Origin of the sequence: Williamsia herbipolensis, from assembly GCF_000964005.1 — a bacterium.
Lineage (GTDB): Bacteria > Actinomycetota > Actinomycetes > Mycobacteriales > Mycobacteriaceae > Williamsia_A > Williamsia_A herbipolensis.
In genome coordinates this window covers 1-46,940 of sequence record NZ_JXYP01000037.1, presented here as the reverse complement: position 1 = coordinate 46,940, position 46,940 = coordinate 1, and the positions used below count along the sequence as shown (strand labels likewise).

The 46,940-nt window shown below is 60.2% G+C and carries 38 protein-coding genes and 2 pseudogenes; 5 read left to right on the top strand and 35 right to left on the bottom strand.

The features are described from left to right. Positions 1–837: 837 nt before the first annotated feature. The 10 genes from TU34_RS19515 to TU34_RS19465 form a co-directional block, all read right to left on the bottom strand. Positions 838–1,728 carry an alpha/beta fold hydrolase gene (locus tag TU34_RS19515; protein ID WP_045824588.1) on the bottom strand — a complete coding sequence of 297 codons (891 nt, stop codon included), beginning with the start codon at positions 1,726–1,728 and terminating at the stop codon, positions 838–840. Positions 1,729–2,077: 349 nt separating this feature from the next. Continuing rightward, positions 2,078–3,139 (bottom strand): BtrH N-terminal domain-containing protein, encoded by a 1,062-nt coding sequence (locus tag TU34_RS19505; RefSeq protein ID WP_045824586.1) that lies wholly within the window; start codon positions 3,137–3,139, stop codon positions 2,078–2,080. A gap of 90 nt (positions 3,140–3,229) precedes the next feature. Beyond that, positions 3,230–4,432 carry an NAD(P)/FAD-dependent oxidoreductase gene (locus TU34_RS19500; RefSeq protein WP_045824585.1) on the bottom strand — a complete coding sequence of 401 codons (1,203 nt, stop codon included), beginning with the start codon at positions 4,430–4,432 and terminating at the stop codon, positions 3,230–3,232. Beyond that, on the bottom strand, positions 4,429–5,817 hold the full coding sequence (locus TU34_RS19495; RefSeq protein ID WP_045824584.1) for a cytochrome P450: 1,389 nt from the start codon (positions 5,815–5,817) through the stop codon (positions 4,429–4,431). The genes TU34_RS19500 and TU34_RS19495 overlap by 4 nt, the downstream gene beginning before the upstream one ends. Positions 5,818–5,842: 25 nt before the next feature. Beyond that, positions 5,843–6,163: a 2Fe-2S iron-sulfur cluster-binding protein gene (locus TU34_RS19490; protein WP_045824583.1), complete on the bottom strand. Its 321-nt coding sequence runs from the start codon at positions 6,161–6,163 to the stop codon at positions 5,843–5,845. Positions 6,164–6,368: 205 nt separating this feature from the next. Continuing rightward, positions 6,369–7,766, bottom strand: a complete 1,398-nt coding sequence (locus tag TU34_RS19485) for an aldehyde dehydrogenase family protein (RefSeq protein ID WP_045824582.1) — start codon at positions 7,764–7,766, stop codon at positions 6,369–6,371. A 147-nt stretch (positions 7,767–7,913) separates the two neighbouring features. Then, positions 7,914–9,020 carry an NDMA-dependent alcohol dehydrogenase gene (locus tag TU34_RS19480; RefSeq protein ID WP_045824581.1) on the bottom strand — a complete coding sequence of 369 codons (1,107 nt, stop codon included), beginning with the start codon at positions 9,018–9,020 and terminating at the stop codon, positions 7,914–7,916. A gap of 43 nt (positions 9,021–9,063) precedes the next feature. Then, a complete protein-coding gene (locus tag TU34_RS19475; protein ID WP_045824593.1) occupies positions 9,064–10,680 on the bottom strand; it encodes a fatty acid--CoA ligase in 1,617 nt (538 codons plus the stop codon). A gap of 48 nt (positions 10,681–10,728) precedes the next feature. Then, the gene (locus TU34_RS19470) at positions 10,729–11,139 is read right to left on the bottom strand and encodes an SCP2 sterol-binding domain-containing protein (protein ID WP_045824580.1); all 411 of its coding nucleotides are present in this window, start codon (positions 11,137–11,139) and stop codon (positions 10,729–10,731) included. A gap of 526 nt (positions 11,140–11,665) precedes the next feature. Continuing rightward, positions 11,666–12,787 carry an acyl-CoA dehydrogenase family protein gene (locus TU34_RS19465; protein WP_045824579.1) on the bottom strand — a complete coding sequence of 374 codons (1,122 nt, stop codon included), beginning with the start codon at positions 12,785–12,787 and terminating at the stop codon, positions 11,666–11,668. Between the two features lie 230 nt (positions 12,788–13,017). On the opposite strand from TU34_RS19465, the pseudogene TU34_RS23220 reads away from it, so the two are divergent. Further along, positions 13,018–14,025, top strand: a pseudogene (locus TU34_RS23220) (helix-turn-helix transcriptional regulator); the annotation flags it as partial. Positions 14,026–14,137: 112 nt separating this feature from the next. Here TU34_RS23220 and TU34_RS24400 read toward each other — a convergent pair. The 16 genes and pseudogenes from TU34_RS24400 to TU34_RS19385 all read right to left on the bottom strand — a co-directional run. After that, a pseudogene (locus tag TU34_RS24400) lies at positions 14,138–14,302 on the bottom strand (TetR/AcrR family transcriptional regulator); the annotation flags it as partial. A gap of 230 nt (positions 14,303–14,532) precedes the next feature. Then, a complete protein-coding gene (locus TU34_RS19460; protein WP_238981397.1) occupies positions 14,533–15,120 on the bottom strand; it encodes a hypothetical protein in 588 nt (195 codons plus the stop codon). A gap of 131 nt (positions 15,121–15,251) precedes the next feature. Further along, positions 15,252–16,208 carry an MlaD family protein gene (locus TU34_RS19455; protein ID WP_045824578.1) on the bottom strand — a complete coding sequence of 319 codons (957 nt, stop codon included), beginning with the start codon at positions 16,206–16,208 and terminating at the stop codon, positions 15,252–15,254. Next, positions 16,205–17,185 (bottom strand): MlaD family protein, encoded by a 981-nt coding sequence (locus tag TU34_RS19450; protein WP_238981396.1) that lies wholly within the window; start codon positions 17,183–17,185, stop codon positions 16,205–16,207. Before TU34_RS19450 ends, TU34_RS19455 begins: the two co-directional genes overlap by 4 nt. Positions 17,186–17,241: 56 nt before the next feature. Next, positions 17,242–18,264 (bottom strand): MlaD family protein, encoded by a 1,023-nt coding sequence (locus tag TU34_RS19445; protein WP_238981395.1) that lies wholly within the window; start codon positions 18,262–18,264, stop codon positions 17,242–17,244. 41 nt (positions 18,265–18,305) lie between these two features. Next, positions 18,306–19,241 carry an MlaD family protein gene (locus tag TU34_RS19440; RefSeq protein ID WP_238981394.1) on the bottom strand — a complete coding sequence of 312 codons (936 nt, stop codon included), beginning with the start codon at positions 19,239–19,241 and terminating at the stop codon, positions 18,306–18,308. Between the two features lie 59 nt (positions 19,242–19,300). Continuing rightward, positions 19,301–20,305, bottom strand: a complete 1,005-nt coding sequence (locus TU34_RS19435) for an MlaD family protein (RefSeq protein WP_045824575.1) — start codon at positions 20,303–20,305, stop codon at positions 19,301–19,303. After that, the gene (locus tag TU34_RS19430) at positions 20,302–21,336 is read right to left on the bottom strand and encodes an MlaD family protein (protein WP_045824574.1); all 1,035 of its coding nucleotides are present in this window, start codon (positions 21,334–21,336) and stop codon (positions 20,302–20,304) included. Before TU34_RS19430 ends, TU34_RS19435 begins: the two co-directional genes overlap by 4 nt. 8 nt (positions 21,337–21,344) lie before the next feature. Further along, positions 21,345–22,211 carry an ABC transporter permease gene (locus tag TU34_RS19425; protein ID WP_082080463.1) on the bottom strand — a complete coding sequence of 289 codons (867 nt, stop codon included), beginning with the start codon at positions 22,209–22,211 and terminating at the stop codon, positions 21,345–21,347. Positions 22,212–22,220: 9 nt separating this feature from the next. Further along, entirely contained in the window at positions 22,221–22,955 is a 735-nt protein-coding gene (locus TU34_RS19420) for an MlaE family ABC transporter permease (protein WP_045824573.1), read from the bottom strand. A 1,111-nt stretch (positions 22,956–24,066) separates the two neighbouring features. Next, complete coding sequence (locus TU34_RS19410) at positions 24,067–24,861, bottom strand: TetR/AcrR family transcriptional regulator (RefSeq protein ID WP_338063017.1); 795 nt, start codon at positions 24,859–24,861, stop codon at positions 24,067–24,069. Positions 24,862–24,933: 72 nt separating this feature from the next. Then, positions 24,934–25,848: an alpha/beta fold hydrolase gene (locus tag TU34_RS19405; RefSeq protein WP_045824571.1), complete on the bottom strand. Its 915-nt coding sequence runs from the start codon at positions 25,846–25,848 to the stop codon at positions 24,934–24,936. Then, positions 25,838–26,908 carry a ferredoxin--NADP reductase gene (locus TU34_RS19400; RefSeq protein ID WP_045824570.1) on the bottom strand — a complete coding sequence of 357 codons (1,071 nt, stop codon included), beginning with the start codon at positions 26,906–26,908 and terminating at the stop codon, positions 25,838–25,840. The genes TU34_RS19405 and TU34_RS19400 overlap by 11 nt, the downstream gene beginning before the upstream one ends. After that, entirely contained in the window at positions 26,905–27,771 is an 867-nt protein-coding gene (locus TU34_RS19395) for an SDR family NAD(P)-dependent oxidoreductase (RefSeq protein ID WP_045824569.1), read from the bottom strand. Before TU34_RS19395 ends, TU34_RS19400 begins: the two co-directional genes overlap by 4 nt. A 41-nt stretch (positions 27,772–27,812) precedes the next feature. Beyond that, on the bottom strand, positions 27,813–29,330 hold the full coding sequence (locus TU34_RS19390) for a flavin-containing monooxygenase (protein WP_045824568.1): 1,518 nt from the start codon (positions 29,328–29,330) through the stop codon (positions 27,813–27,815). 103 nt (positions 29,331–29,433) lie between these two features. Beyond that, the gene (locus tag TU34_RS19385; RefSeq protein ID WP_045824567.1) at positions 29,434–30,402 is read right to left on the bottom strand and encodes an AurF N-oxygenase family protein; all 969 of its coding nucleotides are present in this window, start codon (positions 30,400–30,402) and stop codon (positions 29,434–29,436) included. Positions 30,403–30,528: 126 nt separating this feature from the next. On the opposite strand from TU34_RS19385, the gene TU34_RS19380 reads away from it, so the two are divergent. Then, entirely contained in the window at positions 30,529–30,870 is a 342-nt protein-coding gene (locus TU34_RS19380; protein ID WP_045824566.1) for a DUF4873 domain-containing protein, read from the top strand. A 125-nt stretch (positions 30,871–30,995) separates the two neighbouring features. Continuing rightward, positions 30,996–34,040, top strand: coding sequence for an MMPL/RND family transporter (locus TU34_RS19375; RefSeq protein WP_045824565.1), 3,045 nt, complete (start codon positions 30,996–30,998; stop codon positions 34,038–34,040). Positions 34,041–34,595: 555 nt separating this feature from the next. On the opposite strand, the gene TU34_RS19370 is transcribed toward TU34_RS19375, so the two are convergent. Next, entirely contained in the window at positions 34,596–35,894 is a 1,299-nt protein-coding gene (locus TU34_RS19370; RefSeq protein WP_045824564.1) for a cytochrome P450, read from the bottom strand. Beyond that, positions 35,891–36,202, bottom strand: a complete 312-nt coding sequence (locus TU34_RS23695; RefSeq protein ID WP_150116616.1) for a hypothetical protein — start codon at positions 36,200–36,202, stop codon at positions 35,891–35,893. Before TU34_RS23695 ends, TU34_RS19370 begins: the two co-directional genes overlap by 4 nt. Positions 36,203–36,497: 295 nt before the next feature. Between TU34_RS23695 and TU34_RS19365 the strand changes: the two genes are divergently transcribed. Then, complete coding sequence (locus TU34_RS19365; RefSeq protein ID WP_045824563.1) at positions 36,498–37,538, top strand: IS110 family RNA-guided transposase; 1,041 nt, start codon at positions 36,498–36,500, stop codon at positions 37,536–37,538. A 59-nt stretch (positions 37,539–37,597) separates the two neighbouring features. Here the strand turns inward: TU34_RS19365 and TU34_RS23210 are convergent, their stop codons facing one another. The 7 genes from TU34_RS23210 to TU34_RS19340 all read right to left on the bottom strand — a co-directional run bounded on the left by TU34_RS23210 (position 37,598) and on the right by TU34_RS19340 (position 44,553). Then, positions 37,598–38,500 carry an isopenicillin N synthase family oxygenase gene (locus TU34_RS23210; RefSeq protein WP_203225501.1) on the bottom strand — a complete coding sequence of 301 codons (903 nt, stop codon included), beginning with the start codon at positions 38,498–38,500 and terminating at the stop codon, positions 37,598–37,600. Between the two features lie 23 nt (positions 38,501–38,523). Next, the gene (locus tag TU34_RS23205; RefSeq protein ID WP_082080460.1) at positions 38,524–39,414 is read right to left on the bottom strand and encodes a 2OG-Fe(II) oxygenase family protein; all 891 of its coding nucleotides are present in this window, start codon (positions 39,412–39,414) and stop codon (positions 38,524–38,526) included. Positions 39,415–39,441: 27 nt separating this feature from the next. Beyond that, positions 39,442–40,335 (bottom strand): 2OG-Fe(II) oxygenase family protein, encoded by an 894-nt coding sequence (locus TU34_RS24140; protein ID WP_045824560.1) that lies wholly within the window; start codon positions 40,333–40,335, stop codon positions 39,442–39,444. Next, positions 40,328–41,740 (bottom strand): cytochrome P450, encoded by a 1,413-nt coding sequence (locus tag TU34_RS23690; RefSeq protein ID WP_203225500.1) that lies wholly within the window; start codon positions 41,738–41,740, stop codon positions 40,328–40,330. The genes TU34_RS24140 and TU34_RS23690 overlap by 8 nt, the downstream gene beginning before the upstream one ends. 155 nt (positions 41,741–41,895) lie before the next feature. Next, positions 41,896–42,804 (bottom strand): 2OG-Fe(II) oxygenase family protein, encoded by a 909-nt coding sequence (locus TU34_RS23200; RefSeq protein WP_045824559.1) that lies wholly within the window; start codon positions 42,802–42,804, stop codon positions 41,896–41,898. Then, complete coding sequence (locus tag TU34_RS24660; RefSeq protein WP_203225499.1) at positions 42,801–43,370, bottom strand: 2OG-Fe(II) oxygenase family protein; 570 nt, start codon at positions 43,368–43,370, stop codon at positions 42,801–42,803. Before TU34_RS24660 ends, TU34_RS23200 begins: the two co-directional genes overlap by 4 nt. A 439-nt stretch (positions 43,371–43,809) precedes the next feature. Next, positions 43,810–44,553, bottom strand: a complete 744-nt coding sequence (locus TU34_RS19340; protein WP_082080459.1) for a tRNA-dependent cyclodipeptide synthase — start codon at positions 44,551–44,553, stop codon at positions 43,810–43,812. 430 nt (positions 44,554–44,983) lie between these two features. Between TU34_RS19340 and TU34_RS23190 the strand changes: the two genes are divergently transcribed. Further along, positions 44,984–46,399: an MFS transporter gene (locus tag TU34_RS23190; protein WP_082080458.1), complete on the top strand. Its 1,416-nt coding sequence runs from the start codon at positions 44,984–44,986 to the stop codon at positions 46,397–46,399. Positions 46,400–46,940: the final 541 nt, after the last annotated feature.

Genomic DNA, 46,940 nt, shown 5'->3' with positions numbered 1-46,940 from the left:
CCACGAGTCCCTCGGCTATCAACCCCCAGCCGAGTACGAGGCCGCCCTACGGGCAGCCTCACACCCCAGCGAGTCAGCCGTCCCGGCCCTCGTAACGACGTAGGAACTAAACCTGGGGTACTTCAGTGTCGTTTGCGTTCGATGACGCCGTGCCCCTACGACTCAGCGGTCCAACCGCCCCAGCGATCAGTCTCTGTTCAGCTCGCGGGATTCTCGGCGGCGACTGGCGAACCGACCCACGTCTCACAGCGCTGCTCGCATAAACCTACGAAGGCTGCTATTTGGTGAGCGTTTCCGGCCAGGCCATCGAACAGTTGAGCGGGGACTTGGGAAAGCAGGGGCTTTCGACCGAGACAGACACGTCACCTTGCGCGCAGACGGTGTGGCGGAGGATGAAGCCGTCGGTAATCCGTCGAGCGAGTCGTTCAACAGTCGAATGATGGTGCTGTGCGCGGCATCGTTGGTCGTCGTCACATCGCTCCATTGCGTGCAGGCGGTCAGGGTTGCTACAGGGACGGCCGCTACGAGCAGCACCGGCATCCATCCGCGTGTCATACGTCCGCATCACGTCGAGTCTGTCGTATTCGTTCCAGCAGCACCATCGCCGAAGCCCGGAGTGGAGCAGCGGCCTTTAACGCGGTAAACACCGCTGCGGACTCATCGTCGCCGATACTAGGTATGCCCCGACGTCGTGTTCGGGCTGTTGCTCGTCGCGGGCTGAGGGGGTCGGTGACCGCGATCTGACACGAACAAGCGCGCGCCATGATCGACGGGTTCACCGACGAGACCCACTGGCCGTTGTTCGCCGACGACGTGGTCGCACAAACGCCGGTCGTTTTACAACTTGTCGCGGTCCAGAAAATCGACTAACGCGGCGGTGAACGCGTCGTTGTTGTCCCCGGCTATCATGTGGCCGGCGCCGGACACGTCGACTACCTCGGCGTGAGGCACCAGTTGCTTGAATTCGTCGACGGTCGCGGTCGAAACTACGTCGGATAATAGGCCGCGCACGAGAAGCGTCGGCGCAGTGACCCGTTGGGCGCCGTCGATGAGCAGTTGACTGATCGCTTCGAACTGTTCGTGTCCGGCAGTCGGTTCTCCGCGGAGAAACTCGAAATTGGAGTGTACGAATGCCGGGTCCCATCTCCATATCCACCGGCCGTCTTCGCGCTGTCGGAGCACTTTGTGCAAGCCACTGCGACTTTTCGCCCGCTCGGGTCGCGAGTTGTAGGCAGCAATAATTTCCGCGGCGTCTTCTAAAGAGCAGAAGCCGTCGGGGTAGGCAGCCATAAAGGCTACTACTCGCCGCGCGCCGTCGATCTCCAATCGAGGAGTGACGTCGACCAGGACAACTGCGCCCCACGAGCTCGCGGCCGAACTCCTATGCGCGCCAAGGATGGTCATGCCCCCAAGGGATGCGCCCACAACCACCGGAGGCGTGTCTGCGGCGAAGTGATCTCGGACCGCGGTGAGGTCGGCAGCAAGTCGTTCGATGTCGTAGTTGCCGTCCGGGTCCCAGTCGCTGTCACCGTGTCCGCGGGCGTCGTAGGCAACCACCGTGTATCCGCGATCGTGGAGACGCTGAGCAGACTCGCGCCACGCGTGGCGATTCTGGCCACCGCCGTGGAGGAGGATCACCACGGGACCGGCACCTGTGTGGTGATAGTAGTCTGCGACGAGAGTGATCCCGTCCGTAGTTCGGACCCGTTGGCGTGCAACGCTACTCATGACGCGCTCCTCCTGATACCGGCGACCGTCGCCGTAAACCTTGGGTGCTGCGAGCAGCTCTCATACCGTTCGTGTTCCGACTCAGATAGATCGGTGTGTGTCTCGGTTCCCTTTACTTGCGGCCGGTCAGGGTGGCGCGCCGCTAGCGATGCAATTTCGACGCGCATGCATACGTCGTACTTCAGTTGCTCGGTACCGTCCAGGCGCCCGGGAACCGAGTCGGTGCGCGCCGCCTCGCTCACTTCCGCCCGGCGGGCTAAGAGCATCGCGCCGCGCATCATCACTCTTATCCGCAGGTACCAGACGATCCACGCGGCGCCCAGTGTCCGTACAGACCGGCTGTGGGCCGTCAACGACCCGCAAGTCTCAGCGAGAGCGCAGCGGATTCGAGGGACTCGACCAACTTGAGCTCCAGTTCAGGGAGGCTGCTGGCCGCCGCAGCCACGTTCTCCACGCGGGCTCGTATTTCGACGTCGCGCTGGGTTCCCACCCGTGCGGCGTCGGTCCACGCTTGCGCACAATCGCCGGCCGCGATTGCGAGCTCCGCTGTCGCGCCATCACCGGTCAGACGTGCAACATCGCCGCACCCTTGGGCGAGCAGGCGACGAAACAGTCCGCCGCCTGTGCCGGCTTTCTCGACGAATGCACGCAGACTGAACAGGAAAACCTCGAGCTCTTCGGCGGGGAGGTCGCCCCAGGTCTGGATGTCGTCCGCCAGAAGTGAAGCTGCGGCCAGGCCTTCGGCTCCCGTCGCCGCAACATCGACGATTCCGGGCTCGGACGGCCGGCGCATACTGTCTGCGGACTGGCGAAACGCGTCCGCGGCGATGCATCGCAGATCTGGCAACTCCTGCGGCCAGGTGATGCGGTAGGTGCGGTGACGGGTCGGCTCCGGGAATGCCGTCGATGATCGAGCACGTGCCAGTGCGTCGAGTGGGACCTCTTGTACCTCCGCGCGGTCGTTGTCCACGACGAAGGCAATGCCCTGGGCCTCGTCGTAGCCGATCACAACAATGTCGTGGCGGCTCATTTGCAGCTGGACTCGTAGGTACGGCAGTTCAGCGATGTCGCCCCACACGAGACTTGGTCGACCGGCATCGATCTCGTCGGCCACCCAGGACCATCCCTCCGCGGCATCGTCTGTAGTCAGGACGTCGACCTGGCCACCGAGGCGGCGCGGTAGATCGATCTCGAAGTCAGAGTTCCGTCCCACCAGGTACAGCGGCGGAGTCAGGTCCTTCGATCGGACATAGGACAGCCCCAGTGCACCGCCGAGCGCGAACACCAAACCCTCATCTGGCGGCCCGTCCCACCCCAGGCCATTCCAGTGCAGCAGATCCCGCATCGCGCCCGATCCGCAATGACCTCCCATCCGGTGGGGGTAATCCTCGATCAAGGTACTGGCGGACATGAGAACTCCTTACAGCGCACATCGACGCTTTGGCCGGTTTTCGGTCATCGATTTCTGCTTCTCGGTGTAGGTGTTCGAGAGCCGATCAGGTCACGCCGATCCGACGTGTGCCAGCTCTGCTCGGTTTATGGGGAGTTGCTGGGTGATGGTCTGTTTACTGGTCATGAAGTCACGGGGGCGGTTGATGCAGTCTGCTGCGATGAGCTCACCAGCTCGGAGATAGAAACAGCTGAAGTCGCGGTCGCGTGCCGGGTCGCCGCTGAGAACAACCTCGTCGTACCCGGTGTTGAGACCGGCGATCTGGAGCTTGAGCTCGTATTGGTCTGACCAGAACCACGGAAGCGCTGCTATCTGTTTAGGTTTCCCGCAGATGGTTGCCGCGGCCGCCTTGGCCTGTTCGCCCGCGCTCGGCACCGACTCCAAACGAATGCGTCGGCCGTAACGAGCCATGTCGTGACTTGCACAGTCCCCGGCGGCGAGGATGTCGGGGGCGCTGGTCCGAGCGTGGTCGTCGATCACGATGCCGTCGTCGATGAGTAGGCCGGCGGCCGACGCGAGGTCGATGTTCGGCTCGACGCCGATGCCCACGATGACGATGTCCGCTGGAATCGTTTCGCCGGTTGCCAGAACCACTTCACGAACCTGCTCCTCCCCGCCCAGTGCCTCGACCGAGGCGTCGGTGCGGATGGTGACCCCTTCTTCGCGATGAATGCGGTCGAAGAACGTCGACACCTCTGGAGCCGTGACGCGTTCGAGAACGCGGCCGGCGGCTTCGAGCACAGTGACCTCGAGACCCAATGCGCGCAGCGACGCCGCTGTTTCCAGGCCGATGTAGCCGCCGCCGACGATGACGACTCGCTGGCCGGGTGTCGTGGCGGCACGCAGCGTTGTCACGTCGGCGGCCGTACGCAAATAGTGGACTCCGGCCAGGTTGGCGCCCGGAATCGACAGGCGCCTGGGTCGTGCGCCGGTGCACAGGGCGAGGTTGTCGTAGGTCAATGTTTCGCCAGTGCCCAACACGACATGTTTCGCGGATGGTTCGATCGATTCGACCGTCGCGTCGAGGAGTTGAATCCGTTGCTTCGCATAGAACTCTTCGCTTCGAAGTGCGAGTTCGCTGACGCCGCACTTGTTAGCCAGGTAGGCCTTGGACAATGGAGGGCGTTGGTAGGGCAGCGCCGATTCGTCGCCGATGAGGACGATGTCTCCGGTCCATCCCTCTTGTCGCAGGCCGACAGCGATTTGGACCCCGGCATGGCTGGCGCCGATGATGACGGCCCGCCTCGTTGTCACGAGTCGGACTTGGGGGTGAGGCGGACCATCATCTTGCTGATCCCCCGCACAAAGTTCGACTGCACGTACTCGGGTTCGCCGACGACCTCGATGTTCTCGAAACGAGAAAGCAGTTCTTCCCAAAGGATCTTCAGCTGCAGTTCGGCCAGTCGATTACCCATGCAGCGGTGAACACCGAATCCAAAGGAGATGTGGTTGCGGGCGTTGGCGCGGTCGATGATGAAGTCATCGGGCCGGTCGAACACGCGTTCGTCGCGGTTGCCCGAGGCGTACCACATCACGACTTTGTCGCCTTTGCGGATGAATTGCCCGTTGAGCATCGTGTCGGTCATCGCGATGCGGCGCATGTAGGCCACCGGTGTCTGCCACCGGATGATCTCGGAGTTCATGTTCGGGATCAGGTCGCGGTTGGCCTTCAGTTTCTCGAACTCGTCGGGGAACCGGTTCAACGCGAGTACGCCGCCGCTCATCGAGTTGCGGGTGGTGTCGTTGCCACCGACGATCAGCAATGCCAAGTTGCCCAGGAACTCCATCGGTCGGTCGATAAGGTTTTCGGTGTCGGCGTTGCTTTGCATCATGGTGATCAGATCGAATCCGGGTTCCTCGCCTGCTGCGGTCCGGGCCGCCTTGTCGTGCCAATGCTTACTGAGACCTTGCGCCATCTCCCTCATACCGCGGAACGTGTCGTCGAGGTCTGCGGGGCCGCCGTTGGTCTGCTCCATCGACGTTGCGAGATCGGACCATTCGACGAGCTTGCGCCGCTGCTCGTATGGATAATCCAACAACGTCGCCAGCATGCGAGCGGTCAACTCGATCGACACTGTCTGAACCCAGTCGAAGGGCTCGTTGAGGGGCAGGTCGTCGAGCACCTCCTGCACGCGCGAGCGAATCAGCCCCTCCATCTCGCGGAGGTTCTTCGGCGCGACCACACCCTGAACGGCAGCCCGCTGCCGGTCATGCCGCGGCGGATCCATCGCGATGAACATGGTGATGTCCATAAAGCGCGGCGGGACCCCGATGACGATCAACGGCTCGGCGGAGAACACCTCATGGTTCTTGTCGACGGCCATGATGTCGGCGTGGCGGGTAACCGACCAGAACGGACCAAACGGACTGTTGGGTTGGAAATGCACCGGGGCCTCGTTGCGCACGCGCTCGAAGTACGACTGCCACCGCCCCTGACGGTAGAGAAACGGGTTGCTGAGGTCGATGTCGGCGAGTTCGACATCCTCAACCGGCGGGATGGGACTTTCGACGAACAGCTTCTTCCCGTTCGACCCGGTCACCACACGTCGAGTCTTGTCGTACAGATGTGCGCCACGGATCTGCAGGTCTATCGGGATAGCTGACTGGACACGCTCAGTGATTACGTCAGAAACCTTCATTGCGTTGATATCCGTTTCCTCGTGGTCACATCTGAAATTCAGGCGTCTGAACGATCAAACCATCCCACGCCGCGGACACGTCCATCTGGCAGGACAACCGGGAGGTCGGTTCACGCTCGGGGTTCATGGCCAGCATTTCCTCCTCGACGGCGCCCGAACGCCCAACCGTCTCCGACCACCGCGGATCGACGATCACAGGGCACGTCCCACACGCCGCTTCACCTCCACAATCGCCATCGATACCGGGCACCGCGTTCTCGGTAGCGACTTTCATCAAGGATTGGCCCTCCACCAGCGGCGCCTCGTGCTGCTTGCCGTCATGAGTTACGAACGTGACAACTGCCATAACCAACTCCCGTTGCGGTGTCGTGAGATATCTAATAACTGTGCCGAAGATTGCCTACGGCGGCTATGTCCGTCCGAGTCCAAAAGGTTGTGACTTTGGCTCAACGGCCAGGCCCGGTGTGTCACGATGCCGAGTGTTACAGCCGCTTGTCGTTCCCGACGAGTGGTCCGAGCGATGACGTTGAACCGGTGTTCACAAAGCTCGTTCATAGGAGTCTCCGTAGTAACTTGACCGTACGTTCGGTGTACGGCGGATAGATCAGTCTCAGATCGGGTTTGGCAGGTTTGGACAGCACTGCTCTGCGGTGGCTCAGGGCCTCGAACCCCCACTTGCCGTGATAGGCGCCGATCCCACTGGCACCCACGCCGCCGAAAGGCAGCTGCGGAATCAAGCAGTGCAGCGCGACGTGGTTGATGACCGCACCACCAGATGGGATGCGGTCGACCAGGTGGCGGGCCTGCTGCGACGAAGATGTGAAAATGTAGAGCGCCAATGGTTTTGGTCCGGCGTTGATCTCAGATACCGCTGCGTCGATCGAGTCAATCGCGAGGACCGGCAAGACGGGCCCGAAGATCTCACCGGCCATGACCGCATCGGTGTCGGGCGGATTCACGACGACAGTCGGCTCAATACGTAGGCTTTCCCGGTTCGAGTTACCCCCGGCGACGATGGTGCCCTGGGTGGCGGTGAGTAAGTCGACCAACCGGTCGAATTGCTGCGCATTGACGATCGGCAGCGAGTACTCCGATTCGGCGGACCGGAACTCGGCGATGTTCTGGATGATCTTCTTCACCAAGACGCCGGCGATCGACTTGTCCGCCAGAACGTAATCCGGGGCGATACAGGTTTGGCCTGAGTTGAGCAACTTGACCCATGCGATCCGGCGCGCAGCGACGTCGATGTCGGCGTCGGCGGCCACCACGACCGGGCTCTTCCCACCCAACTCGAGCGTCACCGGAGTCAACGTCAGCGCGGCGGTGGACATGATCTTCTTACCGATTTCTGTGCCTCCGGTGAACAGGGCATGATCGAACCCCTGACGCAGCAGATCCTGAGTAGTCTCCCCGTCTCCCTCCGCGACTCGAATCGCCTCTGCATCAAGGTATTCCGGCACCACGCGGGCTAGTAACGCGGAGGTTGCCGGCGCAAGCTCGGATGGCTTGATCACTGCGCAGTTGCCGGCTGCCACCGCTGCAACCAATGGGCCCAGAGTCAAATAGAGGGGGTAGTTCCACGGCCCGATGACCAGCACGACGCCCAATGGGTCGTACTGCACCCACCCGCGACCAGGCAACTGAGTCAGAGGCAGTGACACGCGTTTGTGTCGCATCCATTTTTTGAGGTGTTTTCGCGCAAAGCCGGCTTCGGTCTTCGTGGCGTTGATGTCGCCAAGCCACGCCTCGACAGGGGAGCGACCAAGGTCATCGGCCAACGCCGCGGCGATCTCGCCCTCGCGCTCCGTACAGAGCCGCTCGATCCCTGCCAGTTGATCCAAGCGCCATTGCAGATCGCGCGTACGTCCTGACTCTGCGACACGACGGACCTCGTCGAGTAGTTGCTTACAGTCGGTCCTGACGCCTTGCGATTCCATTGGTAGTGCCATGTGATCTAGCCTTCCTGGTTGCAGGGCGTTTCGCGTGTGAGCGGGAGCGTCCCCGAAGCGCACCGTGGAGGCGCATGGCCTGCCGTGCACGAGCTTTACCGCCTACCGTCGCCACCGCCGATAGGAGTTCTCCGCCGCCGTGGAGCGTCAAAATCGGATGAGGCCTCGGATGTTGCGTCCTGATCGCATGTCTTCGTAACCCTCGTTGATCTGGTCGAGGGTGTACTCGCGGGTGATCAGCTCGTCGAGCTTTAGTTGTCCGCCGTTGTAGAGTTCGACCAGCCGTGGGACGTCGTGAGCGGCGTTGGACGAGCCGTAGAGGGAACCGCGAATTTGCTTCTCATACAATGTCAATTCGAGCAGCGAACCTGACATTGAGGTGTCTTCGGGATGTCCGATTGCGGTGACCACTACGCGTCCGCGCTTGCCGACGAGTGAGAGCGCCTCGGCAGTATAGGACCCCTCGGCGACATCAGTGGTCAGGATGCAGACGTCGGCGAGTTTGCCGCGAGTGATGTCGCTGATGAGTGCCCACGCGTCGTCGATCGAGGTAGCGGCATGAGTAGCTCCGAACACGCCGGCCTGCTTGCGCTTGAACTCCACGGGATCGACGGCGATGATGTTTAACGCGCCAGCGATTCGCGCGCCTTGAATGGCGTTCATGCCGATGCCACCGGCCCCAATCACGACCACCGTGTCCCCGGCGCGTACTTCGCCCGTGCGCACCGCCGACCCGTAGCCGGTGGTGACACCGCAGCCGATCAGCGCAGCCTTGTCCAGCGGTGTCCCGGTATCGATCTTCACCAGCGACGATCTCGGAACCACCGTGTACTCGGAAAATGTCCCCAGCAGGCACATCTGGCCAATGTCTTCGCCGCGAGCATGGAAGCGGTAGGTACCGTCGATCTGCGGGCCCATCATGATGGCCGCACCCATGTCGCACAGGTTCCCCATGCCGCGCGCGCAATACGAACAGTGTCCGCACGACGGCAGGAAGGTGAGGATGACCGAATCACCCTCGGCGATGTCCTCGATACCCGCACCGACTTCGACCACGGTGCCGGCACCCTCGTGACCACCCACGACGGGCAGCGGGAAAGGTAGATCACCGGTCACAAGGTGTTCGTCGGAATGGCACAACCCACTAGCGGTCAGCCGCACCATCACCTCGTCGGGGCCGGGCGGATCCAACTCGACCTCTACGACCTCCCACTTCTCCCCCAGTCCCCACAGAACAGCAGCGCGTGTCTTCATGACTCTCCTTCGGTCGATACATCCGGTTGCCGCGGTAGCCCCGTCAGGCGAGTGTCTCGACGGTGAGGTCACCGTCGGCGTGCTGGCGGCGTAGCTTCTTCTTGTCGAACTTGCCGGTAGAGGTCAGTGGGATCTCCGACACGAATGTCCACCGCTCCGGTAACCACCACTTGGCCACCCGCGGACGAAGGAACTCCGACAACTCCGCCGCGGTGGCGGTGCGGTCGCCGTCGAGGACCACCGCGGCCAGCGGGCGCTCCTGCCATTTCTCGTCGGGCACACCGATCACCGTGGCGGTGCGTACCGCGGGATGAGCGGCCAACTCGTTCTCGAGTTCGACCGAGGAAATCCATTCACCGCCGGACTTGATGACGTCCTTCGAGCGGTCGGTCAGGGTGATGAACGCGTCAGCGCTGATCGTGCCGACGTCTCCGGTGGACAACCACCCGTCCGACGACACCGCTGGCCTGTCGTGCTCGTAGTACGACCCGGTGATCCACGGGCCGCGGATCTGAATCTCACCTACCGACTTTCCGTCCCAAGGTTGCTCGGCGCCAGTGTCATCGACGATGCGTGCCTCCACCCCGGCCACCACCCGACCCTGGGTTCCACGAATCTGGAGCGACCGCTCCGGAGAGTCGGTGAACCGCGGCAATGCGACCGCGGCGAGCGGCGATGTCTCGGTCATCCCCCACGCCTGCACGATGCGGATGCCCAGCTCGTCGTATGCGGTCATCAACGACCGCGGAACCGCAGAGCCCCCGCACGCGACCATCTTCAACGAACTCACGTCGTGGCCGGGACTGTCCCGGAGATAGTGCAGAACGTCGGTCCAGATCGTTGGAACAGCGCCCGCCATCGTCGGTCGCTCTGCCTCGATCATCTCCACCAACGGCTCCGCCTGCAGGAAGCGGTCAGGCAGCAGCAGCTGCGCACCCGCCATCATCGCTGCGTAGGGAAGTCCCCATGCATTGGCGTGGAACATCGGAACGATCGCCAGCACCATGTCGTCATGCCCGATGCCCAGGGCATTCGAGGTGCACGCCGCCTGAGAATGCAACCACGTCGAACGATGGCTGTAGACAACACCTTTCGGATGTCCAGTGGTGCCGCTGGTGTAACACATCGCCGCGGCGGACCGCTCGTCCACGTCAGGCCAGTCGAAGGTGCTCGACTGGGTGGCCAGTACATCGTCGTAGCGGAGAACGTCCTTTCCGCACCCCTCGACCGCGGCAAGGTCACCCGCACCGGTGACCAGCACCGTGCGGACCGACGTCATCGCCGGCAGGGCCGGCGCGAGGAGGGGAAGGACGGTGCCGTCGACGATGATCACCCGGTCCTCGGCGTGATTGGCGATCCACGTCAGCTGTTCGGCCGGCAGCCGCAGGTTCAACGTGTGCAAGACTGCGCCCATCGACGGCACCGCCGCGTAACAGTCCAGATGCTCCTGGTTGCTCCACTGCAGCGTCGCGACGCGCTCATCTGCCCCGATACCGAGCTCGCGTAGGCCATTTGCCAGCCGAGCCGCGCGTTCGCCCAACTCCCGGTAGGACACCCGGGAGATCTGCCCGGGTCCGCGGGCGGTCAGCACCTCGCGATCGCCATGGACCATCGAGGCATTGCGCACTATCGACGACACGGTCAACCTAACGTCCTGCATGGTGCTCTTCACCAGGCCACCATCCTGTCGTCAGCGGTCAGATGGTCGTCACGCATCGATGAGGTCCTGCCGATTCTCGCTCTGCAGCATCGACTTGTACTCGGGGAACAGGTTCTTGGCCTGCGGGATCAACTTGAGCAGCTTCGGCACCGGGCCCTTGGCACGAACGGTTCCCTTTGCCATGGCCATCGTGAGGTTCACCTTCCCCAGCCAGAACTTGTTACCGGTGTCCGAGGACATGAACAACTCGACATTGGGGACCGCGGTACTCGACGCTCCGGTCTCCACCACCTTGTTCGGCATATCCACTGTCACCACCGCATCCGGATCGGTGTAGTGCACGCGCAGCACCACGCCCGACCCCGAGAGCTTGTCCGCCAGACCTTCGACCTCAAGACCACGCTGAAATATGCCCGCGAGAAATTTGTAAACCTCGTCCTCGTTCTTAAACACTGCCATTGCGAACCTCCTAAAATCCTTGTTGGGGAACAGCTTCTTAACGGTTGAGCGGCAGCGCGCCTGAGAGGCTCTCGCAGGTGGATGTCAGACGCGTGTGAAACGCCATTGCAGGGCGCGCAATTCGGCGACATGCCAGCATCGGCCGATCACGCCAAAATTGCGCACAGCCCCGCACCACGACTTGGCGTGCTGCACTCGTCTCGGCCCCTACGACGCGGCCGAGTGTGCAGGATGCGCTAGTTCCCACATCGACTCCCATGCTTGCTGATCACGTTTGTCAGGAACATCGTCGCATCGAATGTCAAGGTTCGTGACGTTTTGACGTTTTTGTAGCATCGTAAGCAGAGCTTACTTTTAAGAGGCGCCCACGCCGCGTCGTGTCCCGGACATCGCGCTTAGGCCACCCATGCCCCGCAGCGCTTGTCTCGTACCCGCACGTTCGAGATCACCTCCACCGTTCCCACGCTATGTCGCGGCGGACAGCGATGATTCCGCTTTTCCATCAGGAACCACCGCCCACGGCCGTTCAGAGTGAACGAGCAATGATTTCCTTCATGATTTCGCTTGTCCCACCATAAATTTTCTGAACCCGCGCATCAGCCCACATTCTACCGATTGGGTATTCGTTCATGTATCCATAACCGCCGTGCAATTGCAGGCATTCATCGAGCGCCACCATTGCCCTGTCGGTTGTCCACCACTTCGCCATTGCGACCGTGGGGATATCAAGTTCGCCGCGCAGATGGCGGGCAATACAGTCATCGATGAAAACGCGGCTGATATGGGCGTCGGTAGCAACCTCCGCGAGCTTGAATTTCGTGTTCTGAACGGCAAAGATGGGCTTACCGAAGGCATGGCGTTCCTTGGCGTACTCCACTGTGAATTCAAGTGCCGTTTCCAGAACTGTCACCGCCCCTAGCCCAAGTATCAATCGTTCCTGAGGGAGTTGCTGCATGAGTTGGATGAAGCCTTGTCCCTCGGTCGGACCTAGGAGATTCTCGATGGGGATGTGCACGTCTTCAAAGTAGAGCTCGGATGTGTCCTGCCCGCGCTGACCCACTTTGTCCAGCACCCGGCCGCGGCGGAAACCTGGCCGGTCGCCTTCGACCAACACCAGCGAGATGCCGTTTGCGCCCGCGCCCGGATCTGTCTTCGCGACAACGATGACCACGTCCGCCTGAGCGCCGTTGGTGATGAAGGTCTTGGCCCCATTCACGACGTACTCATCTCCGACGCGTACCGCTTTGGTAGTAACTGATTGTAGGTCGGATCCCGTGCCCGGCTCCGTCATGGCAATTGCACCGACCATCTCGCCAGTCGCCAAACGAGGCAGGAAATGCCTCTTTTGCGCATCGCTTCCGTACTCGAGCAGGTAGTGGGCAACGATTCCGTTATGCAGCGGGGCACCCCATGCGGAATCGCCCACGCGCGCCTGCTCCTCGATCAACACTGCTTCATGAGCGAAAGTTCCGCCGCCGCCGCCGAACTCTTCGGGGATTGACATGCAAAGTAGTCCCAGCTCTCCCGCCCGTGTCCACAGATCCCTGTCGACGTGATGTTGCTCAATGAACCGGTCGATATTGGGAGCGATCTCCTTCTCGCAGAATGCGCGCGCCAGATCCCGCAGCGCGACGAGGTCGTCGTCCATCCAGCTCGAACTTTTGCTGACCACCAAGTGTCCTCACTTTGTTTACTACGGCAACCGACGTCGCCACTGACTGGAACGGGTTCCGGGTGGTTAAACCCGAGAACGCCACCACTCGTCGAGTTGGTACCCGAATCCCCGGTTCGGGGTCTGAGTAAATTCTCGTGGCGGACGAGACCAAGGGCTATGTTCACTAGAGTCAGATGCTTGTGGATTCAGCTCAAAGGACGATCGTGAACCTCAACGACGAGGGAGTACCCCCATTCGTATTCGTCCAGATGCTGCAGAGTCCTGCGCTCGATCCGGTCGCGGTCGCGCGACTGCGCAGCATCATGCGGTCCGAAGGGGTCGACGAGGCGACCCTTCTCCAGCGTGATACCCCGGCGCCGTTGCGGTGGTTCAGACAGGCCTACCCAGAACTCGACAGCGATCAGGCAACCCGATTGGGTTTGGCTTTTGCAGAACAGGCCCGGCTGACGTCGTTCGGGGCCTTGAGTGTGCCGTTGGTCAGTGCAGGCTCGATCACCGAGGTCGTCGAACTGCTCGCCTACCTGCCGGTGATCTCGACAGCCCTACGTCCACACTTCCATTGGGACTCTCAGGGCCTGACGGTCTGGCTTACCGGAATTACCGGCGATTGGGCACTCGACTGTTTAGCGGTCACCTACAGCGGGGCCGCGTTGTTGCGAGTGCTGGACATGCTCGCCGGTGGCGCGCCAACCGTGAGCCTTCACGTGAGTTGGCCGGCGCCCGTCGCGCTGCCAGGTACCAAGGACGACTCAGCGCTTGCCGGGCGCTTGTTCTTTGACGCTCCAATGTCGTATCTGCACGTTCCCGCGGACACGCTTGACGATGTGTGTCGATTTTCCGACCCCCTCGCCTACCGGCTCGCGATCGCTGAATTGAAGCACACACTCGAGCAACGGGAAGGCACAACGTCAGTCTCGGAGCAGGTGAGACTTTTAATCGAAACGGCACCTGGGCAGCGGAGTAGTCAGTGGGTGGCCGGCGAATTGTCCGTATCAACGAGCACTCTGAAGCGGAAACTTTCCGCAGAGGGGACCACTTTTCGCGAGTTGCAACAGTCCTGTCTTCGCGATTTCGCCATGCGGCTCCTATTGACCCGATCCATGTCCGCTACCCAGATCGCGCTCGAACTCGGTTACAGCGATCTGACTAACTTCTCGCACGCATTCAAGCGCTTGACCGGTTACTCTCCCAGCGAGCTCCGTCACGCACGGCACCGACGGCCCAGCCCCGGATCGATCCCCTACGCCTGCGATCAAGGGGGCCGTGGGCATACCTGGGGACGGCACGGCGGGACACCGGCCGGCGCCGTGAGACGACACGGCCTCAGACGTCAAGGGTGGCGAGCGGTTCCTCGAGTCCCAGATAGCGCAGGGCAACCCGCGAGATCTGCCGACCGGTGGCATCACTATCACCGGCAGGCAGAACGAGATGACTCACCGTCAACCGAACAAGCGCATCGATACCGTCAGCGACGTCGTCACTGTCGAGCTGCGGTTGAGCAAGGGGCTGGCCGCAGCTTCGTCCAATGTGAAACGAACGGCCCAGATGATCGCCGGTAGTGCCCCCACTCTGGCTTATTCGTGGCGTTGAACGGTTCAGGCCGCGATGCACACTGCCCTCGGACACCCGGAAATCTTCGCTATCTAGCGCAACGGCGCCTCACCCTCCTTTGTATGGCGCTCTTCATTTTGAATTTCAGCCGGGTCACCCCGCGTCCTTTACGAGGGCGGACCGTAATCCAGGATCTGCCAGCCCTCACCACTCTTCGTAACCACCACTTTCAGCAACGTCGGCAATTCGCTTGGTTGAGTATTCTGTACATTCTGGGTCTTCTGGTTCGCGAAGACCATCACCGTGTAGTTCCCGTCGGTCTTCCCCGTGACGCTCGTCGCGAGAACGCGGCCGGTGGCCTGCACCTGGGCTTGCTGCATTATCTGGGTCAACGTCGAACGGACCTCGTCGTACCGCTTGACCAGGGCGTCGCCGGCATTCGTCTTCACTGCCGCGAAGAAGGCGTCGGTGTTCTGGTAGCTGTACGTCAGTGATTTCGTGGTGTAGTCCGCTGCCGCGGCGGCTGCCTGTGCGCGCTGGGTGGCCTCGGCATCTTTGGCGGAATTCACATCGTCGGCGTCGACGTACAGGTAGGCGAACACACCTGCCAGCACCGCTAAGACCACGATCAGGACAATCGCGATCGCGCCGCGAGCACGCGCCGTGAGGTATCGCCGCGGCTTTTTTGCGGCAACGGCGTCACGGTCCGCCGTTTCGCGAATGGGATCGTCGACCGTGTCGACGGGCTCGCTCACCACCACGTTTGAACCTGGTGTGCTCTCCGACTCGGTGCTCTGTGCGGGAGGCGTTCCCACACTCGATTGTTCGTGGTCTGTCATGTGAGGCCTTTCTTGCGCTGCGGCCGGGGTCGCAGTGTTCAGTTTCATCACCGCGGTGACGGTAACGCGTTGATCGGAATCTGCGCGCTTCCCGGTTTCGACGTCGGGAATGTACGCGAAAGAAGGTCGCCGATCGATCCGAAGTCGACATAGGTGTTCGCGACCTTGGCCGTTGCCGGTTTGACAGCTCTGGTGATGGCCACCAGATCGGGCTGGAGGATCTGCAGGTAACTGTTCAACTTTGTGACGAGCTTCAGGATGGGAGGCCATTTGTCATATGACGTCGCCGAGAACTTGATGAACGCCCGCTGGATTCGCGCCAACCCGCCGACTGCTGCCGGCGTCTCGACGGTTGCGGCACTGAGAACGTCGCCGGCGTTCGACAGCAATCCGAGCAAGAACTCCGCGTTGTCCGCGGTCACCCGAACGGCACCGTCTTTGCCCACGAAGTCGACAAGGCGACCCATCATGTCACCGATCGTGGCCAGGTCCGCTTGCCGACCGTCCACCGCTTGCGACACGGTCTTGTTGATGGATTCGATTGCGGTGGGATCTAGTGCGTCCGCAACCGATGACAGTTTGGGCAGCACCTGTGGAACCGACGGATAGACGTGAACAGCGGTGGGCGGCACCACGTCGCCGCTGCCATAAAATCCGGCAGCGGTCGAATCGGCAGGTATGAAGTTGACGTATTGTTCGCCCGCTACCGACAGATTCTCTATTGTCATTACGCTGTTTCGCGCGATCTTCGTTCCGGTCTCGACGCTCATGTCCACCTTGAGACCGCTGTCCGATGCGTGGATCGCGGTGACCTTCCCCACCGGCAGTCCCTGCAGCATCACCGGCGAGGTGTCCAAGAGGCCTCCGGAGGCGTCTATGTATGCCGTCAGCGAATAGTCCGACCGCGCCGGGTTGATGCGAGCGACGACGACAACGAGGTAGGTGAGGCCCACAACGAGGACGACGAACAGGGCCAGCGCAGAGAGTCGCGCACCTCGGGTCATGGCAGCATTCCGATCGATTTCAAGACTGTGATGAACGAGCTGGCATCGCGGCGAGCGAGGTCACGGTTGTCGACGGAAATTCCGGACACGTTGACGTTCGGTGAGCCGACGAACGGGATCAGCTTGTCGCGGATGACGCGGGTCGCTTGCTCGGTGACAGCTGCAGAGTAGATATCCGAATTCGCCAGCGAACGGACAACGGGGGCTATGGCAGCCACCGATGGCACGATCCGCGAGTTCTCAGGGTCGACGATTGCACCGGCCGCCGTAGAAAAGTCGCGCAGATTCGCGATGAGGAGCGCGACGTCGATGAGGGTGTAACCCAGTCCGTAGAAATTTTTCCCACCCTTGATGAGCACGCGATCCAACGCGGCGGGGTCCGATAACACAACTTTCAGCGTTCGGTTGGCGGAGGTCAATACCACGTCGAGCTTGTCCGTGTTCGACGAGACCTCCGACAACGTGGCGAGCGTGGTCCGATATAGCGTGTCGAACTGCTCTGGACTCTTGGGGAACGCGGTGTTGAGCGTTGAGATCGCCGTGTGGACCTTCGACAGCTCGCCTCCGCCCAAGACGTTGGCCATGCCGCGCATCACGTCCTCGACATTGGCCGCCGGCTCGGTTCGGGACAGCGGGATGACGGAGCCGGATCTCAACATGTCGGCGGTCGTCGGATCGCTAGGCGGAAGAATCGAGACATAGATCTCACCCAGTAGAGTGTCCTGCCTCAACTCAGCACGGGAATCGGCGGGAAGTCGCGAATCTGACGTGAGCTGAGCCCGGACCAGTGCGTGTCCGTTCTCGTAGGTGACGTCCTTGACCGTCCCGATATCTGCACCATTTGAAAGAACCTTCGCCTGCGCGGGGAGATTCAGCGCACTCGTAAACTCCATGCCGATGCTGTACCCGCGGCTACCGGAAGTATTGAACGACGGCGGGTTGTCCGCGTTGATGCCACACGACGTCACTACCAGCACGACGGAGACCCCTGACATGAGGATCGGCAATCCCCGTCGTAACCGAATGCCCCTGATCATCGCGGTACTCCACCCATCAACGAAGATACTGCGGCGGAGGCTCCGCCGGGAGCGCAAACGTCTGCTGCCGCCCGACTGTTGCACGCACCCACAACCTGACGGAGCGGCAACGACACGGCGAACGCCTTCAGGATGGATTGCGAATCAGGATATTTGACGATGAGGTCCGCAGTGCGCGCCGCGGAAGCGGCCACAAGGTTCAGCTGATCGCCAGCCTTGGCGATCAGCGGTACCGCGGCGTCACCGATCGCAAAGATGGGCGGGCCGAAGTCGGTCGACAGCCGGGACAGAATCGGCACGAATACGCCCGCATATTCGACGGCAGCGCCAAACGTCTGGCCGAAGGCAACGATGACCTGGATGGCTTCTACGAAATGGTCGAACAGGGCCGTGACTTGTGCAGAATTATCGGTTGCCACTCCGGTGAGTGTGGCGAGATTTCCGACAATACGCCTGATCTGACCGTCCCGCTTTGCCGGATCGTTTATCAACGCCGCGGAATTCTTGATGATTGACGAGATATCTCCGTCGGACCCATTCAAATTGCGGGCGACAAGATTGAGCGACTGCAGAACGGCATCAGTGTTCCGGCCATTGTCCTTGACGAGATCATCAGACAGACTACTCAAGGACTCGAGCGTCTGACTGATTCCTAGCGGGGTTCTCGTGTTGGCCAGAGGGACACACTGCATTCCGTTGTAGCGGGCTCCACCGGCGTAGGGCTTTGTGAACTCGATCTGCCGCTCGGTGACGATTGACGTCGACACCAACGTGAGACCCACGTCCGTGGGGAGCGGAACGTTCTTGTCGACCTTCATGTCGACGCGAACCCCGCGTCCACCGTCATCGTTGTTTTGCGCGACCTTTGTGACGCTTCCGATCTTTTTACCGAGCATCGCAACTGCGTTCCCGTTGAATAGACCGGAGGCGTCGCTGAAGATCGCGCACATCGTGCGTGTGTTGCCGTCGGAAGCGGAGCGGCCGACGACCCCACCCACAACCGCGACCAGGACAGCCACCACGACAGCGGTGGGAACCAGCCACGATCTCGATCCTCGTCTCAACATTTGTCCTCACCAGTCGGGATACACATACGTAATTGGGGCTTCTGAGGGGTCGGTGCGCTGACGGGCGCGTCGAGCAGGATCCCGAGTTGACGCGAGATCTGGTCGACTTGTGTCAGCGCGTTCGAATACCCCGGCAACCCAGTTGCAACATTGTCGAGCAGCTTCTTGAACTGCTGAACCGACGGTTCGATCCCGTCTTGATATGCAACCAGCGGCCTGGTGAGGAGTTTGAACAAGCGCCGCAAATAGTCAAATCCATCCCGCACGTTCTGGATGTCAGGGCCGAGTGTGCTCGCGAGGAAACTCAGCTGGCGCAGAAAGTCGACCAGCACCTGCTTGCGGTCGGCGAGCGCCTTGACGTACTCGTCAGAGAGCGAGACAGCACTGTCGAGCTGACCGTACTGTCGCTCGAGCAGATCGACCAGGCTACTGGTGTTGCGTAAAGCGTCTGGGAGGTTCGTGTTTCCGTCGGAGAACGCCTTTTGCAACAGGTCGGCTGTCTTGCGCAGATCAACTGCTTTGACGTCGCGAAAAATCGGTGTGGTGGTTTCGAGCGTGTCGGAAATATCGTAGGTACTCGATGTCTGCACAAGAGGTATCGGTCCCGACAACTTCTGCGATCCCGATCCTGGATTCAGGTCCAGGACCCGCCCGCCGATCGGCGTCACCAGACGGACGTTCGCCGTGGCGTTCGACCGAACTGGAATCGCGTCGTCGAGCCGAAACTTGACGGTGATGAACGTCCCGGTCAGATCCACCGCCGAGACCTTGCCCTTACGGATACCGGCAATGCGGACTTGATCACCGGACTTCAAGCCGCCTGTATTGATCAGCTGTGCCGACAGGGTTCGTTGCCCAGGAGGCATGACGTAGGTGACGCCGGCGATCACGAGACCGACGACCAGAAGCAGAGCCAGCACGCCTGCCACGATTAGGTTCCGTCCGCGTTCGGGCCGATTGTGCGGTCGGTTGGAATTGAACACGGATCTCACTGGCACACAACCAATCGCTGGCCCATCAACGCGATCTGGGCGGTTCTGGGCAAGGTGAGCGGACTACCGGAACATTTCGCCTCGGACGTGGTCGCGCGGGTTGCACCGGCCAATGCGTCGAGGACCGGCTTCAGCAGAACTGCTCCATTGAGAAGTCGTTGTGAATCACCCGGCTCACGCAGCAATCGTTGGTAGATCACCGCGTAGCTGTCGTCGTACGTCGACTCGAACTGCTCACCGATCTTCACGGTATTGGCAAGTGACCGATTGACCTCGCGGAGCGATGCCCGGAGCCGGTCGCTGACACGGCTGAAGGCGTCCACAATCGACCCCAGTTTGTCGACGAGTTCTACCAACTGCGCCGATCGTCCACGCAGCTGATCGGAAACCCGGCCGAGGCTGGTCACGATATTGGTGATGATCTCAGATCGCTGGTTGCCGTAGGCGGTGATGTTCTCGACCTGTTTGAGAACCGGAGATAACCCACTACCGTCGCCTTGCGCGACTCGAAGAAGATTGGCCTGCAACTCGTTGATCTCGTTGGCGTTGAGCGTGTCAAAGACGGGTTTGAATCCGTTGAACAGCGTCGACACGTCAAACGATGGAATGGTTTTGTCGAGGGCCACCTGAGTGAGCGACCCTTGTGTGTCGTTCTGCTGCGCACCGATGAGCTCGACATATCGCTGGCCCAAGAGGTTCTGGTACCGCACCGCAGCACTCGTCTTGTCAGTGATTGTGATGTCTTTGTTCAGCTGGAATCGCACAACGGCAGTGGCGCCCTTGAGATCGACCGCCGTCACATATCCGACCTTGACGCCGGCCAAGCGCACCCCGTCGCGGGGCTTGAGGCCCGACGCATCGCTGAATACAGCGGAATGTTCCGAACTCCCATCCTGCGAAGCCGGCTCCAGAATGGCGACGATCACATAGGTCAGTAGCCCGATCACCACAACAAAAATCAGGATTCTCATAATCGTGGGAACCAACGACTTGATAGTCATTTGACAGCCCTTCCCGCCGCCAGCGCGCTCTGCAGAGCAGGCGACGTGCGAATAATCAGCGCGACCTGCAGCTGCACTTTGTTGTCGACACGCGGCGTTGCCTTGTCGATTCCGTCAAGGATCTGCGGGACCGAGTCCATGGTCCGAACCAGACCCGACGCAGAACGTGCAACAGGAAGTGCGAGATCAAGCCCTACGTCCAGTAGTGAGCTGAGCGTCGCGTAATTCTTCGTCAACAGGCCGCCGAGTCCGCCGAACAGCACCTCGCCGGTATCCTTCAGATTGCTCTTTGCGATGTCGATGCCGCGCTGATTACCGAAGAATTCAGCAATGTCTACGTTGAGATATACGCCCGGGATAAATGGCTTCATGAAATCCGCAATGCCTTGAGACAAATCAGCAGCAATCGCAAGGTCTTTACCGACAGGTCGTCTCTGTACATCGCGGGTGAGCTGTGCGATCTGGAACGCCAACTTACCGGTGTCGGCGAATGTCTGAGAGTCATCGACGATGAACTTCGTCACCGCTTCGAACGACGGTTGATCGAGAACTTGGACCAGGTTTGAGATCTTGCGGATCAGGGTCGACACCGAGGTCTGCTCGGTCTGCGCCCGCGAGACGCTGACCACTCCTCCGTCTCGGACCCGCGCTCCGTCGCCCAGGTCGACGATCTCGAGAGCAGTCGGCCCCAAAGCATTCGCGGAGGTGTAATTTACCGACAAACCCTGCTTCGGATGTATGGCGCCGTTTCCCCCGGTGAATTCGATCTTCACGGCCGTGCCGCGGGTGCCGACTTTGACACTCGACACTCGCCCCACGGTCAGGCCCCGATACTTGACCTCCGAACCGCCCTTCAACCCATCGCCGATCACATCGGTGTTCAAGGTGAAAGTCTTGTCCGCGTTGACTTTCGTCGTGGTGTCGACAACGAAGTAACCCGCAATGATCACCACCACCAGCACAGCCACGCCACGTACGACCTGGCTCTTGCGCGACGGCGCACGCCCGGATAGATCTTTGAAGACAGCCATCTGAACCCCTACCCTGAGATCCGGACGCCTGAATCAAAGCCCCACATCAACAGTGTCAGCACCATGTCCTCGACGACGATGATGATGAGGCTGCTCCGAATCGCTCGGCCTGAGGCACGACCGACTCCTTCTGCTCCGCCTGTGGCGTAATAGCCCTGGTAGCTGTGAATAATGACAACGGAAACGACGAATACCAACACTTTGATGACTGAGAACAACAAATCGCGTGGCACAAGGAATTCATTGAAATAGAAATCGTAGGTGCCGCCCGATTGTCCGCGTCCGATGGTGACGACCAGTTTGGCGGCAAAATACCCGAGAATGAGGGTGACGATGTATAGCGGGATAACTGTGGTCACCGCCGCAACCACTCGCGTGCTCACTACGAAAGGAATCGGACGCACGGCCATCGATTCCAGGGCATCGATCTCCTCAGCAATACGCATCGACCCGATCTCTGCGGTCAAGCGGCAGCCCGCTTGAGCCGCGAATCCGATCGCCGCGATAATCGGGGCGAGTTCGCGTGTGTTTGCGTACGACGACAAGAATCCGGTCAATGAACTCATCCCGACCAGGTCAAGTGACGCGTAGCCCTGGATGCCGATGGACGCGCCGACGGCAATACCGAGGATGGCCAGAACGATCGCCGTGCCGCCGCCGACTAAGACCGCTCCACGGCCCCAAGCGAACTCTTGTATGTAGAGCAACGTCTGACGCCGATATGTGGTCGCCACGTGTCGGAGTCCCATGACCGTTTCGATGACAAAGGTGAAGACATGCCCCACCTGCTCGGCAATTCCGGTGGTTGCGTTCGCTATTCCGGCGAGTGTCCGGATGCCAGGTCTCGTTTGAACAGAAGGTACGGCTAGGTTCATGTTGATCTGCTATCCGATGGTCTGGGGTACGAACATGGTCGTGAGCTGTGTGATCAGCACATTGATGATGAAGCAAGACACGACACCCAGAACGACCGTCGCGTTGACCGACTGCGCGACTCCCGCCGGTCCACCTTTTGTCGAAAGTCCGCGTTGGCATGCGATCGCGACGACCACGAGACCGAACACGAGCGACTTGATCAGAGCAACCACGACGTCTGTCACAGACGCGAAGGACGCAAAGGACGCGGTGTAGCTGCCAGGGGTGATTCCCTGAACGTTCACGCTGATGATGTAGCCCGCCAGGAGCCCCGTGAACACGATCAACATGCAGAGCATCGGCGCTGTGACGAGGACTGAGACAACGCGTGGCGCAACGACTCGGCGTGTCGGATTCAAGCCCAGGGTTTCCATCGCGTCGATCTCTTCTCGGATCGTCCGCGCGCCGAGGTCGGCTGCGATGGCCGATCCCGCCGCACCCCCGAGCAGGAGCGCCGTCACGATCGGCGCTCCCTGCTGAATGATTCCGAGTCCGCCGGCGGCTCCGGCGATAGATGTCGCGCCCACTTGCTGGGTCAGGCTCCCGACCTGCACCGAAACGATGACGCCGAACGGTATAGCCACCAGAATCGCCGGCAGAGTGGTCACGGTGATCACAAACCAGGTTTGCGTGATGGATTCCCGGAACGGGAAGCGGCCGGTGGCGATGTCGCGGACAGTCCATCTCAGCGCAGCGCCCGCCATCGCGGCTGTACTCCCAAAGGTCGCCAGGCTGTCTGCCGTTCGACCCACTATTCGACTGGTAATTGATTGCTCCTGACACCACAGATCCGTATTGCATCGCGAATTCGTTCCTGAGGGTATCAGGTACTTGGAGTACGGTCACCGGTTCAGGAAATTGGCATGTCCGCAGCTATCTGCGCATCCTGTTTTTGCTCCCTGTTGCCGTGAGCTGCGCGGATATGGCTTTCGATAACCACATGGCTCGACGGAAAAGGCATTCCGCGCAGTAGATCGTGCACCGGCTGCGCGGTGCCGACGAGCTCACCGCGGCGGGCGAGACCTCTGAGAAGCTTGCTGCCGAGCTGGAGGTGTCGTTCGCCACAGTGTATGACTGGCGACGTTCGTATGGCGGTATGTACACCGACGTCGCGAAGGAACTTCACGAGCTCCGGAAGCAAACGACCTGCTCAACGACTCCTCGCCGACGCCGAGCCGAAAGGTATGCGCTGCGCGAGGTGGCGGAGGGCAACTTCAGGGCCGAACCGCCAAGCGCCGCGCTGTGGAACATACTCGTTGAGGGCTTGTGCGTCGAAGCGGTTGGCGCGCGGGGCGGTCGGGCTTGCTCGTCTTACCCAGGCGAGTGCAACGGTCGTCGAGTCCGGCTGATTCTGAGGCCGATCTCCACGAGATACAGCGAACGTATGCCCGGGCGAATCCGGTGCATGGCTTAACCGCGCGCGGACATCCCGCTACACGCCAGGCCATGCCGATCAACGAGAAGCAGATTCACCGTTGTGGACGTAGGAAGGATGGCAGGTACAGACCTACGACGCACGCAACCATCCCGGTCCACGAACCCTGTCATCTCGAGATCACCGAGAACCGAGACTCACTAGCTGACCTTCCGTCACTGTGACGGTAGGTCAGCTAGTGATAGGGCCCGTGCCTTCGCAAATCAGATCGCCACCTTCGTATGGCGCCACGTTCGAGCCTCAATCGAACGAATACAGACTTCCTGGAGCGAGGGCAGCACAATTTTCTCAAGAGCGCCCTACCATCGAGCCCGGTATCCACATCGCGAAGCAGAGCCTAACCAAGCGTTACGACCGCGTATCCGGACTGATCGAGCGGGCTAACGACGCGTCACGAAGCCAACATCTGAAATCGACCGGTCTCGAGAGAAATCGACACCAAGCCGGCGGGAAGCAGCTTCGACTATACCCCATGTCGTATCTTGCAGATGGGCGATAAACAACTCGTCATCTACGCCCTGCTCTGCACCACCGTCTAACCACCACTCTGTCGCCGATAAGCCTGAACCAAGGATGGATGCCACCACGATTGGAACAGTTGAAGTGTCGGCATCAATGGTCCGTAGGTGCGTCGCAAATTGCTCGGCCAGTATCTCGACAATCGACCTCAACTCGTCCGCCGCACCGCCATCCCCCGAGACCGAGTACTGAAACATCTTGTGGCTGATCAAAAAGCGCACAACTGCCGGGTGCTTCGCGACCAATCGTACATAAGAACGGATCAAAGAGCCGAAGACCTCATCCACGGAGGGCGCGCTTCCCGCGTCCTGCAACGTCAGTTCGGCCGATTCCCAGATCATGGTTCCCAGCCTCGAACCCACCGCCCGGTATAGACCCGCTTTGTCGCCGAAGTGGCGGTACAACTTGGGCTTCGAAACTCCGGCCTCCGCTGCTATATCCTCCATGCTGACACCTTGGCCACACTTGTCGATCGCGCGGACTGCTGCGTCCGAAAGCTCGGCCCTGACCACGAGCCTATGGTCATCCCAGCGGGTATTTCGTGCATCGAACACACGTTTCTGAACCTGGTGGGGCTTTGCTGAGATCCGGCGAATGACAGACATATCAGTATCGAGATTACCAGCGGTGCGACCCAACCACCGAGCCTGGGTCATCCTCGAGGACCTGCATCGCAGGCGTGGGCACCGCCGTTCAATCACACTGCAATCTGCTGGTACGCCACACGCCTAGCGGGGTGTGGCTGCGTCCAGTCGGCCGACCGCGTCGTTGAACTCCCGCGGGGCCTCGAGATTGATCATGTGACCGACGTGCTGGATGGTCACCGTCTCATGCAACCAACCACGTTGTTGTAGACGTTCTGCAATTACGATCGAGTGGGCCTGCGGGGTGAGCTTGTCCGCCTCGCCCACGGCAACCGTGGTCGGCACAGTCAGAGCATCCAACCCCGCACCGACATCGATGGTGGCGAGGACGCCCCCCCAGCCGGCCCGCACGGATGGGGGACATTCGAGAACGATCGCGCAGCACTCGGCAACCACATCGACTGGGGCATGTCGACCCATGGTGCCGTACTTCACGAAGCGCCGGGTGAGTGCGCTGTTGGGCATCTCCGGTCCCGCTACTGCTAGACCTGCACCGAAGGCGCGCTCTAGATGTGCGCGAAGCGACGGACGCGATCCGATCAGCGTCGACTTGCTGACCAGTTCCGACGGACCGGTGCTGGCCAGAACAGCGCCACGCGCGAGCTCAGTTACCGAGTCAGGATGCCCGTCTGCCCACGCCATCACCGACATTCCACCCATACTGTGACCCACCACCAGCGCTTTGTGAGGCGGCGTCACCACGGCTCGCAGAACGGCCTCGAGGTCGTCGCCGAGCGCGGCTGAGGTGAACGCGGTGCGTCCACGATCGCTCCAGCCATGTCCGCGCTGGTCATAAACCACTACACGATTGGACTTGGCGAAGTGCTCGATCTGTGGGCGCCAGAATCGACCTTGACACGCCCAACCATGGCTGAAGACCACGAGCGGGGCGTCTATCCCGAGACCGAACTCTTCGACCCACAAGCGTGTTCCATCCTTGGACAGGACCTCTTTGACCCGTCGAGTTGCCGACACTGCCGCCTGAACGTCAGAGACCATCGAAGCTCACCGTGACTGCGTCGGTCAACGGAAGCGCTTGACACGCAAGACGTTCACCATCCTGGACATCCTCGTCGACGAGAATGTTGTTATGGACCATATCGACTTCGCCTTCGACCAGCCTGCACACGCATGCGCTGCACGCACCTTCACGGCACGAGTACGGAGCGTTGTACCCCTGCGACAACAGCACATCGAGAAGAGGGGTGTTCCGCGGCCAGTCAACGGTTATGCAGGCGCCGTTGAGATACACGGTCCCCGTGGCGATACCCTCATCGTCGCTGAGACGCCGCAGTGTTGCGGTGTCGAATGGATCGCCGGACAACGACTGGAAGACCTCGCGATGGACATTCGCGTGGTCCACCCCGCACTCGTCCGCGGCATTCTCGACGAGGTCCATGAAAGGCGCAGGGCCGCAAATGAATATCTCAGTGCCCTTGTGATTACGGAGGATCTGCGTCACCGCCTGCGCAGTCGGAATGCCGCGCTCGGACTCGAGCCAGTTGATCAGGGAGAACCGCTCGGGAAACTCTGACGCGATCTGTTCGAGTTGACTTCCGTACATCACTGACTCGCGGTCGCGATTGGCGTAAAATAGTACCACTTCTCCGGCGCCGGCAATCAGCGCCGACTTCACCAGCGACAGGACCGGCGTGATCCCGCTCCCGCCGGCGAAGAACGCCATGTCCACGTCCAGGTTCTTCGCGGTGAACTGGCCGGACGGAGCCAGAATTGTCATTTCCATGCCCACCGTCGCGTTGTCGCACAACCAGTTCGACGCGTAACCGTCGCGGGTACGTTTGACACCGATCTCGACACGGAAATCATCGACATAGGGCGAGCTGCTCAGTGAATAGCAGCGAGCGACGTGACCGGTCTCGTCAGACGGGATCTTCACAGTCACGAACTGACCCGGCGCGTACTTGAAGTCTTCGATGATCTCGTCTGGGACCTCGAAAGAAATCGTCACCGAGTCGCTCGTCTCCTGAACGACGTCGGCCACGGTGAGTGCCCGAGCTCGCGATCCAGCTGCCGGAGGCGCGTCTTGCTCCACCGTCATTTGATGATTCCCCGCCTGCGCGCAACCGCATATCCCACACGTGTGAGAGGCGCTGCGATGTCCTGGTAGCGAGGGCCGACGACGCGTGCTACCAAGTCGAAGCCACGGGCGTCAGCACCGATGAGCACACGTGCCCGCTTCTTGTCGACGCCCTTGAGGATGGTCGATGCAGCCTTGTCGGGCGTGCTCCGAGCGATCTTGTCGAACATGGACGCGATGGTCGTGGTGTCGCCCATCTCGGACACACCACGAGCATTGTTGACGATATTCGTCTTGACACCGCCCGGGTGAACGCAGGTCACCACGACCGGGTAGCGGCTGATCTTCATCTCTTGGCGCAGAGCCTCGGTGAACCCTCGAACACCGAACTTGGCAGCGTTGTACGCGCTCTGACTCGGGATCCCGATCAGACCGAAGACACTCGAGGTATTGATCAGATGCCCGTCGCCGGAAGCGATCAGATGCGGCAGGAACGACTTCGTGCCGTTGACGACACCGCCGAAGTTGATCCCCATCAGCCAGTCGAAGTCCTCCCACGACATGTCGACGACGTCGGCGCCGAGGGCGACGCCGGCGTTGTTGAAGACCAGGTTGACCTTGCCGAAGGACGACTGCACCGCGTCGGCGTAGTCCTGAAACGCCTTGCGGTCCGCAACATCGAGAACTGAGGTCTCGACCGTGGTGCCGTACTTCGTACGGCAGATGTCGGCCGTCTCTTTCAGGTGCATCTCGTCGATATCAGACAGGGCGAGCGAGGCACCGCGCTCGGCCAACTGCACTGCCAACGATCTCCCGATTCCCGACGCCGCGCCGGTGATCACAGCGACCTTTGATGCGTAGTCGCCTGACGTCGAACTAGTCACTTTGTAAACCCACTCTGTCGATGATTGAACACATGCACTGTCTAGGCGATCTCGTACTCAGCGGGCTCGAAGTCCTTCGTGGCGCGCCAGTACTGCCACGTGAAGCCGGGCCAGACCGTCCGATTCACGCCGAGCGAGTCCAGATACCAGCTTGTGCATCCGCCGTTGGTCCAGACTCCGTTGGCCAATTTGTGCTGGATGTCGTCGTTGAACTTGCTCTGAACAGTCGGGCGCACGTCAATGCGCTGTGCATTTTTGCCGTCGACTGCGTCGATCACCTTCAAGATGTACTTGATCTGCTGTTCGATCATGAAAACGACCGAGTTGTGTCCCAATCCGGTGTTCGGCCCGAGAAGGAAGAACAGATTGGGAAAGCCCTCGGTGGTGATACCGAGATGGGTGTTGATGCCCGTCTCGCGCCAGTGCGACGGAAGATCCTCACCGCGAGCACCCTTGAGCGCCAACGAATCGAAGCCATCGGTGACGTGGAAACCCGTCGCGTAGATGATCACGTCGACCGGGTACGACTTTCCATCGGACGTGACGATGCAGTCCTCGGTCACCTCAGCGATCCGGTCGGTGACGACCGTCGTGTTCGGCGCTGCAAGAGCCGGGTAGTAATCGTTCGATCCGAGGATTCTCTTGCAGCCGATGCGGTACGAGGGGGTCAACTTCTCGCGGAGAACCGGATCACTGATGGAGCGCTTGATGTTCCACTTCGCGACCTTCTCGATCGGACGCATCATGTTGGAATGGCCGTTCAGCCCGAAAGCCAGGCTCTCGGCGCCCCAATACACCGACCAGCGAGCGAGCCGACGCGCGAGCGGAACCTTGCTGAGGACCGTTCGAACTGCCGCGGGTACCGCGAAGTTCTTGCGCGGCAACACCCAAGCCGGAGAACGCTGGAAAACTGTCAGCTTGCCGGCCTCCTTCTGCACGAAAGGCAGGAACTGAATAGCACTGGCACCCGTACCCAGGACAGCGACACGCTTGCCCGCGAGCTCCACCGAGTGGTCCCACTGCGCGGAGTGAAATGCCTGCCCCTTGAAGGTATCGATTCCGGGCAAATCGGGAAAGTTGGGGATGTGCAAAGCACCGACGCCCGACACCACGTACTGCGCGATGTATTCCTGGCCGGCCTCGGTCCGCACATGCCACCGCGACTCGGAATCGCTCCAGTACCCGGACACCAGCTTCTGACCAAAGTGGATTTTCTGGGTCACACCGCGCTTGTCCGAGATCTCCTGCAGATACTGCTCGATCTCAGGCTGTGACGACCACACCTTGGACCAACTGCCACGACTCTCGAAGGAGTACGAGTACATCAAAGAAGGAACGTCGCACGCACAACCCGGATAGGTGTTGTCGCGCCACGTCCCACCCACGGATTCAGCTTTTTCCAGAACCAGGAAATCGTTGATTCCCTTGCGGCGCAATTGCACGGCCATCCCGAGCCCCGAGAATCCACTGCCAATGATCAATACCTTGGTTTTGATTGGCTCGTTGGACTTCGGCGACTTGGCGGAGCGTGCCGCCCGCTTCGTGGTGGATGACGTCATTGATTGATACTCCTAAATTAACGAGTGTTCGCGATGCAAATGAGACAGGGAGGTGCAGGCGTGATGCATGGCCTGAGCGTTGATCCGTTGGATCAACGATCAGTCACCGAAGGTCGTCGGGAAGGCTGCGGGTCGCGCGCCACATCGCCATGGTGAACTTGCCCTCGATCATGCCGGCCTCGTGGAAGAACCGGATCATGGGTTCTGACATGAACTGAAGGTTCACGCGGTAGTGCGGGCTGGTCTGCTGTGCGAACACGCCACGTAGGCGGCCGATGCCCACGGCCGGGTACACCTTTGGGTTGATCAGCAGCGGGTATGCGAGATTGGCGATCACTGCGAGCACTCCGCGGTGCCACGCTCGGGAGATCTTGCCACGACGCTGCATTCCTTCGACCATGTCCAGCCGCGCGAACGTGATGTGCCGAGCCTCCTCGAGCACATGGATCTTCATCAGCTGACGCAGCTGCGGCTGCATCTCGGGGTCACTCATCGCCTCACGCTGAGCGCGATCGAGGATCTCCTCGATCAGCAGAGTCGCACCAGAGACCGAGGGACCGAGCGGGACAAAATGAAGAATCTTGGCGAAGCTGAGGAAACCCCTGGGCAAACGGTAGGGCTCGATGCCCATCTTGTTGATCAGACGGGCGAACATGATCGAGTGACGCGATTCATCACCGACCTCTGTTAGCGAGTACAACGAACGCTCGTCGGTGATCGCCCCCTTGGCGGTGGTTCGCAGGAGAGCTGAGCTCAGCAAGTTCTCGGCGTAGATCCCGAAGCTCAGAATGCTTGCGATCTCGTGCCGGCCCAGCTCGAACTTCTGCTCGTCGGTCATCTTGTCCCACAGCTTCGAACCGTAGAGCGACACCCTGTGTTCAGGCAGGAAACGCTTGTCGTCTTCCCACGGCGAATCCCAATCGATGTCAATCTCGGCATCGTAGGATTTCTCGGCTGACGAGCGCAGCAAGCGACCGGCCGAGCGCTGCATGTCAACAGGCTTGCGCGTGTTGACTCGCGCAAGGCCCTCGGTGGAAAAGTTCGGCTTGATTTCAGCGTCTTGAACGGTCATCTGCGCTCCATGTGTTCGTGGTTTTGGGATCAGCTGCGCGAGTATCTGTTACCAGTAGTACCCGGTACTGCTAGTATTCTCAAGAAGTTCCAACTTGTCAACGGCGATGTACGAAGGTGAGACCCAATGTCAGACGACCACGATCTCGACTACTCCGGCGAAGCGGTGCTGGCATGCCGAGGGAAGGAGATCCCTGTCGATCTCAAGATCAAGGGCTATTTTCAGCCGCTCAACGGCCTCTACACCTGGTACGGCCGGATAGCCAAGAACGCCGAGCTCGACGCCGTGCTGCAGGGCAAACGAACGGTGGCGGTGGTCTCGACGCCCGAGGGACGCGCCGAATGCGTCGTCGGCGACGTCGATTTCTGGGGCCGCTACCGGCTGAGCGGCAAGAGCCGCCCGCCGTATCACGTACCGAGCACTCTCGAAGAGGTGGAAGCAATCGCCGAGAGCGAACACCACAGCTGATCTGACTGCAGACGGCCGTTTCGGGGTGAATGCAAAACTCTCCTCATTGGCCCGTTGCAGTTCACTGGACTTTTGCATGACCAATTGTTCGAGAGGAAACAAGACACGTGCCTAGCGCGTCGACCGTGGACAACGGTCCGTCCCCGAAACCATCGTCGAAGAAGTCGGCTGGGAGCGGCGAGTACAGCGCCCTGCTGGAGAAGTTGGCCTGGCTAGTCTTGCGGCGTAAGGGTGTCGTGGCATTGGTGTGGATCATCATCGCCGGTGGGCTTGCTCTGCTGTTTCCTCAGCTCGAGTCGGTGATCAGAGACCAGTCCGTGGACCCGATCCCGGCCAGCGTCCCGTCGTTCCAGACGCTCGACCGGATGGGAGTTGCGTTCAACGAGCGCGGCGCGAAGACCACCGTGTTCGTGGCCATGGAAAACAAGGGTGGACTGGACGCGGAAACGCGGGGCAAGTACGGCGAGATGGTAAATGCGCTGAATGCCGATCGCGAGCACGTCATTGCTGTACGTGACCTCCTCGGTGATCCGCTCACCGAGAGTCAGGCGCTGAGCAGCGACAAGAAGGCGTGGTACCTGCCGGTTTCGCTGCAGGGAACGCTGGGTGGTCCGAAGGCCGCAGACTCCGTGGATTCGGTTCGCGACGTCGCGGACCGAACCTTCGACGGTTCCGGAACCACTGTGCGGATCACTGGCCCGCCGGCAACTTTCAGCGATCAAATCAAGGTGGGCGAATCAGATCTACTCGTGATCACCCTCGCCACCGTGTTCATGATCGCCGCGATTCTCTTTATCGTCTATCGATCGTTGTTCACCGCCGTGATGCCGCTGCTTGTGGTGGTGATGAGCCTTGCGGTAGGTCGGGGCGTCCTGTCCGGACTTGGTGAGATTGGTATGCCCGTATCCCAGTTCACCTCGATGTTCATGACGGTGATCATCTTCGGTGCAGGAGTGGACTACTCCGTGTTCCTGATAAGCAGATATCACGAGGCCATCCGCTCCGGCAGCACGCCAGATGTCGCGATTGCGCAGGCCAACGGGACCATCGGACGCGTGGTTTTGGCGTCGGCAGCGACTGTCGCCTTGGCGTTTCTATCGATGGCGTTCGCGAAACTGAGCGTGTTCAGAACGCTGGGACCAGCGTGCGCAATCGCGATCCTAATCGGCTTCCTGGCAACAGTCACGTTGCTGCCTGCAGTGCTGTCATTTGCCGCGAAACATGGTGCGGGGCTGCCTCGCAGAGACTTGACGCGGCGATACTGGCATCGCGTGGGGACCATCGTCGTCAGGCGGCCGGTGCAACTCCTCGCCGTCAGTATCGTGGCGCTGATCGGCCTCAGTCTCATCGCAACCACTATGACGATCACGTACGACGATCGAGAGGGTCAACCCGCCTCTACGGAGAGTAACGAGGGTTACGCCCTTCTCAACCGACACTTTCCCAAAGACACCATAATCTCCGAATTCCTGATCGTGGAGTCCACGAAGGACATGCGCACCGCTCAAGGTCTCGCCGATCTCGATCAGATGGCCTCGCGAGTCGCACAAACACCAGGAGTCACACGGGTCATCGGCGTTACACGTCCGACCGGCGAGAAACTTCAGCAGGCCCAGTTGTCATGGCAGAACGATCAGATCGGCAACAAGATCACCGAGCAAACCGGAGGCGCACAAGCGCGCAAAGGTGACCTCGATCTCCTGAAGACGGGGTCCTCGCAGCTCGCAGGTGGCCTCGCACTTCTGAGGGACCAGATCACCACCAATCTGGCGCCACTGGGAGGTCTGCTCGGTCAGGCCTCCGCCGCGGGCGGGCAACTCAGTCAGTACCGGCCGTTGGTGGACGAGCTCGCAAGCGCCGCACCAGCTCTCGACCAGTTCTCACAACAGGCGCCACAGCTGGCGAGACTGGCTCGGCAGGCGCAGTCGGCAGCCAACACCGTCGCTCCCGCATTGAACGCGCTCGACGCCCCGTGGTGCCGGCAGATTCCCCAGTGTTCCGCCTTGCGGACCCAGACAGCCGACATTCGCTCACTTGCCGAGAACCAGTCGCTCACTCGATTCGCGGACTTCGCCACGAACCTCGGCGGGATCCGCGCGCCGGGCGCCGCGGATGTCGCACAGCTGCGGGACTCATTGAATGTCCTCGACTCCGCGCTACAGACCATCAACGGCCAAGACCTCACCAGCCGGCTGTCCCAGCTCGAGACAGGAGTCGGCGCGCTGGCCGACGGCGCCCGTCAATTGTCGGGTGGTGTGGCCGCTTTGGTGGACAGCAATGTGCAGTTGCTCGCAGGACTGTCGCAGGTGGCAGCGCAACTACGAGCGCCCGCCCGTGATATCGGCAACTCGGACTCGGCAACCGGCTTTTACCTTCCTGCCGACGCCTTCAAGGATCAGCAGTTCAGTCAGGTCGCAAAACAGTTCATCTCGCCGGACGGGAAGACTGTACGGTTCGCGGTACAGACTGGTTACGATCCGTACACGGCTGATGCCATTCGCTTGGCGAACACGCTTTCAAAGGTTGCCGAAGGCGCGATGCCAAATACTTCTCTCGAGGGCGCCCGCGCTTCCGTAGCCGGATTCCCGGCCATCAACGCGGATGTCCAGCGTCTGCTTTCTTACGATTTCAAGCTATTGGGAATTGCCACCCTGCTCATCGTGGGGCTGATTCTGATGATTCTGCTGAGAGCTATCGTCGCACCAATCTATCTTCTCGCGACGGTGGTCCTCAATTATCTCGCCGCGCTCGGGATTGGGGTCCTAGTATTTCAAAACTTGCTCGGAGCTTCGATATCCTGGCCGGTTCCGCTGGTTTCGTTCATCGTTCTTGTGGCAGTGGGCGCGGACTACAATATGTTGCTGGTGTCGCGGCTACGAGAGGAGACTTCTGACAGCGTTCGGCTCGGCGTACTGCGGACCGTCGCCCACACTGGATCCGTGATCACCTCAGCGGGATTGATTTTCGCTGCTAGCATGTTCGGGTTGGCTTTCGGGTCCATTGACGTCATGGTCCAGATCGGTGTAATTGTCGCGGCCGGTCTTCTGATGGACACGTTCGTGGTTCGAACACTGGTTGTCCCTGCACTGGCAGTTCTGCTGGGCAAGGCAAGCTGGTGGCCGGGAAATATTGACCGGCAGCACCACGAGAGCAGATTGACTAGACGGTAATGGTAAGTCCAAGTCGAGGAATGTCGAGTGCGATGCGCATAGCCTCTGATCTTGGGGATCAGTGAGTCGTGTCTGCGTCGGTGGATGAAAGTCGACAACATCGATGGCGGCCGGGTCGAAGGACTGACATCGAACGAGCGCGCGTAACTCGCACAGTAGCGCCGCGACAAGAAGCGCCTCGAGACCGAGATCGAGATCCTCAAGCCTGCCAGTGCGTATTTCGCGCGGGAGAACATCCTCCCAAATGGGGTTCGGGCTGGTCCATGACATGGCTGCCGACGGGTTCCCCGTCGCGGTGTCGACGCCCCGCAGATCACACTATGGCGTCAGCAACCGGGGTCGGGAACGATCGTGCATTCCGATCGCGGATCGCAATACACCGGTTGGGTCTTCGGTGAGCGCCTGCGCTCGGCCGCCCACTGAAATCGATGGGTCAAGTCGCATCCACTGTGGACAACACGATGATGGAATCGTTCTGGTCGACCATGCAACGCGAGCTCCTCGACACCCGAGCCTGGCCCGACCGCGAGCATCTCGCTGATCTGACACCCACCATCAGGCGGGTGTCAGTCGAATCGGCAGGTGGGTGGGCCCGCGCAGCGACGTGTTGGTCGACCAGGTGGTCGAGCCGACTGCCGTGATAGCCGCGGCTTGGGAGGTGAGTTCACGAAGTACCGCCTGGCCCTCCATACGGGTGAGGGCGGCGCCGATACACATGTGGGCGCCGTACCCGAAAGCTATGTGACTGTGCGGATTTCGGTTAGCACGGTAGGTGTCGGGGTCGTCGAAGACGTCGGGGTCGCGGTTGGCGGCGCCGAATGCCAGCAGCAATCGCGAGCCACTGGGTATGGTCACCTCGCCGACCCGGTAATCGGTACGGGTGTAGCGGTACAGGTTCTGGATGGGTGTCGAGTAGCGAAGCTGCTCCTCGACGGCGCCAGGGATCAGCTCGGGATGGTCTCGAATCATGGCGAACTGCTCCGGGTTGTGGGCAAGGGTGTCGAACATGCCACCGATGAGGTTGGTGGTGGTCTCGTTCCCGGCGAACAGCAGCAGCATCGCAAAGAAGAACAGTTCGTCGTCGGAGAGTTCGCCGTCCTCGTTGTGGTCGACGAGACGACCAAGCACGGTATCGGTCCCTGTGAGCCGGCCCGCGGCCAACTGTTCGCTGAAGTACCGGCGTAGCGCCGCGATCGCCCGAATCCCTCCGAACGCCTGCCGCAACCCAGCAGGGGTCAGGGCGGCATTCATGACGCCGACCCCGTCTTCGGACCACGACCGAAAACGGTCGACGTCCCCGGGTGGGATTCCCAGTATGTGTGCGATCATCCGGATGGGAAACGGCGTCGCGAGTCGCGACACCACATCGCAGCCCGGGTTGGCGATCAAGTCGGCCACAAGCTCTCTTGCGAGTCGATCGGCCATCGGTTGCCAGTCACTCATGGCGCCCTTGGTGAATCCCGGCTGTACCTGTCTTCGCATCCGGGCATGGTCAGCGCCGTCGGTGAGTACCAGAATCGGTGCCGAGATCTTCATCCGGGTGACGCCCTGGGTACTCGTGATCGCGTCGGTGTTGCGTAAAGCTGCTCGGATGTCATCGTGTCGGCTCAGAATCCAGGTCGCACGCCGCGGGTTGTAGTGCACTCGGCCGCTGGCGTACAACCCACGATAGGCGTCGAATGGCTGCGCCGCGGTCGCCGGATCGAGCGGGTCGTAATCGGTGTTGACCGCGCCGGTCCATCCCGCATAGCCGCGGCGCCGCACCCGCAGGGCGGCAGCGATATTCATACCGACAGCCTGAATAACCGGCGCCCCGATCTGGCGGGCCCCGCTCACCGGGTGGATTCCGTTCATCGGTGATTCCCATCGAGGGATCCAGACACCCGGTGCTTTGGCTCATCCGCAGGCACGGCCTGAATTCTTGGGCGAGCGGCGGCGTAGTGATCTAAAGCCTGACCGGTGTTACACGGCGGATCGATGTAATACAACTTGACGGTGCCGCGTTTACTGTCGGACCACTCCGGAATTGTGCCGAGCGAATACGGGGCATCACCCGAGTCACCCACGATAAGCAGGTTCTGATCTGCATCGTGTGCGCCACCTACCCTTTCGTAGTCGTACTTGTCGACTTCGGACGGGACTAGAACAAGGTCCTTGCCCATCCATGTCAGTTTGAGCCGGCCTCTCGGTGACTTCATTGCTTCCGACTTGTATGGGAAGTACGTCGGGTGTTCGAACCAACCGGGTTTTAACCTGACGAGGAGTCACGGAGGGCGGCTCGTTAGCTTCCTGCCGGTCCTGGCGCCGGGACCTGACTCTCGGAGGGTTTTGCCCCCACCGTGATCTCCGTCTGCGATCTGGCTCAACACAGGAATGACGCCCACTCGCTGGGCCTGAAAGTCGGAATGCCGATCACAGATACCCATCCTGTTCGCACCTACCGACAAGGAGCCCCGAGTGCACGTGATCGGGATCGATCCGCACAAGCTCAGCCACACCGCTACCAGCGTCGAGCCATCTACCAATACCGACCTCGGATCACTCCGAGTCCCGTCCACCCTAGAGGGCTACCAGCAGCTCCTCGACTGGTCGGCCACCTGGCCCGACCGGGTCTGGGCGATCGAGAACGCCAAAGGACTTGGCCACCACCTCGCCCAATGGCTCATCCAGGCAGGCGAAACCGTCGTCGACGTCCCCTCAACCGCCACCGCCCGGGTCCGCGAACTCTCCCGCGGCGGCCGACGCAAGACCGACCGTATAGACGCGGCTGCCGCGGCGTGTGTCGCGTTCACCCAAGCCGACTACCGGCCCGTCGAAGCCGATGGCGATCGCGCCATCATCCGACTACTCGATGAACGCCGCACCGATGTCGCCAATCAGCACTCACGGGTCATCAACCAGCTCCACGCTGTCCTGCGCGAACTCCTGCCCGGTGGCGTCGCAACCAATCAGCGCGTCGAGCAGATCCGTCACATCGTTGTCACTCACCAGCCCGCCACCCCGGCAGACGAGATGCGGAAAACCGTTGCCCTGGAGATCATCGGCGATCTGCGCCGGCTGCGCTTCCAACTCGACGAGCTCACCGAGCGAATCATCACCGCCCTCGAGGCCAGCGGATCCACCCTGACCAGCATTGCAGGTGTGGGGCCTATCTGTGCCGCCCGCCTTGTCGCCCGCATCGGCAACCCAACCCGGTTCGCCAGCGAAGCCGCATTCGCCTCCTACGTCGGCACCGCACCCATCGACGTGTCCTCCGGCGATCACAACCGTCACCGACTATCCCGCAGCGGCGACCGCAAACTCAACGCCGTCATCCACATCATCGCCGTCAGCCAATCCCGGCACCCCTCAGCACCGGGTTATTCGTACTACCGCCGAAAGATCACTGAGGGCAAGACTCGTCGCGAAGCCCAACGCTGTCTCAAACGCCAAATCACTAAACAGATTTGGCGCACAATGCAACACGACAACACGACCGAGAACCTGGCTGCAGCGTGAAGACAACTGCACCACCCCTTGGGCTCGGCAGCCACTGCGGCAGCCGTGTTGATAGAACGTCAGTACAAGCCCGCGGTGTCCCTTCTATACGTGTTGTCCAGTATTTGATCGAGGAAGCCGTCCACAGATTTTTCTAAGTGCAGACCGGAGTTTGGCTTGTAAGTGAAGAGTCCAGGGCACACGGACTTATCAAGGCTGCTATCGACGAACAGCGCGTATGAGAAGCGATCGGGCTTGGCGGCGTGCTGTTCAGAAGGTTGTTGCACGACGCGGTGCGCTACAGCGGCGACGGGTGTTTTTGTTTCCCGGGTCAGAATCTCCATTGCGCATCCAAAATTGACAATAAATGTTCCCGGGATCGGATTGATAGGTACCCAGTCGCCGTCGCCCCGGTCCACTTCGAGTCCCGGTTCGGTTGATCGCAGTACCGTTACCCATCCCGAGTCTTTATGAATGTTAAGACCGCGAGCTGCGATTTCGGGTCGGAAGTGGTTGAACGTTAGCGTGTGCGTTCCCTCGGGCGTCAGGCTGTGGCCCGTTGCCTCTGTCCAGAGCTCGCGGGGTATGTCGAGGTGAGTGAGCACCGCACGCTCGATTCTCAGAGCGAGGTCACGCATCCCGTGGGCTTGTTCGACAAGCGCGGTGGGGTAAGCGCGCTTCCAGTTGGCGCTTTCCAGGAAGAACTGTTCGGTCTGATCGGCGTCGCGAGAAAAGTAGCCCTGGTGTGGACCTAGTTGGTCTGATGTCCACTGCTGGTAACCCCGGTACGGGTCTCCGGCCCCACCTTCGAGAGGGCGATAGAAGCTCTGGGCGAAGCGGTCGCCGGCCGCTAGATCCAGGCCTGTTGGCTGTTGGACGTAAAAGAACCCGTCAGTCAGCGCTCGGGCGAGACCGTCTGTGGTGGTGAAGACGAGGTCTTCACCTTGTAGCTGGGCTAGTTGCCAGTTGTCCGTGGCGTCCAACCGCCCTGACTCCTGTCCCGCACTCATATGCGTGAGTGGAAGTCGTAGCCAAGCTTGCCCGCTTTCTCCACCGAGAATTCGCGGAAGCCTTGGAACATCTGCAGTGTGCCGTCTGCGTCGTACTGGTAGAGGTCCATGTCGTATCGCGGGCCCATGTAGATGGTGAACGACGATCGGTCTGGTGTTCTGCCCGCGGCATCGGGACGTAATTCGGGAACGCGGTGGTAGACAGCCGAGACTGGGTCTGCGTAGTTGGCCGTTAAGACCTCGAAGGCGTCTCCGAGATTGACTATGAAATGGCCTGCTCGTTCACGGACGGGCATCCAGTTGCCATCGTGGAGGATCTCGTAGCCAGGTTGATCCGTGCAGATCGTGGTGATGAACCCGCTGTCCGAATGCTCTACGATTCCGGCTCGGTCGGTCAGTCCAGCTCGATAGTGGTTGACGGTTGTGTAGCACAGCGGGCCACCGATGCCGCCGGTGACGACCTCGCGGTCACTTTTCGAGATTCCGGCTGCATCAAAGACGCCGTCAAGGGTCGTCTGCGTCAGCTGTTCCAGCTTGCGAAGAACAGTCGTGAGGCGATCTGGCAGGTACCGCGACCACAGGAAGTTCTCGAGTTGCAGCTGCTCTACTTGGTCTGGTCGATCTTCATAACCCAGCTTTGATTCGGGATGGCCGTGTTCACGATGTCCGCGTTGGCGGTCGGCGGCGTCGGTGGCTGGCTGGTAGAAGCTGCGACAGAACTCTAGGCCAGCGCCTGGATCCAGGTCTGCCGGTATCTGGAGGTTGAAGGCTCCAATGCGGAGGGCTCGGTTCGAATCGTCATCAGACTCGAACTGAAGTTTTCCGCCGTCCACTCGTGCCGCGGGAAGCGTTAAAACTAAGTGATCGTGACTCGTCTGGGTGGTCATAACTAATCCTTCTTTTGGGCTGTTGGTTCACAGATTGAGGTCGTCGTCGTATGTGCGACTCACTTCCTGGGTGGCGAAGTCGGCCACTGATTGGATGCGGTGTGGTGTACCTGCGCTGTCGAGGCTGTAGATATCGCCATCCAAGCTTGAATCCAGGAAGGTGACATACGAGACGCGGTCAGGCTGCGGGGCGGCCCGCTCAGTGGCGACTACGCCGTGAATGTTGGCGCGCACCGGCGTAGGTAGATCGGCGGTGAGGACCTCCATGGAACTACCGAAGTTGACGATGAAATAGCTTTCAACCGGGTTAATGGTTCCTAGTTCCCCTTCGATCAAACCGAGCAGACCTGGTTCCGTTGATCGCAGGACGGTGACCCAGCCTGAGTCGCGGTGAAACTTGCACCCTCGTGTGGCTTTGTCAGACCGGAAGTGGTTGAAGGCAAGCATCTGGTGCCCCTGATTCTCGGATAGCCCACTCGAAATCAGGTCCCACGTGCCTTCTGGGATCTCAAGTTGTCGAAAGACTGCTCGGAGGACCTGTATACCGAGATCAGCCATGCAGCGACCTAGCTCAGCAATGTCTGCCGGAAGAAGCAACCAGTTGGATTGCTCGATGTAAAGGTTTTCCCACTGGTCATGCGCACGGTCGAAGTAGCCCTGGTAAGACCCAGGGATCTCGACCTCCCGATACCCGCGGTACCGATCGAGGTCGTCTCCTTTTTTGTCCTCGAAAAAATGCGCCGCGAACTGGTCGCCCACGGCGGGCTTAATACCTTCGGGCATCTGCAGGAGAAAGAATCCCTGTGCTAATGCCCGCTCGAATGCTCCCGCACGGCTGAATATCAACTCACCGTCTTGCAGTTTGCACCGTTCGAGATCTATTGCCGAATACCTTTCGAGTGCCTCGTGCTCACTAGGCATTACCGGGAGTCGTACGGCCTTTCTTCGTGTGGCCTGGGAAGTTAAATCTGTCAATTGATCGCTCCTTGTTGATAGGCAGGATCTCGACTGTTCCTGGTTGCGTCGGCCTGGGCATGGATGCGTACGGCTTCAGGTCCAGGTTGTGGCCATTCGTGATGACGCGATAGTCGCCATATAGTTCGGATAGCACTATTGATTGCATCCGCACCGAGAATAGTCGTCCTGGACACTTCCGCGGGTTACGTTCGGCATTGATCATGCTGAACGAATTTATCTCATAGCGACTTCGGGAAAGCAGGGACGACAGCGTCTCACGTTCCGACCGGTATATGGACCTGATGTTTGCGGGCGAGAACGCAGCCGGCTCAGGGAAAATTGCTGGATCGCGATTTGCTTGCCGACGATCCAACCAAAGCATGGTGTCCGGCGGAATTGTCACCGCCGAGTCGCGGAAGGAGATAGTGACTGGCTCAGTGGTCCGGCGCCAAAGCGCACTTGGATTGCTGCCGCCAAGGCGAACTGCCTCAAGTACCGCGAGATCAATCACACTTAGAGTCGCGTCACCACCTGGGCCTTTTTCTTGCGCCACATCGCTCCGAGCTTGCGCAATGATCTCGCCCTTCACCTGAGGCGTGCTCTCAATATAGGCAATCGCCCACATCAAACTTAAGGCACTGGTGTCGTAGGTTGCGATAATTATTGTGCCGAGCTCTTTCAGCTTTGAGGAGTCAAGCGCCTCGATATTCGTACGATCGAGAGCTAGACCCCATAGATCGAAGTACCGCCGGATCATGTTCGCCGCTGGCGCTTTCATGAGTGGCGCCAGGTTTTCCAAGAGTAGCTGACGGACGAACGGCACAATGACGTCAAATTCTTTCATAGCATCGGGATTATCATTACTGATAACATCCGATGCCAAATCAAAGAACCCGCGAACTACCGGGCCATACTGTTCAGACTTCAAATAGCTGGTGATAGGGTGCTGACTGAGGTCGAGCACTCCCGGAATCATGCTGTCCACATAAGCAGTTAGCGATAGAGTGAAGTCCTCAAGTGAATTTTTTCGCCCTGTCTGCTGCTGCAGAAAAGTTGCTGTGTTTTGGCGGATGGCAGGTTCTAGGTTTGCTACGAATTTTGCGTTGCCGAGCGAGCGTTCGACCGCGATGCGCCTCGCGGGGCGGCCTGGATGGTCGTGGGGCATCGAACCCATGAAATCGCCGAACAGCTCACGGTTCGCCTCGGTTGACGGCGCGAGGACCGCGTCGATAACCAGGGGCGTGTTAGTGATCTGGTATAGCGCCAACCGCGAGCCCATCCAAAACGTGCACATGCCTCCGCTGGCCTCCGCTAAAGCGCTGATGCCACTTCGGCGGAAGTAGTCCGAGACCGGTTCACCACCTGTCACCGTCGCCTCATGCAGGGCGTCGGCGTGCCCATGGACTTTACTGGGGCCCTCGTGGTGTGCGACTAGACCAGGAAACGGCGCACTGGGCGGCTCAGGTGACGCCACGACGACATCGCCGCCGTAAGCGCTCGGCATTCCTCTGCCTGTGTTCGCTCTCATAACGGTTCGGTACTGGACGTCACGGCCTGCTGACCAATTCCGAAGTCCACATGGCGGTCGGACCAAGTTTGCTCGTTGAACTCTCGGAGGAAGTCGGCACAAGTGCGCACTGCAACAGCGGAGCCGTCCTGGCGCGCCTGGTAAAGAGTCCCGTCGGCAGGGGGGTTGGCGAAGGCCGCAAACGAAAATCGATCGTCTGTCCCTTGCTCTGGCTTGCACTGCCGCACTTGGTGCAAGATTGCCCGTACCGGCCGGTCGAGAGCTGCGGTGAGAAGCTCAAAGGCCCCCCCAAAATTCACAATGAAGTGATCGGGCACAGGGTCGATGGGGACCCACCGGCCGTCGACAGACGCTTCCAGTCCCGGTTCTTCGTTGTAGAGCACAGTCACGAACCCGGTGTCTTTGTGCGGGGCGCAGCCAAGCTGGGCGCGGTCGGAGCGGTAATGGTTCGCCGCGAACCAATGCGTGCCCTCGCCGTCGACCGCGCCGCCGGTGATCTCACTCCACAGGCGCCGAACAATCCCCAACTCTGTCATAGCAGCCTGGAGAACAACCAACGTGAGCGCACTCATCTGCTCGGTCATCGACAGTAGCTCCGGCGGGAAGTGTCTGCGTCGTTCAGGTCCATCAATGAGCAGGTGCTCGGTTTGAAAGTGTTCCCGATCAAAGTAGAGGCCTTCATGGTCCCGGTAGCCGCGGTATCGACGAGTCTCTTCTGCGCCTTCATCTGATGCGCGGAAGAATTCGCGACACAGTGTGACCCCGGGCAACGGGTCGAAATCGCTGGGCGCTTCGAGCACGAAGCACCCGTCGCGTAGAGCTTGCGACAGTCCGCCGTCTGTCGAAAACCTGAGAGCGCCATCTAGAACTCTGCCGCGTTGCAGCGCCAAAGACGTGCCGGTCATCGGTTTTCCTCGTGGGCACGGCTGGTCGGCGGTGATGCGGGTTGCGTAGTAGGCGCCTCGGTGCCGGCGTAAATTTCGTAGTCGTTCTCGTCAATCAGCTCACGAGATCCGCAGACCCTCTGCAGTCCGTGTTCGTCGGTGTAGCGATAGACACCGCGGTCCTCTCCAGGTAAACATCCGCTTGAGCTAAAATGCCCGCAGCTGCAGCGGTCACGTTGCTGCCTCGCTACGCGATGCATGATCGCGGCAACTGGCCTCTTGCTTTGCGCAGATAAGATCTCCATCGACAACCCAAAGTTGATCACGAAGCAACTCGGATCCACCGGAACGAATTCCCATTGGTCACCCCTCGCGATTTCAAGACCGAGAGTTCTTGTTCGAAGTATTGTGAGAAAGCCATCGTCCTTGTGAGAGTTCAGCCCGATATCGTCATGGGCGGGCCGATAATGGTTAAAGGTCAGATGGTACGAGCCGGATGAGTTTGAGCAGTCGCCGGTGGCTTGAGACCAGTCCCGTTCAGGTACTCCAATATAGGATAGTGCTGAGCATAAGACTTGTTGGGACAACCGCGTGAGCCCTTCGCCGAGACCGGCAATTTCCGTCGGGTAGTCGGTAGACCAGAAACGCCGTTCTAGTAGAAACTGCTCGATTTGGTTGACGCGTTGATGGTACCCAAGTAGCGGATCATCGAAGTGTTCGCTGTGAATATCCCGGAATTTTCCATACGGCTTGAGCGAAGGCCCTTGGTAGAATTACTCAGAGAAGGTGTCGCCGACCGACACGTCCAACTTGTCAGGAATTTCCAGGAAAAACACTCCGTCCCCGAACGCTCGATCCTTCGCCTCTGGGCTGGGGAAATAAAGTTCGTTGTCAACAATTCTCGCCCGCTCAATACGAGCTTCACCGACAGCACTTTCAGAGTTCGACCGCTTTTGGTATACGTCGCGGTAGATCTTACCGCGACGTATGTCTGGACCTGACGGCAATATTTTCATTTACGAATCCTCACTTACCTTTCAGGTGGAGAGACACTACGATCAACTCCTGCAGCTCGCTCGGCGCAGATTTATGGAGCCCGGCGGCAATTTCGGATAACGTGCTGAAAGATCCGGGATATACCATCACCGGAAGGTCGCGCTTTTGGAGACACGCGAAGATAGCGAATTCTTCAAGAAAGTAAGCGCTGGACATGTCAGCTCGCGCCTCGAACTCGGCCTCGCCAACATCACTCGAGTGTTTCCCGTGATACGCACGGCCAAACGATTCGACCGATGCCAGAAACTCGCTGTCTGATTTGAACAGCGCTTGCAGCTGGGTGTGGAATTTGTCGTACTCCTCCCAAACCTGCACATCGCTGCACCTCAGGAACGAGAATTCCGTCTCGTCGCCATAGAAGTCGAATAAGGCCTGGTTGTCGTCGATGAATTGCTGACCCAGCTCTAAGGCTGTGGCGCGGGCGACTGTGGGCGAACATTCCGCGGTTGACTCAAGGGTTATTCGATGGATGCTGTCGCCAACAAGGACTGTGCAGTGCTTGAACCGGCGTGAGATCCACTTCACCATGCTTTCGAGCTTTGATGGCGCGAAGTTCGAGTTCTCCAAGCTCACACCAAGAAAACATGAATCGTGGTTGTCGAACGTGGCCCTGCTTGTTTCGGGAGAAACAGCCGCGACCTCAGTCTTGTAACGCCTTCTGCGAGTTGGCTCTTCGCGCGGGCCAACAGTAGAGAGCGTTTGTGCGTCTATCAATTCTGCGTCCGCCCAATCCGTCGCGTTGCCGAGTCATGTCCGCTTGAAGATGCGCCGCCCCAGGCTGTGGGCGCTCGGCGACTGACTTACACCTGTACAGGTCCACACCGGGTTAGCAAGGCATACGAACGAGTCAAGCCATTTGCTTGCCGCCGCTAACCTTGTCAAGGGCCGGCGATTCAGCTAGCGTGACGGTTCTAGGGCGGCGTCAAAACGAGCGAACGCCGTGCGCGCACGCCCACGTTCCTGAGGCGCATCGCTTCCGTCGCACCGGAACTCACTCGTCTTCAGCAAGCCGCCGCACGCGCGGTTTTGACCGTCATCAGCCCTAATGGTGGGTTCCTCAACTGATGGCAACTGAGGCCTTCACGATCGAATCAAGTGCCAGAAACGACGCTGCCCCGGCAGCGCGACGAAGGGAACGCCGGCTATGGCCACCACGCCTACCGCCCGACGCTGGGCCTTACTGGCAGTGTCAGTGGGTGTCTTCTGCATACAACTCGATTCCTTCGCCCTAAATCTCGCGATACCTCAGATCGGCCGTGACCTAGAGGTCAGTGGTGGCGGACTTCAATGGGTGATCAGCGCGTACTTGCTATCGACGGGCACCTTCATGCTCGGCGCCGGCCGCCTCGGCGATTTGTTCGGACGGCGCAAACTACTCTTGCTGGGCCTCACGCTCTTTGGAGGATCCTCCCTGCTCTGCGCGTTGGCCCCTACACTTCCGGTTCTTGTGTGTGCGCGAATAGCACAAGGCGCGGGGGCAGCCATGATCATGCCGGTAGGCCTATCCCTGCTCACCAACCTATATCCGGGCAATTTGCGGACACGCGCCATTGGCGCAGCGCTTGGGATCGGCGGCGTTGCAACCGCTTTCGGCCCGTTTATCGGCGGCGTCCTTACCGACCACTCCTCCTGGAGAGCCGTCTTCTGGCTCAACGTTCCACTCGCTCTGATTGGCGCCTTAGCAGCGACCCGTACCACGGAGAGTTACGACGCCAAGGCAGATCGCAAAGTCGACTGGAGCGGACTCGCGACAGTCACGGCGGCACTCGCCGTCCTAGCGGTAGTGGTCGACCGAAGCTCCCATTGGTCGTGGCCTCCGGTCGTAGTCGGCCTGATTGCCGCCGGAACAGTGGGGGGAATATTCGTGAGGCACGAACGGGCGACGGCAAACCCGTTGATCGAACTAGCCCTGTTCCGCAACACCCCGTATGTGGCTCTCACCCTCGCTGGCGCAGTAGCCAACACCGCAACCGTCATGTTTCTCTTCATCGTTCCTCTATCCCTGCAAGGCATATGGACTCTATCCGTCGCTTTGGCAGGCGTTGTCTTTCTCGCCCCCGCAACGGCCATGGCACTTGCTGGACCACTCGCGGGGCGCGTCTCTTCCCGGCGCGCTGTGCCAGTAATGCTTGTTTGTCTTGCGATCGGAGCGCTCAGCCTCCTCACTCTGGCTTGGGCCCCGAACTTACCTGTTTACCTGGTCGCCGCCACATCTGGAGGCGTGGTTCTGGGCTTAGGCAATTCGCTGACACTCACCGCGACCCAAGCGGTGATCAAACCCGAACGCGCAGGGGAAGCATCCGGAGTAACTAAGACCGTAATTACAGTCGCAGCCGGGCTAGGCATCGGACTGTCAGGCGCCGTCACGCAACAGGACAGCGGGGGCTCACACGCCGCGACCACTACAGCCCTGCTCGTCACTGCACTCGGATGCGTACTCGCATGCCTGATCCTCGCCATCTGGACGGTACTGAAAGAAGACTCCTCAAGTCGCTCGCCTAGAAGGCATGGCGCTCCTGAGACCAAACACAAAAGCCCACCCAACGCATCACGGCGCTGAGGGGTTTTACACAGCCGCTGTCCCACTCCCCCTTGTCACGCGAAAACGGTCCGCACTCAGACACGTCCGCTTAAAAGAATGCATGCAACCCTTCGAATAGCCTGCCCCGCTCCGTGAACTTCACAAGCGCGTGCCCTTCGAACACCTACGGTCGTTGACAAACACACAGGAACCCTTCGTGTGCTGCCCGAGGGAAGCGCTTAGATGCTCATAGGATGAGTGTCGAGGGGTGTCCCCTCAAAATTAACAGGGTCGTCGGTGAGTTATGGACGTTCGACCTCGTGAACGAACCCTTCGACTACGCACGCGTCTCTCACGGATGCGCGGCGACGAGTCTGATCCCCGGTCCGCTGTGAGGGGGCAACGGCACCTACTCGCGAGGTCGTCGTATCTGAGCAGACCTGCGAGTTCCCGACTGAAGTACCCCAGGTTTAGTTCCGATCCTTATAGGAGGATGGAGCTATGCCACGTCAGTATCCGCCGGAGTTCCGGCAGCAATCTGTGCGCATGTTGGAGACGGCGTTGGAGTCTGATGCCGAGC

Coding starts and splice junctions, on each gene's coding strand:
- TU34_RS19410 (WP_338063017.1), bottom strand. CDS start 24,861: ATGACCCAGGCTCGGTGGTTGGGTCGCACCGCTGGTAATCTCGATACT.
- TU34_RS19465 (WP_045824579.1), bottom strand. CDS start 12,787: ATGGACGACGACCTCGTCGCGCTGCGGGATCTGGCGCGCGCATTCTGC.
- TU34_RS19485 (WP_045824582.1), bottom strand. CDS start 7,766: ATGGCACTACCAATGGAATCGCAAGGCGTCAGGACCGACTGTAAGCAA.
- TU34_RS23200 (WP_045824559.1), bottom strand. CDS start 42,804: ATGACCGGCACGTCTTTGGCGCTGCAACGCGGCAGAGTTCTAGATGGC.
- TU34_RS19515 (WP_045824588.1), bottom strand. CDS start 1,728: ATGAGTAGCGTTGCACGCCAACGGGTCCGAACTACGGACGGGATCACT.
- TU34_RS19390 (WP_045824568.1), bottom strand. CDS start 29,330: ATGACGTCATCCACCACGAAGCGGGCGGCACGCTCCGCCAAGTCGCCG.
- TU34_RS19470 (WP_045824580.1), bottom strand. CDS start 11,139: ATGGCAGTGTTTAAGAACGAGGACGAGGTTTACAAATTTCTCGCGGGC.
- TU34_RS23695 (WP_150116616.1), bottom strand. CDS start 36,202: ATGGGCAAGGACCTTGTTCTAGTCCCGTCCGAAGTCGACAAGTACGAC.
- TU34_RS19435 (WP_045824575.1), bottom strand. CDS start 20,305: ATGACTATCAAGTCGTTGGTTCCCACGATTATGAGAATCCTGATTTTT.
- TU34_RS19475 (WP_045824593.1), bottom strand. CDS start 10,680: ATGCAGGACGTTAGGTTGACCGTGTCGTCGATAGTGCGCAATGCCTCG.
- TU34_RS19405 (WP_045824571.1), bottom strand. CDS start 25,848: ATGGTCTCTGACGTTCAGGCGGCAGTGTCGGCAACTCGACGGGTCAAA.
- TU34_RS19430 (WP_045824574.1), bottom strand. CDS start 21,336: ATGGCTGTCTTCAAAGATCTATCCGGGCGTGCGCCGTCGCGCAAGAGC.
- TU34_RS19480 (WP_045824581.1), bottom strand. CDS start 9,020: ATGAAGACACGCGCTGCTGTTCTGTGGGGACTGGGGGAGAAGTGGGAG.
- TU34_RS19505 (WP_045824586.1), bottom strand. CDS start 3,139: ATGTCCGCCAGTACCTTGATCGAGGATTACCCCCACCGGATGGGAGGT.
- TU34_RS19400 (WP_045824570.1), bottom strand. CDS start 26,908: ATGACGGTGGAGCAAGACGCGCCTCCGGCAGCTGGATCGCGAGCTCGG.
- TU34_RS19380 (WP_045824566.1), top strand. CDS start 30,529: ATGTCAGACGACCACGATCTCGACTACTCCGGCGAAGCGGTGCTGGCA.
- TU34_RS24140 (WP_045824560.1), bottom strand. CDS start 40,335: ATGCCTAGTGAGCACGAGGCACTCGAAAGGTATTCGGCAATAGATCTC.
- TU34_RS23190 (WP_082080458.1), top strand. CDS start 44,984: ATGGCCACCACGCCTACCGCCCGACGCTGGGCCTTACTGGCAGTGTCA.
- TU34_RS19455 (WP_045824578.1), bottom strand. CDS start 16,208: ATGACCCGAGGTGCGCGACTCTCTGCGCTGGCCCTGTTCGTCGTCCTC.
- TU34_RS19425 (WP_082080463.1), bottom strand. CDS start 22,211: ATGAACCTAGCCGTACCTTCTGTTCAAACGAGACCTGGCATCCGGACA.
- TU34_RS19370 (WP_045824564.1), bottom strand. CDS start 35,894: ATGAACGGAATCCACCCGGTGAGCGGGGCCCGCCAGATCGGGGCGCCG.
- TU34_RS19420 (WP_045824573.1), bottom strand. CDS start 22,955: ATGGCGGGCGCTGCGCTGAGATGGACTGTCCGCGACATCGCCACCGGC.
- TU34_RS19385 (WP_045824567.1), bottom strand. CDS start 30,402: ATGACCGTTCAAGACGCTGAAATCAAGCCGAACTTTTCCACCGAGGGC.
- TU34_RS19495 (WP_045824584.1), bottom strand. CDS start 5,817: ATGAAGGTTTCTGACGTAATCACTGAGCGTGTCCAGTCAGCTATCCCG.
- TU34_RS19490 (WP_045824583.1), bottom strand. CDS start 6,163: ATGGCAGTTGTCACGTTCGTAACTCATGACGGCAAGCAGCACGAGGCG.
- TU34_RS23205 (WP_082080460.1), bottom strand. CDS start 39,414: ATGACCACCCAGACGAGTCACGATCACTTAGTTTTAACGCTTCCCGCG.